The following is a 47546-nucleotide window of genomic DNA, read 5'->3' as shown; positions in this document are numbered from 1 at the left end:
TTTAGACCCCCCTGGCCGTTGGCGACTCTGCCACGCACTGCCGCTGCGCGGCAGGTCGTTCGGTCGCTGCGCTCCCTCTCTCGGTGGGCTGGTATGAGCTTCGCGGCCTGGGTGCGTGGCCCCCTAGAAGGGGGCTTCTTTAGACCCCCCTGGCCGTTGGCGACTCTGCCACGCACTGCCGCTGCGCGGCAGGTCGTTCGGTCGCTGCGCTCCCTCTCTCGGTGGGCTGGTATGAGCTTCGCGGCCTGGGTGCGTGGCCCCCTAGAAGGGGGCTTGTTTTGGTGCCTTCGGACGTTAGCGAGTTTTTTTGGACCCCATGGGGCGTCGGGGACTTTGCCACGTACTGCGGCGGCGCGGCAGGTCTCTAGAAGGGGGCTTTTTTCGGGTCCTTCGGACGTTAGCTGGTTTGGACGCTGCGTGGGGGTCAGTGGGTTAGAGCCCTGCGGGCGTTGTGCGCTGCTTACTCGAGCTCGTTCTCGAATGGCCAGCTGGGTGGGTCGGTCACGAATAGTTGGCCGGGGCGGCGGCCGAACATCCAGGCGCCGTAGAGCTGCCACGCGGCTCCGAGGGTGACGAGGATTGGGAACCACGGTCGCTTGGCCCCGCCGCCGAATACGATTGCGATCAGGACCAGCGCGAGCCAGTCGACGGCGAAGCGATACGAGAACTGGAGCTGGCCGCTGTTTTGGTAGAGCAGCGAGGGCAGGGCGACGGCGAGGGCGCTGATCAGGAGGCCCCAACGCTGGGGGCAACGCTCGCGGCCGAGGCCGAGGGCGAGCAGCCAGGGCGCGCCCAGGATGAGCGAGGAGCCGTGGACCGAGACCCGGGGGAGACGCCCGTCCCATGGGCCGTCGCGCCACACGGGCAGCAAGGAGAACGCACAGCGGAGGTTTCGGCCCAGGTAGTCCGTCGAGAACATGCCGACCTCCTGCATGCGCTGCTGCCAGCGGATGTCGAGGAAGCGGTGGCCGAACTCGAGCGGGTCCTCGAAGCGCGCGTAGTTGTTGGCCATGACCAGGGCGCCGATGATCGCGAGCGGCGCGGCGAAGCGAAGCGCCGCGTTCAACCGGGCGCGCGAGCCTTTTTGCTCGCGCCACCACTCGCCGACGAAAAAGGGCAGCGCGAAGGCGAGGTGCGGCCGACAGGTGACCGCGAGCGCGAGCCACAGCCCGGCCAGCGCTGGCCGCCGACAATTCCAGCCGCTCGACACGTACGCGCACAGGCACAGGGCCCCGCAGATCTGGGCCGTGAACCACACCCGGCCGTGGGCGCCGACGAAGGCCGCCGGGCTCGCAAAGGTCCAGGCCGCGACCGCCCACAGGTGCTCGCGCCCGCGGCCGCCCGTGATCCCGCGCTCGCGGTCGAACAGCCGCAGGAGCACGACGGGGATCAGCGCCGCGAGCACACAGGTCAAGAGCACGTCGCGGGCCGCGGTCCCGTGGATGGCGACGGCGGGCAGCATGGCCAGCGCGGGGCCCGGGGGGAAGCTGACGTACCAGGTCTCGTGGCGCGAGACGATGTCGCGGCTCTCGATCTCGCGCAGCGAGTGGTCGAGGCCGAGGGGGAGCCAGGCCTCGACGCCGCGGCGCCGCAGCGCCTGGCAGTCCTTGGTCTTGCACGGGAAGCCCTTCAGCGTGGAGCCATCGCGCAGCTCGAGGGTCCAGACCCGGGCCCAGTCATCGTAGGTGTGGCGCCGGCATTTCTTGGCCCGCCGCTGCTTGGGTGAGCAATAGCCGGGCGGCTTGCCCTCGTGGTGGAGGCGGCCGTCGAGCCAGGCCTGGGCCAGGTGGGCGTAGTGGTTGTCGTGGCTGGGCTTGGTCAGCCGCTCGCGACCCGCGAGCGCGCACAGGCCCAGGAGCGCGACGAGGAACACGACCAGCGGAGCGATGTACTTGCGGTCCAGCAAGCGGGCCCCGTCAAAAGTCAACGCGCAGGCTCGCGCGGTCGAGGCCAACGCCGAATTGGACCCGCGCGGCCGTGTCGCCGGTCCTGCGCTGCTTGAGCTCGACGACCAGGAGGCCGACGCCGACCCCGGCGAGCACGGCTCCGCCCACGGTCAGGCCGACGCCGGCCGGCAGCGAGGTGTAGATGAACTCACAGTCGCCGTCGGCGTCGAGGTTGGCGGGGTCGTTGCAGCGCGAGCCGATCGGTCGTCCGTCGAGGGCGAGAAAGGTCGCGCCGGTCACGAGCGCGGCGACGCCGAGGCCGATCGCGGTCCCGGCCACGGGCAGACGCCAGGCCCTGTCGACCCGCGGCCCGCCGATCGGCTCGGGCTCGAGGTCGATGACCAGCTCGACCGACGAGCCCGAGAGCGCCCGCAGCGGGACCGTCTTGCTGATGTAGTTGGGCGCGCTGACGGTGACCTCGTGCTCGCCCGCGCCGAGGTGGCCGGAGAAGGGCAGGGTCCCGACTTGCTGCTGATCGACGCTGACGATCGCGGAGCTCGGGCTGCCCTCGATGCGCAGCTCGATGGCCTCGCTGTCGGCGAGGACCCAGTCGCGCATGACCCTGGCCTTGGCCGCGAGCTGATCGGAGACCTCGGCGATGCCGCAGACCGGGCAGTCGATCTTGGCGCGGGTCGCCGGGCGCTCGCCGTGAACCGAGAGCGCGCGCATTTGAACCTGGTAGTCGCGGTCCCCGGCGCTGATCTGCGTCGAGATCACGTAGTCCGCGTTCATCTCGCGGCCGAACGCGCGCAGGCAGGCGTCGTCGCTGCACGTGGGTGGGGCAGAATCGGTCAGGACGATTCGGGTATGCTCGAAGCCCGCCTGCATTTGGGTGACAAGGTCGCGGCGGTCCTGTTCGGACAGCTCGCCCTCGACCTCGAGGGGCAGCATGAGCACGACGCGGTCGCCCGCGGCGGGTGCCTCGGGCGCGACCTCATCGGCGGGCGGTGTCGCGCTCGCCCAGGAGCCGACGATCAGGCTCGGCGTGGCGACGAGCGCCACCAGACAGCGGCGCAGGTGCATGAAGGGGTCGGGTGACGTGATCATCTCGGTCGCGCGCCCAGGCGACAGCCGCCGGGCCAGCGCTTGCGAGCGTAGCGCAGAACCGCGGCTCTCGGCCCTGGAGAAATCACAGCGTTTCGGCCCGAATCGTGGGCCAAGGGGCGCGGACGCCCCCTGCGCAAGCATGGAGATGCTCAACGCGAGGCGCTCGAGTCCCCAGGGAGCGAAAAAAAATCAATGAGCCCGGGGGACTTGGCCGGCTTGGCCGGCTCGGCGGGGACGGGGCCCGAGACGGGGTGCAATGCATCGTGTCGCCTCGCGCCGGAATTTTCGCCGAGGGCGCGAAGCCAAAACGCCGCTGTACCGGGCGTACTGCAAGTTTTGGCGACAACGCCCTCGGCGAAGAGGCCAAGCGAGGCGGCGCGAGGCATTGCACCCCGGGCTGCTAGAGGCGGCTTTCCTGGGCCTGGGGTTTTGCCAGGAGCTTCAGACACAGGGGACTGGCGCGGAGTGAGGCTGCGCAATATCGGGCCTTCGACCTTCGTGGCTACGACTGCACGTAGATTTCGCATCGGATTTCGGTAGGATGACGCAAGCCTCTCCGTGACTCTCGTCCTCTCCTCGTGCCCCGCTAGCGCATCGCCATGAGTATCCTGGCCGAGGCCGCACGCAAGCTTCGTGTTCGCTACATCGAAGGGCTCCCGGCCAAGCGTCGCGTCGTTCAAGAGGCGCTGACTGCCAGGAGCCTGGGCGATCCCGAGGCGGATGGGACGTTGCGTCGGATCGCCCACCAGATCCGCGGGTCAGCGGCGAGCTACGGATTGCTCGAGATCGACAACGCCGCGTATCGGCTCGAGTATGCCGAGACGACCGCGGAGCTCGAGCAGGCCGCGGCCGAGCTCATCGTCGCCCTGCACGAGGTCTATCGCGCGGAGTCGTCTCCGTACATGAAGATCCTGCTGATCGACGACGATCCCGCGGTCGGCCCGCTGCTCGAAGGTTTGCTCAGTGAGGAGCGCATCTCGCTCACGCAGGTCCTGACGGCGGCCGAGGGTCACGAGGAGCTCAACTCGGGTGACTGGAGCGCGATCTTTGTCGATCTGATCCTGCCCGACGCCGACGGTCGAACCCTGCTGACTCGCATTCGCGCCGCGCCCAGCCACCGTGACACGCCGCTGATCGTACTCAGCGCCAAGACGAGCTCGCTGGTCAAGAACGAGTGCGCCATGTACGGGATCGACAGCTACATCGAGAAGCCGATCGACCCGCGGACCTTCGCCGTCGGCATCGCGTCGGTCCTCGGTCGGGCGCGCTCGCTGCAGGCAGCCGCCTACGACGACTCGCTCACGGGCTTGCCCAACCGGGTCGGGTTTCGCCGGGCCTTCGAGCCCTTGCGGCTGCTCGCGGAGCGCAACGGCTCGCCGCTGTCACTGGCGCTGCTCGACATCGATCACTTCAAGCGCTTCAACGATGACTTCGGCCATCACGTCGGGGACCGGGCCTTGGTCACGGCCGCCCAGACGATCAAGGCCAGCTTGCGTCACTCCGATCTGGTCGGTCGCTGGGGCGGCGAAGAGTTCATCATTGGCCTGCCCGAGACCGGCGCCAAGGCGGCCGTCGAGCTGCTCGGTCGGGCCGCCCGGGCCCTGCGCGAGCACGAGGACTTCGGCGCGCAAAACCCCATGACCTTCTCGGGCGGCGTGACCGAGCTCGAGCCCGGCGAGACCCTCGACTTCGGGCTGCTGCGGGCCGATCAGCTGCTCTACCAGGTCAAGCGGACAGGCCGGGGCAAGAGCATCTGCGAGCTCGAGCCCGTCGCCGACGGCCGGCCGCGCTTGCTCTTCGCCGAGGACGATCCGGGCGTGGCCTCGCTGATCATGCGCGACCTCAGCGAGGACTTCGAGGTCACCCACGTCGGCGACGGCGGCGAGGCCCTCGAGCTCTCGGCGCGTGAGCGCTTCGACATCGTGATGCTCGACTATCAGATGCCGAGGCGAAACGGCATCGACGTGGTCCGAGAGCTGCGCACGCGGCCCGAGTACCGAGACACGCCGATCTTGCTGTTGACGGCGATCGGCAGCGACACCGCGGTCGAACAGGCCTTCGCGGCCGGGGCCGACGACTACATCACCAAGCCCCACCGGCGGCGGGCGCTGCTCGCTCGCCTGTTTCGCCACCTTGGGCGCTCCGCGGTCGCGCTCTCCGACGACACCCCGCGACCCGTCCCGCAGACCGTCGAGTCCATGGTCACGGTGGTGGTCTGCGACTTTGTCGATGTCGAGGGGCCGGGGGCTGGGTTGCCGGCGAAGCGGCTCAGGCCGGTGCTCGACGGCTACACCTCGCTCGCAACCAAGATCCTCGTTCGGCGCAAGGCCGAGGTCGACAAGCTCGGCGGCCACCGCCTGGTCGCCGTGTTCGGAGCCCCGGTCCTCCGCGAGGACGACGCCAGGCGCGCGTTGAAGGCCGCGGTCGAGATCCAGCAGGCTGTGCGTCAGATGGCGTCGGTCTCGCGGCCGCTCGGCGTTCGCGTTGGGCTCCACAGCAGCCTGGTCACGGCGGCGTCGGTGGCCGGGCAGCGCTACGTGCAAGAGGGCGCGCTCGACGGGGTCGTGCGGGTCGCCCGAGAGATGGCGACGACCGTCAGCGCGGGCGCGATCGTCCTCGACGCCAAGACCGTCGAGCAGTCGTCCGCGAGCTCGTCGGGGTCGCTCAACGGGCCGGTTCCATGGCAGGTCGAGGGGCGCTCGGTCGAGCTCTATCGCCTGCGCTGGCAGTGACTCAGCGGGTCAAGCCGTCGAGGTAGCTGATCCGCTTGGCGGCGCGGGGGTGCCCGAGGTCAGCGGCCTTTTGATAGGCCGCTCGCGCGCTGTTGTAGCGCAAGACCTTGAGGTAGCAGTCGCCGACGAACACGTGGAGGTCGCCATCTTTGGGCCGCAGCCGCGAGGCCTTGCGTGCGTAGCTGAGCGCCGTGCCGTACTCGCCAGCGTCGAAGTGCAAGACGGCGAGGCCCGAGAGCGCCGTGACCGAGCGGTTGTCGTGGGAGATGGCCTCGTTGAACAGCCGCTCGGCCTGGTTTCGATCGCCGCGGCCGAGCACCTTCTCGGCCCGCTTGGCCAGCGCGGTCGCCTTGGCCGGGTCGCGGATCTCTTCGGGGCGCGAGCTGTCCGCGTCGCCGTTCTCGCCGCCGGTCTCGCCGCCGGTCTCGTCGCCGGTCTCGTCGCCGGTCTCGTCGCCGGTCTCGTCGCTGACGCCCTCAGTGTACATACCCGCGGTGACCAGCTCGGTGTTGTCCGCGGGTTGGGCGACCTCGAGCAGGCTCTCGCGGGTCTGGACCGACAAGATCGTGTCGTCATCCTCGATCAGCGCGACGACCCGGTCGTGCATGCGCTCGTGGTCCTCGTCGGCGAGCATCGTCATGACCTCGGCGGCGCGCAGCTCGGCGGCCGTGAACTCGCCGCGCTGGGCCCGGGCGATGACGTCGGCGAGCTGCGCGGGGGTGATCGAGCTGCGCGCGAGCGCGCGCGGCTCGGTCGGCATGAAGATGAGCGCGAGGGCGTAGTACTCGACCGCGAACGAGCGCCCGTGCTCGTGAGCCCAGTACTTGTCGCCGAAGCGAACCAGGGTCGCGGCGATCTCCGTGCGAAGCTCGGCGGCGCGGGCATGGGCGTCCTCGGCGAGGGGGCCCTCTTCGGCCTCGAGCTCGCGGATCCAGCTCAGCGCGGTCGGCTGATCGGGATCGGCGATCGGCGGGTAGACCCAGTAGGCGCGAGACGCCGCGAGCCTGACCGCGTCGCTGAGCTCGTCGATGTGCGTGTCGGCGGGGGCGTCGGCGACCGGGTCTGCGGGCCTGGGCTGCTCGCGGCGATCACCGCCCTGGCGCAGCAGCGTGCCCGCGATCAGGCCGATCGCGAGGGCGCCGACGCCGACGCCGATCCACCAGGGGCGGCGGCTCGGCTGCGCGGGTTGTGCCGTCGCCCGCGGCATCCGGGCGACGAGGGACTCACGCGCGGACTCGTCGATCTCGGGCATCGCGAGGTCGTCCCAGGGCGTGATGAAGCCGGCGAGGATCTGGATCTCGCACAGCGCGGCCTCGAGCTCGTGGACGTTGGCCCAGCGGTCTTCCGGGGCCTTCTCCACGCACTTGAGCAGGACCGCGTCGAGCTCGGGCGGGAGGCCGTCGCGGCGCTTGGAGATCGGCGGAGGGGCTCGCCCGAGCTGCGCTTCGAAGACCTCGAACAGCGAGCCCTCGAAGGGCGGCCCCCCGCTCAGCATCTCGTAGGCCATGCAGCCGAGGGCGTAGATGTCGAGGCGGGCGTCGAAGTTGTGGCCGCGGATCTGCTCGGGGGCCATGTAGGTCGGCGTGCCCGCGACCCGGGTCCTGCCCCCGGGCTCGGCCGCGATCCCGAAGTCGACGACGCGGACCGTGTCGGCCCGGCCATCCTCGGCCTGGATGATCACGTTCTCGGGCTTGAGGTCGCGGTGGACCAGCCCGGCCTTGTGGATCGCGGCGAGGGCCTTGCAGAGCTGGCGCAAGATCGGGATCGCGCGCTCGAGCGACATCCACCCGTCGCCGAGCTCGGTGTGGAGGTTCTCCTGGGCGAGCAGCTCCATCGCGAAGAAGGGCCGGTCATCGGGGAGGACGCCAAAGTCGAGCACGCTGACGACGAAGCGCGACTCGATCTTCGCGCAGGCCCGGGCCTCGGCCAGGAAGGTCGCGCACAGATCTGGCGTGATGCCGAGGCTCGACTTGAGCACCTTGAGCGCGACGAGGCGCTGGATGTCGACGTGGACGGCCTCGAAGACCTGGCCCATGCCCCCCTCACCGATCCAGCGGATGATCTTGAACCGGGTCCCGGGGACCAGCTCGCCCGAGCTCAGGCGGCTGCCCGGGTCTGCGCTGAGCCACTGCGAGTCGAGGTCGCCGTCTTCGATGTCTGCGGCGGTCTCGCGCGCGGTCTGCCGCGTGGCCGGGCGGGTCAGGGTCAGGCGGGCCGCCCGGCTGGAGTCGAGGCGGACGGCGGTCAGCCGCCGCTGGGTGTCCACGAGCTCCAGCGAACTCGCCTCTTTTTTGTCTGGAAGATCCAAGCCCGTGGTCCCTGACGCGTCAATGTTCGATCGTCCATCGAAGTCCAGCGCAAAGCAAAGCGCTAAATCGACAGCCCACGATATCGCCCATCGCCTCTCGCGTCGCGCTTGGCAACGAGGGCTCGGGCGCCTTCGCGCGGACACAGTTTTGCTGGTGAAGAGCCGGACGAGGCGTCGCCAGGGCGACGCTGCGCCGTGCGCGCCTTTAGCTCCAGCGTAGCTTGTAGACCGAGATGGGCTGGTCTCGGCCCTTGATTCGGTGGGGGAAGGGCCCGTCGAGCGGCCACGGGGAGGTGCCGTCGAGCATCTCGACCGTCGTCGCCCCGAGGGCGATCTCGCCCGGCCCGGCGATGTCACAGACCCGACTCGCGAGGTTGGTCGCGTCGCCGATTGTTGCGTATTGCAGGAGGTGACGAGAGCCGATGTTCGCGGCCGCGACCGGCCCGCTGTTGAGCCCGATGTGGACCTGGAGGGGCTCCGAGCTCCCGTGCTCGAGCTCGGCCACGGCGTGTTGGATTTCGACCGCGGCCCGCAGGGCCCGCGAGACGTCGTCATCGTGGCGAGCGGGGGTGCCCCAGACCGCCAAGATGGCGTCGCCGATGTACTTCTCGAGGGTCCCGTCGTGACGAAAGACGACGTCGGCGATGACCGGAAAGTAGGACTTGAGCAAGGCGACGACGTCGCGCGGGGCGAGCTTGGCGGCGATCTCGGAGAATCCGCTGATGTCGCAAAACAGCGCGGTGACGACGGTCTCGTTGACTTCGGACTGCGCGCTCACCTTCGGTTGGCCGAGCGATCGGCCGAGGTGGCGGCTCAGTCGAGCCCGCAGCGCTCGTCCGCTGTGGGGTTTGCTGATGTAGTCGTCGGCTCCGGCCGCGAACGCGGCCTCGACCGCCGCGTCGCTGCCGACGGCGGTCAGGAGCAAGATCGGGGTCTCGCGATACTCGGGCCGCTGCCGCAGCGCGCGAACGACCGCGACGCCGTCGCGTCCGGGCATCTGGTAGTCGAGCAGGACCACGTCGAAGCGGGCCGCGGTCGCGGCCTCGATCGCGGCGTCGCCGTTGGGGACGTGGGTCACGGTGAAGTCCTCGCTCAGGTCGTGGAGCAAGAGCGCGGCGATGCCCGGATCGTCCTCGGCGACCAGGATCGTCGGGAGGTCAGCGCGGGCCGCCTCGGGCACGTGCGCGATCTGATCTCGTCCGCCGCGCTTGGCCTGGTCGAGGAGCTGATCGGCGCGCAGGAGCCCGAAGTCGAGGGCCTCGTCTGGCCTGAGCTGAACCACGCCGGCCGAGAAGGTCAAAGGGTCGATCCCTGGCCCGAGCGGGGCCCCGCGCAGGGTGTCTGCGACCTCGTGGAGCGTCGCCGCGGCCGCCTCGGCGTCGAGCTCGGGCAGGCCGACGACGAACTCCTCGCCGCCCCAGCGCCCGATCACGTCGCAGCGGCGCAGGCACTCGCGGAGCGCCCGGGTGAGCGAGGTGATGGCCTCGTCGCCGACCCGGCGCCCGTGGACCTTGTTGAGGCGATCGAGCTGGTCGATGTCGAGGAGCGCGAGCGACAGCGGCTGGCCGTTGCTGGCCGCGAGCATCTGCAGCGGCTCGAAGGCGCGGCGGAAGCCGACGCGATTGGGCAGCCCGCTGGGGTCGTCGTCGTAGGCGGCGTTGCGCAGGCTCCGGGACCGCGTGAGCACCGAGGTGATGCCGACGGCGAAGGTCGCCGGGTCGATGGGCTTCTCCATGAACGCGTCGATCCCGTACATCGCGCACTCGTTCTTGACCAGGGAGCCGGTCTTGGAGCTGAGCACGATCAGCGGGGTGTCGCGGTGGTTTGGGTAGCTGCGGAGCTCCGTGAGCAGGGTCCGGCCGTCGGCGTCGGGGAGGATGAGGTCGACGAAGATGAGGTCCCACTCGCCGTTTTCGAGCTCGGGACGGGCCGCCGTCGCGCTCGTGATCTGGGTGAGCAGGATGTTCTCGTCGGCCAGGAGCAGGTCGACGACCTCGCCAATCTCGGGATCGTCGTCGACCAACAAGATTCGCGTGGTCCGAGGCGACTCGGCTGCGTGGGCCTGGGCGAGGGCGCGGACGAGCGCGTCCGCGGCGGCGAAGATCGAGGCGTCGTTGGTGGCGTGCTCGAGCTCGTCCGCGGCGGCGTCGATCTGGGCGAAGCCGTAGCTCGCGGCCGAACCCCGGATCTGGTGGGCGAGCCGATGCAGCGTGTCTTGAGCCTCGGCCTTGGCCACGCTCTCGCCGCGCAGCGCCTGGATCGCGGCTTCGACGACCTTGCGCTTCGCTGGCAAGCCTTCGAGGTAACGACCGCGAAGCTTGCGAGCTGCCTCCTCGACCTTGCTCATGAAAGGGGTCGAGAATGTAGCACGAAGCCGAAGGTCGACACGCGCGGGAGCGAGCCGACCCGACGAGCGCAGGGGCTCAGTCCGGGCGCTGGTAGACGATCGCGACCGGGACGTCGTCGAGGGTCAGGACCATCGCTGGCTGCACGGTCCCGAGCTTGTCCCAGATCATGATCTCGTCGCTGAGCATGTGCTTCTCCGGGAACAGCAGGGCCGCGTCGGCGCGCCCGATTCCGCTCGGCTGCCAGCTCGGCCAGCGTCCCTCTCGCCGGTATTGCGTGATCGCGAGCCGGTGAACGTCGTGGACATAAACGCGCTCGGCGGGCAGGACCTCATCGGCCAGCAAGGGGACGAGCGCGTGGCCCCAGTAGCCACGGTTGAGGCCCGCCGCCGCCGCCCCGCGGGCGCCACCAGCGAGCGGGGCGTATTGCGACAGGTTGAAGGGGTGGCCGTGAAAGGTCGCCCACGCGCCGGGCGTGAGCACTGCGACGAGCACGACCGGCGGCGCTCGTCGCAAGAGCTTGGGCCACGCACGCAGGAGCGTTCGCGCGCGCCACCACAGCCGGCCCCAGGCCATCGCGGCCAGCAGCGCCAGGAAGGGGTAGGCCGTCAACCAGTGCTTGGTCCCGCCGAAGATCGGGATCGAGGGCAGGGCGATCAACAGCAGCGGAAAGGTGGCGAGCCCGACGTAGAGCAGGGGCTCCTCGCGGCCGTCGAAGATCGGCAGCGGCGTCCGCCAGCCAGGCTGGGGATCGTGCCCTCGACGTCGGCGACGGGCCCGAGCGCCGACCCGCTGGAGTCGCGCGCGGCCGCGGTTGTCACCGAAGCGGCCGAGGTGACGCAGGGCCCGAGGCGAGCGGAGCGTTCGCATCGCGAGCAGCAAGCCGACGCCCGAGAGCAGCAGCAGCACGCTCGGCACGGTCGCCCAGGTCATCACGAAGGGGTAGGCGATCGGCAGCGGCGGGCGGTTGTAGTTCCGCCCCCAAAACTCCATGTTGTAGTAGCTGTGCTCACGGTGGAAGGCGAAGTATTCGCCGAGCCGCGCGATCGTGTCGTCCCACATCCACGGCCACAGCAACAACGCGACGAGCGGGCCGAGCACGGCCATGCTGAGCACGGGGAGCGGCACGATCTGAACCAGGCGCGGGCGCTCGCCCTCCTGGCGCCAGCGCAGGGCGAGGCAGACCCACAGGTGCAGGGTCAGGAGCGGGCCGAGGAACATCGCGTTGTGCTTGACGGCGATCGCGACGCCGAGCAGCGGCCCAATGGCGATCGCCCAGCGCCAGTCGCTCAGCGCCCGCAGCCACGCGAGCGCGACGACCAGGGTCATGACCGCGATCGGCACGTCGAAGGCGTGCAAGCTGGCGTGGAAGGCCACGCGCGGGAGCAGCATGAACCACCCGGCCGCGAGGAGTCCGCCGAGGGTGCCGCCGCCGAGCCGGCGGCCTGTCGCAAACAGCAGCGCGGCGCCGAGCCCCGCGAGGAGGATCGCGGGCAGGCGCATGGCCGCGCCCTCGCGCAGCCAGGGGAATTTTCCACCCTCGACGCTCGCGAGCTCGCGTCGCCAGGCGCGCTTGCGCTCGCCCTTGACGGCCGCGAGCCCGGCCTCGATCTCGGGCGCTGGGGGCTTGGCGAAGGCGCGGGCGCTGAGCCCGGCCGCGAGCTTCATCAGCGCGGGGTGCTCGTGGTTGAGGCCGAAGTAGCGGTCGCGGATCTCGGGCGTGTTGGCCTCGCTGCCCTCGGCCTGCCAGCGCACGACCCACGCGGCGTAGTGGCGCGAGGCCTCGAAGTACACGCCCTCGTCGCGGACGTAGCCGATCCCGCTCTCGCCGCGCATCAGGGTCATGACCGTCAGCAGACCGATCAAGGCGGCGAGCAGCCGCGGTGAGCGGAGCGCCTGGACCACGCGGGTGGTCAGGCCCAGCTTGGGCGGCGGGGGCTCGGGGACCGGCGGCGCGCTCACGGCTGGCGCCCCCCTTCGTCGAAGCCGCGCAGCTCGACGCACAGCGAGTCGGTCGGCGAGGGCTCGTGGCCGCTGCGCTGCCAGGTCCCGGCCACGCTCGTGCCCACCCGCAGCCCGAGCTCGTGGCGGCCGGGGGGCGTGGCGATCGCGAAGGCGGCCCAGCCCTGATCGTCGCTGAACACCCAGCGGCCGACCACGGCGCCATCGATCATGAGCTCGAGTCGTGCGCTGGGGTCGGCCCGGAGGCGCGCGTTGAAGTCACCAAAGCCGACGTGGCCGCGGATGCGGTCGCCGAGCTCGACCTCGCCGAGCTCGACCTCGGCCATGACGCCGTCGTCGAGCTCGACCGCGAGGCAGCGCCGCGGGCGGTAGTCGACCTCGACGGTCTGCAGCGCCACGCGGCCGTCCTTGCAGCGCCACTGGCCGTGGCTGCCCGTGCATCGGCCCCGGGCCGTGCGGACCTCGCGGATCGAGTCGAGCAGCGAGAAGCGCTCGACGCCGACGTCTTGGTGGTACTCGCGCAGGGTCAGCTCGCCGATGTGGTGGATCGCGAGCAGCTCCGGTCGGGGGAGCTCCTCGAGCTCGGCCCGCATCGCCGCGTGCCACGGGCGCTCGCGCGCGTGGGTCAGCAGCCAAAAGCGCGGGAAGCTGCGCAGATCCGGGTAGGCCAGCGAGTCCCAGCTTCGAGTCTGGGCCAGGTGCATGCGCGCGCTGGGGCCCAACCACTCGCTCGCGACGATGACCGGCTCGTCGGTGTGCTCGGCGAGCGCCCGGCCGACCGCGTCCCAGTCGTGCTCGTCGAGGCGCTCGCGGTACTCGAGGAAGGCCGCGATCGACTCGACGACCGCGAGCGCGCACAACAGCCCGAGGAGGATGACCGCGCCGTTGGGCCGGATCACTCGAACCATGGCGTGGGGCTGCGGCCGAGGCTCGGTCGCGGTCGCGTCCTCGCTCGCGTCCTCGCTCGCGTCCTCGCTCGCGTCCTCGCTCGCTGGCTCCGGGGGACCCTCGGGCACGTTGGGATGCTACTCCGCGGACGGGGCCTCGACTAGCAGCCCGGGCTGCTAGCCGGGGGCCTCGACCACGATCGCGGTGATGTTGTCGCGCGAGCCGGCCTCGAAGGCCGCGTCGACCAGGGCCTCGGCGGCCTCGTCGACGGTCCCCTGGCTCAGGAGCTCGGTGATCGAGCTCGACCCGAGCCCGCCGCTGAGGCCGTCGGTGCACAGCAAGAAGCGATCTCCGGGGTAGAGCTTCACGCGCGAGAGCTCAGGGCGCTCGTCCTCGCTCGGCCCGAGCGCCCGGGTGATCACGTTGGCGTGGATGAATTCCGACAGCGGCGGGAGCGGGACGCCGTCGGCCCGCAGCTGCTCGTAGAGCGAGTGGTCGCGGGTCAGCTGGGTCAGCGAGCCGTCGCGGAGCAGGTAGACGCGGCTGTCGCCGACGTGGCCGAGGGCGGCCAGTCGGGCGCAGCACCGGTCCGCGTCCGACAGCGCCAGCGAGGCGACCGTGGTGCCCATCGACGCGAGCTCGTCGCAGCGTTGGGCGCGGATCCTGCGATTGGCCAGGCGGATCGCCGCGTCGAGCTGGTTTTCGAGCAAGGTCCGACCGAGGTCGAGGGGGTAGGGCCAGGTCGCCTGGGGATCCGTGGCGATCGTGCGATAGAAGTCGGCGATCGCCTCGGCCGCGACCGTGCTCGCGACTTCGCCGCCGGCCTCACCGCCCATCCCGTCGAGGACCGCGAACACGTGGCGCTCGGGATCGACGAGGTAGGCGTCCTCGTTGCGGCGGCGGCGGCCCGTGATCGAGCGGCCGGATGCGTGGATGGTCTGGGTCATGGCGCGTCCTCCAAGCCCTCGTCACTGCGAGGGGGGTGCCATGGCCGAGTCCGCGAAATTATGGCGCGGTCTGGGGTCGCGACGCCTCAGGCTGCCGCCGAGCGCGGTCGACCCTGGGGTGTCGACGCCCCGGGGTGTCGACACCCCGCGAGCGCGGCGCGAGCGCGGAGATCCGTCGGTGAAGCTGCCGAGGATGTCACCGCACCTGCCCGGCGACACGACATCGCCCGGGAGGTCGTCCGGAGCGCCGTGGCCGTCGGGGTGCGAGTCCCAGCGCCAGTGAACCGAGCCGTCGCCGCCGCCGCCGTTGCACTGGCCGTACTGCTGGCTGTTGTAGCCGCCCATGATCACGCAGCACTGTCCGATGCCGAAGTGGGACTCGCAGGTCTCTTGGCCCCGAAGCAGGCACTGCTAGCCCTGAATCAAGCGCTGCGCGCTCGACTCAGGCCTTTAGTTTTCAAGGGGCCTTTCAAAAAGGCCCCTCGCTGCGGCGGCGAAGCCCCCTCCGCTCACCCCAAACGCTCGCCTTGCGGCTCGTACTAGTCCTAAATCATTCAGCTTTTTCAATTCAGCGCTCGATTTGGGACGAGCGAGAAGGCTTGGACCCCCGCGACCTCAGCGACTCGACCACGCAGGGCCGCGAGCGGCCGCTCGGGCGTGAGCTGGAGTTGGCGCGGCGCCGCCTGCCGCCCGCAGGCGCGCTCGATCTCGCCGCGTGGACCGACGCGAGCCTCGGCGCCCACGCGCCGCCGAGCTCGCCGGCCGCGTCCGGGCTCGAGTCTCTGGGCATGGACGAGTGAGCTCAGCGAGGCGCCGTGTCGGGTGCTAGCGTCGCGGGGCATGAGCGACACGAGCAGGCCAGGCGACCCCACGGTCGGCGCCCCCCAAGCAGAACCCTCGCAGCCCGACCCGAGCTCCGCGAAGGGGGGTCGAGGGCCGAGCTACGAGCGGCTCGTGCAGGGCAGCTTCGAGGCCGAGCGTCACTTTTACCCCCGGGTCCTCAACGCGCAGCTGCACCCGCTCGTGCGCTTCTTCTTGATCCTCAACCCCGAGCGGATCATCAGCCGCTACTGCCACCTCAACCCGCGCGTTGCGCCCGAGGTCCTCGCCAAGATCCTCGAGACCGAGCCTCGCTACTTTCGCTGGTCGGGCGCGGATCTGCTCCACGTCACGACCGAGGCCGGCCGCCGCCACATGGTCGTCGTCGAGACCAACTCCTGCCCCTCGGGCCAAAAGTCGATGCCGAGCTACGACGAGCACGACGAGGAGTTCGGCTACCGCAAGAACCTCGAGCGCGCGTTCATGCCGATGCTCCGGGGCCGCCGGCTCCCGCCCGGCGAGCTCGCGGTCATCTACGACAAGAACCCGATGGAGGCCTCGGGCTACGCCGCGGCGATGGCCGACCTCTTCGACGAGCACGTCCACCTCGTCGAGTTCCCCGACGGCCCCGAGGCCGAGGCGCGGGTCCGCTTCGTCAACGGCGTGCTCGAGATCCGCGACGACGCCGACGCCTGGATCCCGATCCGCTGCGCGTTCCGCTACGTGACCCAGCGACCGTGGAATCGGATCCCGGTCCACACCAAGACGGTGATCCTCAACCCGGTGATCTCGTGCCTCGCGGGCGGTCGCAACAAGATGGTCGCGGCCAAGGCCTACGACTTCTACAACGGCACGCTGATGGGCACGGGCCTGGCCATTCGCACGCCGCAGACCACCTATGACGTGTCCAAGCGCGAGATCCCGCTGTGGGTCCAGCGCCTCGGCGGCCACGCGGTGATCAAGGTGCCCTACAGCAACGCCGGGCAGGGCGTCTACACGATCACCTGCAGCGAGGAGCTCGACGCCTTCATGGCCCTCGAGCAGCGCTACGATCGGTTCATCGTCCAGAGCCTGATCGGCAACGCGCAGTGGAGCTCGCACACGCCGGCCGGGCGCCTCTATCACGTCGGGACCGTGCCCAACAAGAAGGCCAAGATCTTCGTGTCGGACCTGCGCATGATGGTCTGCGCCGGGCCTGGCGGGTTTCGGCCCCTGGTCATCTACGCCCGCCGGGCTCGCTCGCCGCTGATGCCCACGCTCGGCGAGTACTCGAGCTGGGACATGCTCGGGACCAACCTCTCGATCAAGCGCGACGACGGCGGCTGGGACAGCGACACCGGCCGCCTGCTGCTGATGGACCGCAAAGACTTCAACGCCCTCGGCGTCGGGATCGACGAGCTGATCGAGGCCTACATCCAGACCGTGCTCTCGACCCTGGCGATCGACCAGATGGCCCAGCGCTTGATCAACAAGAGGGGCACGCTGCGGACCAAGCTGTTCAAGTCGCTCAACGACGACGACGCGCTGATCCGCGAGATCATGACCTGACCCCGGGCTCAGGGCGCGGGGTCGTCGTCTGGATTGGACCGCGGCTGCTGCTGGAGCTCGAGGTTGAGGCCGAGCCGCGGGAGCCGCTTGCCGTCGGCGAAGGCGGTGACGCGGAGGTAGACCGGCAGCAGCGAGAGCGTGCCCGTGTGCTGGTGAAACTCGATGCGCCTGGCCTCGTGGGGCACCTGCACGCGCATGAATTCGAACCACTGGGCCTCGGAGCTGCCGCTCCAGCGGACCTCGAAGCTGAGCTCGTGGTGGGCCCAGCGGCCGGGGCTCTTGGCCTGGTCGTCGTCGATGCCGATCCAGCCGTCGAGGTGCTCGGGCAGCTCGTCGAGCTCGAGCTCGATGACGGCCGGCTCACCGGGGCGCGGGCGCATGATGACCGCGGGCCGGATCAGCATCTCGGCCTTGACCGGGCCGGTCTCGACGCGCTCGGTGTTGGCGGCGCCGGCTTCGATCCAGCCGAGCAGCTCGCTGGCCTCGCGCTCGGCCGCGAGCTGCCAGCGGGCGTAGCCGAGCCCGAGCAGGGCCGGGACCAGGATCATCAGCGTGAGGGGGTGCAGCGCCCGAGCCACGCGCTGCTCGAGGCCCGCGAGGCGCTCGCGCGCGCGCGGACCCCAGCTTCGCGCGCCGCGGCCGGCCAGGGCGATCCCGAGGCCGAGCCAGGTCAGGAGCGAGCTGACCTCGGCCAGCCACTCGAGGCCGTTGCGGGGCAGGTAGCGCAGCTCGAGCACGGCGCCGTCGGTCCCCGGGGGCAGCTCCGCGGCGATCAGCGTCGGCTCGGTCCCGTCGTCGCCTCCGGCCTTGCCGCCGCGGAGCTCGCCAGCCTCGCGCGCGGCCAGGCTGATCGGCGCGGCGTCGCCGTGGACGGGATCCTCGACCCACTCGAGCGGCTCGCCGTCGAGGGTGAGCTGCCAGCGCGGGTAGCCGGCGATCCCGAACACGACCCGCGCGCCCTCGTCGACCCCCTTGACCCGCACGCGCACGAGGCCGCCGCGGAGGTCGGCGTCGAGCAGCTCGAGCTCGCCGTCGCCGCCCTCGAGCCACGCGATGCCCCGGGCGGCGCCGTGATGCTCGCGCACGTGGATCTTGCCGAAGCGCGCGACCTCGCCTCGCCGGGGCCGGGCGCGGCCGCGGTCGAGGGCGACGATGAAGCGCACGCCGAGCTTGTCGAGCAGCTCGCGCTGGCCGGTCTCGGGCTTGTGCACGAAATTGTCGCCGGGCGTGAAGCCCAGCTTGTACTGGGGCGTGCGCGTCCAGACCGGGGCGTCCATGAACAGGTGGCGGTTGCGGTGGTCGCGGACGGCGATGCGGTAGTCGTGCTCGCGCGCGTCCCACTGCTCGCGGGCCCAGGCCAGGAAGGCCTGGTAGTCGGCCTCGAACTCGGGGTCGCCGGGCATCCGCTCGGTCTGGACCGCGCCGACCTCGTACTCGGCGATCGTCGCCCGGGAGTCGTCGAGCAGCCACAGGCCGAGGGCCGCAGAGACCGGCGCGAGCGCGAGGGCCCCGACGATCGCGAGCTTGTTGGGTCGGGCGAGGCGGGCGAGGCCGGCGAGGCGCTCGGGCCAGCGCAGCTGCTCGCGGCGGACGAAGAGCCGCCGCGCCCACCCGGCCGGGGCGATCATCGCGAGCCCCGCGCACAGGAACAGCCCCGGCTTCGCGCCGATCAAGAAGCGCTGGTACTGGATGTGGGTAAAGCCCTCGCTGAAGCGATCGAGGCGCAGCTGCCAGAACAGGTCGGAGCTGGCGAGCAGCCACTGGACCAGGGTGAACAGGGCGACGAAGCGCGCGACCCGACCGGCGCCGAGGGCCGCGAGCACGATCCCGCCGAGGGCCACGAAGCCGACCGCCGCGGGCATCCGCTGGGCCCAGCGCCCGTCCTCGACCAGCCAGCGCGTCATGGTCTCGAGCGGCGCGAACAGCCAGCCGTAGCTGGCCATCCACGCCTTGTGCTGGAGCATCGGCACCCACCACCACGCGGCCAGGAGCGCGCCGATCAGCCCCGCGAGCACGCAGCGGGCCAGGCCCGAGCGCCAGTCGACGGGCGCGCGCGGGATCAGGGTCACGATCAGCAACAGCCCGCCGATCGCCAGGGTCGGGAGCGCGATCGGGTGGGCGAGCAAGGCCGCGCCGAAGCACAGGCCGGCCGCCAGCGTCGCGCGGGTGGCCGCGTCGGGGCTCGGTTTGCTCGGCGCGCCGCGCTCGGGGTCGCGGGCGGCGAGGACCTGGCTTGGCTGCCAGCCCAGCGCCCGCGCGAGCTCGCCGAGGCCCAGCCACGCCAGGCTCGTCGCCAGCGCCTGGGGCCAGACGCCGAAGTAGACCGTGTACATCCAGCCGCCCTCGCGGGTGAACCCGGCGTCGACCAGCATCAGCAGCGCCGCGATCAGGCCCGGCCACGGGCCGAAGCCGAACAGCCGCCCGACCCGGATCAAGACCAGGCCCTGGATCGCAAACACCAGGTAGAAGCCGAGGGCGTAGGCCGAGGGCCAGTCGAGGGCGCCGAGCCCGAGGGCGTGGATCGCGATGATCAGGAGATCGCCGAGCTGGGGGTAGAGCTCACCGAGGGGGAAGCCGAAGAACCAGGTCGGATCCCAGCCCGAGAGCGAGCCCGTGCTCCCGAGGCGCTCGGCCGTGAGCGCGATCCGGGTCAGGTGCACGGTGTGGTCGGCCGACAGCGGCATGACCCCGGCCGGGACCGGCCACAGCAACCACCCGGCGAACCCGAGCACGAACACAGCCGGGACCAGGCCGAGCAGGACCCGCACCGCCCTCGCCGTGGCGCGGTCGTCGTGTGTCTCGTCGGTCATGCCTGGGGGCGCGCCGCGGATGATAGCGCGCGGCCCCGCCGGCTCGAAGCGCCGACGAGGCTGCGCTCAGAGCGAGCAGTCGTCGGGCAGCTCGGGCGGCAGGCCCTCGGCGTAGGGCGAGGGCTCGGTGCCAAAGGGGTGGGCGAAGAAGAAGTTGACGACGTCGGCACCGTAGTCGGGCGGGATCGTGTGGGCGCCGCCGTGATCACACATGAACGCGAAGTGGCCGTTGTCCGTGAGCTGGTTGAACCACGCCGTGCTCAGGGTCTTGAAGTTGACCTGGCCCCCGAAGACGTCGTTGTCGCCGCCGTGGATGATCATGGCGGCGAAGTGGTTGCTGGGGTCCTCGAAGGGGAGCTGGGTGTAGGCGCCGCCGCTGAAGCTCGCCGCCGACGCGATGTAGCGCGAGCGCGCCATCGCGAAGGCGGTGGTCTGGAGGCCGCCGGCCGACATCCCGGTCGAGTGGATCCGGCGCGGGTCGATGCCGACCTCCTCGACCGCGCACGCGACGATCTCGTCGGCGAGCAGCATGTCGTCGGGACGGTCCGACAGGTTGACCACGAACCACGGGAACTCGCCGACGTCGTCGGCGCTGTAGGGCGCCGCGACGACCCCGCCTGCGGCCACGATCGCGTCGATCACGGGCAGCGAGAGGGTGAACGCGGCCTCGTCGGGGGCCGAGGTGTAGGCGTGCCAGTACAGGACCAGCATGCCGCCCGGCTCGGGGTTGTCGCCGGCCCACAGCTTGACGCTGCGGGGCGCGATCGAGGCCGGTGAGAAGGTCGCGTCGCCGCTGACGAAGCTCGGGCACGCGCCCGTCGGCGTCGGCATGTCCGCGGGCGCGGGCGGGGGCTCGTCGCCGTCGCCGTCGCCGTTCGCGTCACCGTCACCGTCACCGCTCGCGTCCGCAGAGTCGCTCGAGTCGCTCGAGCTCGCGTCGGTGGCCTCGTCACCGTCCTGGTCGTCCGCAACCGGTTCGGACACGCAGGCACACAGCCACAGGGCACAAAGGGGGGCGACGATCAACGAGCGCATCGCCGCGAGTCTACCCCCTGGGCCGGGTCAGCCCCGACAGCAGACGGTGACGGCGTTCTCGAGCGTGACCTCGCCGCCGGGGGCAGGCAGGTCTTGCGGGGCGCAGACACCCGCACTCTCGACGCTGACGTTGCCCGGCCGGATCGACTCGACGAGGTCGCTGTTGGTCGCAGCGCACTCTTCACCCCCGGACGCCACGACCACGGCCCCTTGCGCGCTGACGCAGTTCGGTCCGGCGAAGCCGGTGACCGAGACGCTGCAGCTCCCCCCGCTCCCCGTGCACGAGCACATGTCGGGGCAGCTGCGGGTGTCCTCGATGTTGGTGAAGTAGACCGTCTTGTCGGGGTAGCCCGCGGGGCAGGCGGTGTCGCCCTCGGTCGAGTAGCAGATGCCGCTGCCGAAGTCCGGGCCGGGCACGGGCATGCACAGCTCCCCAGGGTCGCAGGTCCCGGAGCCCGGCGTCGCGCCCCCGCAGCTCACGACCGCGCTGCCGAAGTTGGGGTCGGGCAGGGTCGCGGTCACCATGCCGTCGGCGCAGTTCGTGCTCGCGGAGCCGAGGCTGACCCCGTGGGAGTCCGCGAAGGTGTTGTAACACTCGTTTTCGCCGAGCGCGTGGGACCCCTGAGCGCTGCTGCAGCCGGTCTGGCCGTAGCCGATCGCGCTCATGTTGGTCGAGCACTCGACCTCGGCCTCACCACAGCTGCACTCGCAGCTGCCGGGCCCGACCAGCAGCTCCGCGAACATGGCCTGGTCTTCGTTCGGGTAGGCGCCCGCGCAGCCCGGATCCACGTCGGCGAGCGCGACGGGCCCCACCCACGCCGGGCCAGGCTCGGGGATGCACGAGAACCCAGCCCCGCACGCGTCACCGTCGCCGGTCGTCGTGGTGTCGCCGTCGCCGGGGTCACCGTCGCCGTCGCCGGTGGTCGTGGTGTCGCCGTCGCCAGTGGTCGTGGTGTCGCCGTCGCCGTCGCCAGTGGTCGCGGTGTCGCCGTCGCCAGTGGTCGCGGTGTCGCTGCCGACGTCGTCGCTGGGATCGACGAAACACCCGAGGGTGAACGCGGCGGAGCAAGCCAGTACGAGGGTCCAGGTTGTTTGAATGCGGTGTGCCATCAAGTTTTGTGAGGGGCGAAACTGTAACACCGCCGGCCGCGGCTGGAATACCCGTATCGGGCCGCGGCCCGGGCTGCAATTCGCAGCCAACCCCGGCGATCCGGTCACGACCAGGCCGCCGGGCCGGGCCGGGCGGACCCTCGCGAGGCGAGGCCTGGCGTGCTGCGATTGCCCACACCCAGCGGAGGCGTCAGAGCGGCTCGCCGAGGATCACCGTCCACGGCAGCGGCGTCCGCATGCCGTGAATGTGCAGATAGGTCGCCGCCAGGGTCTCGAGCCCGCGCCGCGAAAAGTGCTGAATGTGGCCCGGCGTGTTGCCGAGCTTCAACAAATACTTCGCCCGGGCCATGTTCATCGCCCGCCAGACCGGCTCCCACGGGGTCGAGATCAACACCCGCTCCCGGGCCACGCGGCTGATCTCTTCGAGCCCGCGGGTGGGCGTGTCGAGGTGCTCGAGGACCTCGCAGCAGACCACGATGTCGAAGCTCTTGTCTGCGTAGGGCAGGTCGTAGATCGAGGCGGCCTCGGTCTCGATGCGCGGGTCGAGCTCGGGGCTCAGCGTGTGGAGCGAGACGTCCGTGGCCAGGTAGCGGGCGGGCGTGGGCGCGTTGCGGACGAGCCGGGTCGCGAGCTTGCCCTCGCCGCAGCCGACCTCGAGCACGGTCTTGGCCCGAGGCTGCGCGAGCACGAAGAGCTCGGTGACCGCGTCGAGGAAGCCGGCGACGAGGGCCTTGGCGATCGGGTTGCTCGACGCGTACTTGTCTTCGAAGTTGCCGACGACGTTCGTTGTCGTGTCGGGGGTGCTGCCAGCGTGCATGGGCTCAGGCCTCGGGCCGCCAGGGCTCGGCTCCGGTGCTGAGGATACCCTCGAGCGCGAGCCCGCGGGCGCGCTTGTCGGCGGCGAGATCTGCGTCGAGCCGCCGGACCCGCGCGAGCAGCTCCTCGTTGAGGCGTCGGTTGGCCGCGAGCAGGTCGCCGAGGAAGGCCATCAGCCCGACGACGAAGCCGAGCACGACCGCACCGACCCCGACCTGCAAGCTCTGCACGTGGCCCGAGACGCCGGGCTCGAGGATGTAGAAGTACAAGAAGCGCCCGCCGAGCGCGAGGCCGACCAGGACCAGCAGCGCGGCCATGAACCCGAAGGTCTGGACCGGCCAGTACATGCCGTAGGCCCGAAAAATTACCGCCCCGTTGCGGCGCAGGTACTCGGGGATCGACGAGAACAGCCGCGACGCCCGGGTCTGGGGGTTGGTCTCGATCTTCACGTTGTCGACCACGAGCCCGGCCTTGCCGGCCTGGATCATGGTCTCGAGCGTGTAGGTGAAGCTGTTGTGCACGAACAGGGTCGAGACGGCCTTGCGGTTCATCGCGCGAAAGCCCGAGGTCGAGTCGGTCACCGAGACGCCCGAGGCCCGCCGGACCAGGGCCGAGCCCCAGCGCTGGAGCACCCGCTTGAGCCACGAGAAGTGGGCGATCTTGTCGGTCTGACGATCGCCGACGGTGATGTCGGCGCGGCCGTCGAGGATCGGGCCGACGAGGCGGGCGATGTCTTCGCCCTTGTACTGGTTGTCGGCGTCGGTGTTGACCACGATGTCGGCGCCGAGGCGCAGGCAGGCGTCGAGGCCCGCGCTGTGGGCCGCGGCCAGGCCCCGGTTGCGGGGGAAGCGGACGATGTGATGGACGCCGAGCTCGACCGCGAGCTCGCGGGTCCCGTCGCTGCTCCCGTCGTCGATGACCAAGACCTCGATCTGCGCGACCCCGGGGATCGAGCGCGGGAGGTCGGCGAGGGTCCCGGGCAGGTGGTCGCGCTCGTTGAGGCAGGGGATCTGGATGATGAGCTTGGGCCCGGCGCGATCGGGAGCCGGGCCCGCCGAGCCGCTCGGCGCTGGGGTCAGCTCGGTCGTCAACTCGGTCGTGGGGGCCTTCATCGAGGTTTGCGCCGGCTGCGCTCTGGCCTGGCGTTCAGTCCGGCGCCGGGCCGGGGCCTCGGGACTCGCCGGGGGACTTTGAACCGCTACCATGCCGAGCACGCATGCGCGAGGGCGACCTGCCTCGAGGCGAGGCGAAAACGTCGGCTGGGGTCGGGCGGCAGCTCTCGCTGCTGGCCGCGCTCGGCCTCGGCGTGGGCTTTTTGGTCCACCTGCGGCCGTGGTCGTTCTTGTGCGACGACGCCTTCATCAGCTTTCGCTACGCCCGCAACCTCGGGCAGCACGGGGCGCTGGTCTACAACCTCGCCCCGCGCGAGCCGGTCGAGGGCTACACGAACCTGCTGTGGGTGTTGCTCCTCGGCCTCGGCGACGCGCTGGGTCTGCGGGCCGAGGGGCTGGCCCCGGTCCTGACGGCCGCGGCCTCGCTCGGGGCGCTGCTCCTGGTCGCGCTGATCTGCGCCGAGCTGCGGGGGCGCTTCGGGCCGGCCAGGGGTGACCGCGGCCGCGCTCGCGCGGCGCCCTTCGAGCTCGTGGATCTGCTCGGGCCCGCGCTGCTCGTGTGCGTGCCCGAGTTCGTGGTCTGGGGCAGCGGCGGGCTCGAGACCAGCTTGGCGCTGAGCCTGAGCCTCCTGGCGATGTGGCTGTGGCTGCGCGGAGGGATCGAGCTCGCGGCGGTGGCCGCGGCCCTCGCCGGGCTCACCCGCCCCGACGCGCTGCTGAGCGTCGCGGCCTTTGGCCTCGGGTGGCTGGCGGTCGTCGGGCTCGAGCGCCGGGCCAACGAGGCGCCGAGCCCCTCGATCCCCTGGCGCCGGGTCGGGATCGCGGCGGTCTTGTTCGCGGTGCCGCTCGTGGCCCAGGTGCTGGTCCGCAAGGCCTACTACGGCGAGTGGCTGCCCAACACCTGGGCGGTCAAGCACCACGGGGCCGCGCTGCGCGATTTTTACGGCGTCGGCTACCTGAAGTTCTGGGCCTCGCGCATGGATCTGCTGTGGCTGGCCCCGCTCGCGCTCTTGCTGCGCCCGCGCCACCTGCTGCTCGCGCTGCCGATCGCCGCCCAGGCGTGGTGGGTGTGGTCGATCGGCGGCGACTTCATGGCCTACGGGCGCTTCTTGCTCCCGGCCACGACCCTGACCATGCTGCTCGTCGGCCTGCTCGTGGCCGAGGCCCGCGACGAGCTGCGCGCCCGGGCCTGGCTGGGCTCGCCGTGGACGGAGCTGGCCTGGGCCGCGCTCGCGCTCGCGCTCGTGCTCGGCTATGCCCGCCAGATCCCCGCGCGGATCCAAGAAGATCGCGCCCACGCCCACCTGCACATCGACTACGAGGACCCGAAGCAGACCCCGGGCTTCGAGGGCGTCGACGCGATGCATCGCTTCGCGGCGATCCGCTACGCCGCCGGTCGGGCCCTGGCCGCGCAGGTCCCGGCCGACACCCTGATCACCGTTGGCGCCGCCGGGGCGCTGCCCTACGCGTCGCAGCTGCCGGCCTACGACAGCTACGGCCTCGTCGATCCGGGCGTCGCCGCGGTCGCCGAGCCCCGCACCCACGAACAGGGCGCGCGACCCGGCCATCAGCTCCGCGCGCCGCTCGACTACATGCGCAGCCACGAGCCCGATCTGATCTGCCACATCGGCTACGCGGGCGAGCGGCTGCCGGGCTCGAGCCGACGCGCGCGCGGGGTCCGGGGCTTCACCGGCTGGGCCTGCGTCGAGACCGGGCCGATCCCCGATCCCCGCGCCGAGGGCGGCGCGCTGCCGAGCCACTACTACTGCTGCCTGCGCCCGGTCGGGCGCTTCGAGGAGCTCGACGAGCGGGCGCTGCGGAGGTCGAAGTGAGCGGCGCCGAGGTCATCGAGCTCGACTCGGTCCGGCCGCCGCCCGAGCCCGCGCCCGCGCCCGCGCCCGCGCCGACCGAGGGCATGCCGCCACGGCACCCGAGCTCGCGCGTGCCGCCGGGCCGAGCCGTGTTGCTCCTGCGCCGCGTGGTCGTGGCCTTGTCGGTCCTGTGGGCGCTGGTGATCGCGCTGGTGTTCGCCCTGCGCGTCGGCTTTCCCCTCGAGCTCGAGTGGATGGAGGGCGGGACCTTGCAGCAGGCCTGGCGCGTGCAACAGGGCTTGCCCGTCTACGGCCCGCCGAGCGCCGACTTCGTGCCCTTCTTGTACACGCCGCTCTATCCCGCGCTGATCGCCGCGCTCGGCCATGTGTTTCCGCTCGGCTACGCCCTGGCCCGCGCGGTCTCGATCGCCGCCGTGATCGCGGTCTGCGCCGCCTTGTGGCGCCTGTGCCGGGTCGAGGACAAGCCGCCCTCGCACCGCTGGCTGGCCGTCGGTCTGTTCCTGTCGGGCTACGTGTTCACCTTCCGCTGGCTCGACCTCGCCCGCGGCGACGCGCTGTTCCTCGCCCTCGTGATCTGGGGCCTGGTCCTGCTGCGCGAGTCCGAGGGCAGCTGGAAGAAGGCGGCGCTCGCCGGGGCCCTGGTCGCGCTCGCGTTTTGGACCAAGCAGACCGCGGCCGTGTTCGTGCTCGTCTCGGGCCTCGCGGGCCTGCTGGTCGCCCCGCGTCAGTTTTGGGCCTACGCCGGGACGATCGCGCTGATCGACGGCGGCGGCGTGCTGCTCGGGCAGTGGCTGACCGAGGGCTGGCTGTGGACGTGGATCTACGAGACCCACCAGACCCACCGGTTCAACGAGGAGCGGTTCCGGACCAAGACCTGGGGCATGTTCGTCCACGCGGGGCCCTTCGTCGCGACCTTGCTGGTCGCGCTGCTCGGGGTCGGCCTCGGCCTCGGCCTGCGCCGGGCCGGCCAGCTCCGGCGCCTCTTGCGGATGCGGGACGCTGGCCCGTCCGCGGCCGCCGCGAGCTCCTCGGTCGCGGGCAAGCTCGCGGGCCGAGGCCGAGCCTGGCTGCGCGCGGCCTGGCTCGGGCTGCGGACCGTCCGCGGCGAGATCTACTGGGGCCTGTTCGCCGCCGCCGGCTTGCTCGTCAGCGCGCTCGGCTACTCGACCCAGTTCGCCGAGCCCAACGCCTTCATCCCGGGCGTGTGCTTTGGCGCCGCCTTCTTGGCGGTCGCGCTGCCCGACTCGACCCTGCGCCGCGACGATCTCGTCGCCGTGATCGGCCTGCGCCGCGCGATCGAGCTGTGCGGCCTCGGCCTCGTCGCGCTGCAGCTGTGCTTCGCCCTCGCCGTCGAGCCGATCTACCAGCCGATCCAGTCCGAGGGCCTGCGCGCGGGTCTGGGCCAGAGCTACGCCTGGCAAGATCCCTGGCGCACGGTCCCCCGGCCCGAGCAGCGCGACCGCGCTCGGGCCCTGCGCCGCGAGATCGAGGCCCGCGACGGCGCCCGGCTGCTCGCGCTCCATCGCCCGTGGTGGCCGATCCTCGCCGGCGGTCGCGGGCACGTCGGGGCGATGGGCATCAACGACGTCTCGCCCGAGCAGCGGGCCGAGCTCCAGGGCGCGATCCGTGATCGAATCGCCACGGGCGAGGTCGAGGCCGTGTGGATCGATGGCGGCGTGCCCCGCTGGATGCTGCGCGAGCTGTCGGGCTGGACCGTGGACTCGCGCCGCTACGGCGGGCGGCGGGTGCGACCGATGAGCGGCTGGATGTCCGAGGCCGGCATGGTCACGCCCTGGCGCGGCGAGCAGCTGCTGCTCACGCCTGCGCAGCCGCGCGAGGTCCCCGAAGGCGTGACCGTGATCGCCGACTTCGAGGGCGGCGGCCTCGACGGCTTCGAGGTCGTCGGAGGCATCGCCTTCGGTCGTCGATCCGTGCGGAGCTTCTCCCGCGGCATGCCCCCGATCGGCCCCCACGGCGGCGCCCGGCTGGTCTCGAGCGCCGCCTCGGGCAAGCGCGTCGCGGCCCGGGGCGAGCTGCGCTCCCCAGCCTTCACGCTGCCCGAGGGCGGCGCCGTCGAGCTGCTGCTCGGGACCACGGGGCGGCGCAAGCAGCTCGCCGCCAAGCTCGTCGCCGCCGACGGCCGCAGCGTCAGCTTGGAGCTGCCCAAGACCCGCATGGATCTTCGTCGGGTGCGTTGGGTCGTGCCTGGGGAGTGGGCGGGCGCCGAGGTTCGGCTGCACCTCATCGACGATGACCCCAAAGCCGCGCTGTTCGCCGATGACCTCTGGCTCTGGGCCGTGGCACCTTCATCGCGTTAACGCTGGTTCAAAACCTGCAAATCTTCCCGGTTACTATGAAAATCGTTGGGTTCGGCCCCAACCTGGAGGTTGGGTTTTCTCGGGCCCATCGCAAAACCCAACCGATGCGTTGGGTAGTACTCGACTCAAAGTCTGTTTTGGCCCGAACTCGCGTCGAGGCTGCACTTCATAAACCAGCAGGTGTGCCGGATCAGTTCGCGACCCCCAGGCGAGAAGTCGGGGAGATTCCACGACTTTTGGCCGGCGTCACGGACGTTTCGCGATCGAGACCAGCATATCTTCCGGTACCAACCCATGGGCTCGTCTCTCGTCAAGTCGCGACATCTGCGCGAGCATGAGCTGTGGATATTGAGGAGCGACCCAATTGGGGCCCGTCGGAGGTGGAGCTCGGGCGTCACCTGCGACAGCTGAGGCTCGATCTGAGCCTCGGGGAGGAGCAGGTTGCGACTCGCAGCGGGCTGCAGATCGAGGTGATCCGGGCGCTCGAGCTCGGCCAGCACGCCGCCGACGTCGACACCCTGCGCAGCTTCGCCCAGGCGCTCGACATGGGTCTGGGCGAGCTCTTCACGCTGTGGGAGCGCCAGGTGCTGGCGCGTCGCTGGGGCGTGTAGGGCTCGGGGCGCGTCGTTCTCGCCGGCCCGCTGTACCCACAGCCCTCGGGCCGCCGCGCGTCACTCGATCACGCGACGCTGCCCGGCCCCGCCAGCGCGAGGGCCACCCAACTCGAGCTTCCACCTCCGCTTGTCTCAGGCACAGTCGCCTCGATCGCGACGTGCTCGCGAGCGTGGCCCGAGCAAGCATGCTTCGAGCTCGCCATGGGCTCGAGCCCGAGCGGATCACAGCTCCCTCGCTCGCGTCATGCCCGTCGGCGTGTGCGAGCCGCAACCATCTCGCTCCGCGCAGCCCCCCTCGCCACGCTGGCGAGAGTGATCGCCGGGCGGGCGTCGGCGCGAGTCGAGCCGCGCCAGCGTGCGCTCGAAACAAGGCTGGTCACGAGCTCGCCCGGATCGAGCGCGACTCGGTCGAGACTCCCGCGGGTGGATACTCCAGTTGGTCGGCTTACCGTGCGCTCCTGCTCGCGAGCGGGCGCCGATCGAGTGAGCCTCGGGCTGGCCGTGGCGTGAGTCACGCGGGGGGCGTGGATCTCTCGGCTTCGCCGCGCTCGCAACCTTGGCGAGCCGGAGTGATCTACGCTCCCAGGTGGGGGCGTAGATCGAGCTCGACCCGCCGGGTCTGTGCGTGCCCCTCGGCCTGCTCTTTGGTTGAGAGCGGCCCCTTGAAGACGAGTACGAGCCGGAAGGCGAGCGCGCAGCGCTTGATTCAGGGCTCGGAATCCCAGGGGCCCGCTCCTCGATTCGGGGGGTGCGGACGCTCGCGGGGGGCCGCATCATGTGCGGCACTCGCCCCGCCATGGTCGCCCACTACAGCAGCAAGCGCGCGCATCCCTCACCGCACGGCGCCGAGGCCAACGCCGCGGCGCGCAAGGGCAAGCGTCTCGGCCTCAAAGAGTTCCTCGGCGTGTTCCGCTACAGCAAGCGCGCGGTCGAGCTGGTCTGGACGACCTCGAAGCTGCTCACGATCTTGCTCGCGCTGCTGACCCTGGTCGCAGGCTTGACGCCCGCGGCCGCGGCCTGGGTTGGGCGCCAGATCGTCGACTCGGTCGTCGCGGCGGCGGCGGCGGTCGAGCTCGGCGCCGAGCCGGTGGTTCAGATCGTGCTCGGCTGGGTCGCGCTCGAGGGCGGCCTCATGATCGTCCTCGCGGGCTCCCAAAAAGGCCTGAGCATGTGCCAGTCGCTGCTGCGGGCGATGCTCGGTCACCGGGTCAACGTCATGATCCTCGAGAAGGCCCTGACCTTGCAGCTGGTCCACTTCGAGGACTCGGAGTTCTACGACAAGCTGACCCAGGCCCGGCGCGAGGCCTCGTCGCGGCCCCTGAGCCTGGTCAACCGGACCTTCGGCCTGGTCCAAAACGCGATCTCGCTGGCCAGCTACGCGATCTTGCTGCTCGCGTTCTCGCCGTGGGCGGTGCTGGTCCTGGTCCTCGGCGGGCTCCCGGCCTTCTTGGTCGAGACCAAGTTCTCGGGCGAGGCCTTTCGCCTGTTTCGCTGGCGCTCTCCCGAGACCCGCAAGCAGATGTACCTCGAGACGGTCCTCGCCCGCGAGGACTACGCCAAGGAGGTCAAGCTCTACGGCCTCGGCCCGCTGCTGCTGCAGCGCTACCGCGACATCTTCCAGCTCGTGTTCGCCGAGGATCGCCGCTTGACCCTGCGCCGCGGGTTTTGGAGCTTCGCCCTCGGGCTCCTCGGGACCGCGGCGTTCTATGGCGCCTACGCCTGGATCGTCGTCGAGACCGTGCGCGGCCAGATCAGCCTCGGCGAGATGACCATGTACCTGTTGGTGTTTCGTCAGGGCCAGGCCGCCGTCGCCGCCAGCTTGTCTTCGATCGGCGGCATGTACGAGGACAACCTCTACCTGTCGAACCTCTACGAGTACCTCGATCAGCCGGTCGGCAGCGAGCCCGGGGTCGCGGTCGAGGGGCCCGAGCCCGGCGACGGCGTGCGCTTCGAGGGCGTGAGCTTCGTCTATCCGGGCAGCACGGCGCCCGCGATCGAGCGCGTCGATCTGCACCTGCGGCCCGGGCAGTCCCTGGCCCTCGTCGGTGAGAACGGCTCGGGCAAGACCACGCTCATCAAGCTCCTGACGCGGCTCTACCAGCCGAGCGAGGGCCGGATCCTCCTCGACGGGCTCGAGCTCTCGCAGTGGGATCCGCACCACCTGCGCACGCGGGTCGGCGTGATCTTTCAGGACTTTGCCCGCTACCAGATGCTGGTTGGCGAGAACGTCGGCGCGGGCGACGTCGAGAACTTCGACGACGAGGCCCGCTGGCGCGAGGCCGCCGAGCTCGGCATGGCCGACGCCTTCGTCGAGGACATGCCCGAGGGCTACCGGACCCAGCTCGGGCGCTGGTTCAAGGACGGGCGCGAGCTCTCGGGGGGGCAGTGGCAGAAGGTCGCCCTGTCCCGGGCCTTCATGCGCTCGCAGGCCGACATCCTCGTGCTCGACGAGCCGACCTCGGCCATGGACGCGGAGGCCGAGGCGACCGTGTTCGAGCACGTGCGCAACCTGACCGCGGATCGGATGGCGATCCTGATCTCGCACCGCTTCTCGACCGTGCGCTCGGCGGATCAGATCGTCGTGCTCGACCACGGGCGCGTCGTCGAGCAGGGCTCGCACGAGGAGCTGATGGCCAACGACGGCCGCTACGCGCGGCTGTTCACGCTCCAGGCCGAGGGCTATCGCTAGCGTCCGCGAACAGGAACTCGAGGGACTCGGCCGTCAGCACGCGCTCGATGTAGCGTTCGAGCTGTTCGTAGGTCGCGGACTCGATGCGGGCGACGCATGCGGGCGGCAAGGTCCCGAACTTGAGAGTCAGCTGCTTGACGAGCAGCTCGGCGCGCTCTTGCTGGCGACCCTGTTGTAGGCCCTGTTGTAGGCCCTGTTGTAGGCCCTGTTGGCGGAGTTCTTCGGCGATGGTCATGGCGATCTCTCCTGCCTCGGGGAGCTGCGGACCGGATGGCGATCCTGATCTCGCACCGCTTCTCGACCGTGCGCTCGGCGGATCAGATCGTCGTGCTCGGCCACGGGCGCGTCGTCGAGCAGGGCTCGCACGAACAGCTGATGGCCAACGGCGGCCGCTACGCGCGGCTGTTCACGCTTCAGGCCGAGGGCTATCGCTAGCCTCAGCGAACAGAAACTCGAGGGACTCGGCCGTCAGCACGCGCTCGATGTAGCGTTCGAGCTGTTCGTAGGTCGCGGACTCGATGCGGGCGACGCATGCGGGCGACAAGGTCCCGAACTTGAGGGCCAGCTGCTTGACGAGCAGCTCGGCGCGCTCTTGCTGGCGACCCTGTTGTAGGCCCTGTTGTAGGCCCTGTTGTAGGCCCTGTTGTAGACCCTGTTGTAGACCCTGTTGTAGACCTTCTTGGCGGAGTTCTTCGGCGATGGTCATGGCGATCTCTCCTGCCTCGGGGAGCTGTTCTCGAATGGTCGCACGAAACTCCTCGAAGCGCATGTTCCCGGTGACCAGGGCGACGTAGCGCAACACTTGCGCCACGGCCTCGGCTCCGTTCGGGGCGCGGAGGACCTCGCGGAAGGTGTCGCGCCAGTGGTTGAAGTCTCGGCGGAGGCGCTCGGGGTCGCGGCCGTCTCGGAGAACGACCAACGCGAGCTTGGGGAACGCGGCCAGGGCCCAGTCTCGAAGCTTGTCGTCGTCGCTGTCGGCGAGGTCGAGGACGAGGGTGCAGTGGTTGAGCACGAGCGGCGCGAGCCCCGGTATCGACGCAGGAGGCGGCTCGACGAGCCCGTGGAGGGATCGGGACGCCGTCCAGCCGTTTGGGGCGTGGCTGACGAGCGCGGGCAGGATCAGCGGGAGGGGCAAGCCGTGGCCCTTTTGGTAGCGCCTCCAGACCCGGAGGAGATACTCGGCCATGCGCAGAGGCATGTCGGAGGCGTGGGTGCTCTGGTGCTCGAGCAAGAGGTAGAGCAGCGCGGGCGTACCGTCGAGCTGGACGGAAAACAACAGATCGCTGTGTTGGTCGACGAGATCGGGATCGATGAAGGTGCCGGACTCGGGGGTGATGGAGCTCCAGCTGATCGCGGCGCTCACGTCGGGGGGTAGGACCAGCTGAAACAGCCCCATGGCGTGCCTGGGGGTCTCGAACGCGGCTTTGAACAGGGCATCGTGGGGTCGAGACGTCATCGGTCGGAATCCCTAACTGCGAAGTGCCTGTATCATGGAGTCGTCGTATTGACCCGTGAACATGGTCGGGGCTGACTGCGAACATTTGTGGGACGTCGAGGTGTGCGGCGGCGGGGCCTCGTCTTTCAGGGTCGTCCGCGGAGTCCGGCGAGTCCGACGCGAGCTTGTCTTCGATCGGCGGCATGTATGAGGCGCGAGCTCTCGGGGGCAGTGGCAGAAGGTCGCCCTGTCCCGGGCCTTCATGCGCTCGCAGGCCGACATCCTCGTGCTCGACGAGCCGACCGCGGCCATGGACGCGGAGGCCGAGGCGACCGTGTTCGAGCACGTGCGCAACCTGACCGCGGATCGGATGGCGATCCTGATCTCGCACCGCTTCTCGACCGTGCGCTCGGCGGATCAGATCGTCGTGCTCGACCACGGGCGCGTCGTCGAGCAGGGCTCGCACGAGGAGCTGATGGCCAACGACGGCCGCTACGCGCGGCTGTTCACGCCCCAGGCCGAGGGCTATCGCTAGCGTCCGCGAACAGGAACTCGAGGGACTCGGCCGTCAGCACGCCCTCGATGTAGCGTTCGAGCTGTTCGTAGGTCGCGGACTCGATGCGGGCGACGCATGCGGGCGGCAAGGTCCCGAACTTGAGGGCCAGCTGCTTGACGAGTAGCTCGGCACGCTCTTGCTGGCGACCCTGTTGTAGACCTTCTTGGCGGAGTCCTTCGGCGATGGTCATGGCGATCTCTCCTGCCTCGGGGAGCTGCGGACCGGATGGCGATCCTGATCTCGCACCGCTTCTCGACCGTGCGCTCGGCGGATCAGATCGTCGTGCTCGACCACGGGCGCGTCGTCGAGCAGGGCTCGCACGAGCAGTTGATGGCCAACGACGGCCGCTACGCGCGGCTGTTCACGCTTCAGGCCGAAGGCTATCGCTAGCGTCCGCGAACAGAAACTCGAGGGACTCGGCCGTCAGCACGCCCTCGATGTAGCGTTCGAGCTGTTCGTAGGTCGCGGACTCGATGCGGGCGACGCATGCGGGCGACAAGGTCCCGAACTTGAGGGCCAGCTGCTTGACGAGCAGCTCGGCGCGCTCTTGCTGGCGACCCTGTTGTAGGCCCTGTTGTAGACCCTGTTGTAGACCCTGTTGTAGACCTTCTTGGCGGAGTTCTTCGGCGATGGTCATGGCGATCTCTCCTGCCTCGGGGAGCTGTTCTCGAATGGTCGCACGAAACTCCTCGAAGCGCATGTTCCCGGTGACCAGGGCGACGTAGCGCAACACTTGCGCCACGGCCTCGGCTCCGTTCGGGGCGCGGAGGACCTCGCGGAAGGTGTCGCGCCAGTGGTTGAAGTCTCGGCGGAGGCGCTCGGGGTCGCGGCCGTCTCGGAGAACGACCAACGCGAGCTTGGGGAACGCGGCCAGGGCCCAGTCTCGAAGCTTGTCGTCGTCGCTGTCGGCGAGGTCGAGGACGAGGGGGCAGTGGTTGAGCACGAGCGGCGCGAGCCCCGGTATCGACGCAGGAGGCGGCTCGACGAGCCCATGGAGGGATCGGGACGCCGTCCAGCCGTTCGGGGCGTGGCTGACGAGCGCGGGCAGGATCAGCGGGAGGGGCAAGCCGTGGCCCTTTTGGTAGCGCCTCCAGACCCGGAGGAGATACTCGGCCATGCGCAGAGGCATGTCGGAGGCGTGGGTGCTCTGGTGCTCGAGCAAGAGGTAGAGCAGCGCGGGCGTACCGTCGAGCTGGACGGAAAACAACAGATCGCTGTGTTGGTCGACGAGATCGGGATCGATGAAGGTGCCGGACTCGGGGGTGATGGAGCTCCAGCTGATCGCGGCGCTCACGTCGGGGGGTAGGACCAGCTGAAACAGCCCCATGGCGTGCCTGGGGGTCTCGAACGCGGCTTTGAACAGGGCATCGTGGGGTCGAGACGTCATCGGTCGGAATCCCTAACTGCGAAGTGCCTGTATCATGGAGTCGTCGTATTGACCCGTGAACATGGTCGGGGCTGACTGCGAACATTTGTGGGACGTCGAGGCGTGCGGCGGCGGGGCCTCGTCTTTCAGGGTGTTCCCATCGCCCGCGCGAGGGTATTGTTTGGGCACCGATGCCCCGCGTGCTCGACTTTGGTCTCGGCCTGATGATTGCCCTGTCCGCGTGTGCGCCCGCGCCCGATGGCGCGGAGGTCGGAGAGTCGTCTGCGGAGTTCGGCGAGTCCGGCGAGTCCGACGCGAGCTCGTCCACCGGCGACGGCGATGGCGATGGCGATGGCGATGGTGACGGCGATGGCGACGGCGAGGGCGATGGCGATGGCGACGGCGATGGCGACGGCGATGGCGATGGCGACGGCGATGGCGACGGCGACGGCGACGGCGACCCGGTCGAGGTCCCCGCGGTCCTGTTCGTCGGCAACAGCTACACCGCGTTCAACGACCTCCCGGGCCTCGTCGCGGCGCTCGGCGACGGCTCGGCGACGCCCCTGAGCACCGACTCGATCACCGTGGGCGGCGCGCGCGTGGTCGATCACCTCGCCAACCCCGAGGTCGTCGACGCCCTCGCGGGCGACTGGGACGTCGTCGTGATCCAGGGGCAGAGCGTCGAGCCGATCCTCGACTACCCGACCTTCGAGCAGGCGGTCCTCGACTTCGCGGCGCTCTCGGCCATGGGCGGCGACGCGCGGGTGCTGCTCTACCAGACCTGGCCCCGCGAGGCCGGCAACCCCGATCTCGCCCAGCTCGGCATGAGCGTCGACGAGATGTACGAGGGCCTCGCGAGCGGCTACTTCGAGGCCGCGCTCGCCAGCGACACCGAGGTCGCGCCCGTCGGCGACGCGTGGATGTCGACGCTGCAGCTCGACCCGCAAGACAGTCTCGATCTCTACGCCGGCGACGGCAGCCACCCCTCGCTGGCTGGGAGCTACCTCGCGGCGTGCGTGTTCTTCGGCAAGATCGTCGACCAGGCCTGCTCGACCAGCGACTACGCGCCGCCCGAGCTCTCGGCTGAGGAGGTCGAGCAGCTGAGGCTCATGGCCGACATCACCAACGACTTCATCGATCCCTCTCCGTAGCACGACGGGCTTGCCGGGGCAGGATCCCTGTGCTGTGTTGCGCGGGTGAGCGCGCCCCCAGCCCTCGAGATCGTCCAGCTCGAAGTCGGCCTGTTGCAGAACTTCTGCGAGGTCATCGGCTGCCCCGAGACCGGCGAGGCCGCGCTCGTCGATCCGGCCTTCGAGGTCGACCGGCTGATGAAGATCGTCCGGGAGCGAGGCTGGACCGTCACGACGATCTTGTTGACCCACACCCACGACGATCACGTCGCGGGTCTCGACGAGGCCGTGGCCGAGACCGACGCGGTGGTCCGCTGTCACCCGGTCGAGGTCCCGGTCGCGTCGAGCTTCGCGCGCCGGGTCGAGCCGGTCGCGGACGACGAAGACGTGGCGGTCGGCGCCGGACGCATGCGCGCGCTGTGGGCCCCGGGCCACACGCCCGGCTGCGTGTGCTGGTACGGACCCGAGAGCGAGGCCTTGATCACCGGGGACGTGCTCTTCGTCGGCTCGTGCGGGGGCGTGTCCTATGAGGGCTCGGACCCGGCGGCGATGGTCGACACGCTCCAGCGCAAGCTCGGCAGCCTGCCCGAGCAGACCCGCCTGTACCCCGGTCACGACTACGGCAAGACCCCGACCAGCACCTTGATGTGGGAATTCGCCAACAACCCGGCGCTGCTCGCCGACACCGTCGAGGCCTTTTGCGCTTACAAGAAGGTCCGTGTCCCGCCCCGATGACGCGCTCGCCGAGCTCCCGGCGCTGCTGACGACCGTCCGCCTCGGCCGGGTGCATGAGCACCACGAGCAGATCGGCTCGACCAACGACCGCGCGCTCGAGTGGCTCGGGGCCGGGGCGCCCGACGGCGCGCTCGTGACCGCCGACGCCCAGACGGCGGGCCGCGGCCGCCTCGGGCGTCCGTGGTCCTCGCCGCCAGGCCGAGACATCTACGCCAGCGTGGTCCTGCGCCCGGGCGCGCCCTCGGCCGGGTTCGGCGCGCTCGCGCTGGCCGTCGGCGTTGGCCTGCGCGAGGGCCTGGTCGCGGTCTTCGGCGCCGAGCTGTCGAGCCTCGCGCTCAAGTGGCCCAACGACCTGCTCCTCGGCGGCCGCAAGCTCGCGGGGATCTTGTGCGAGAGCCGCTGGCGCGGCCGCGAGGTCGAGCTCGTCGTCGGCTTCGGCGTCAACGTCCACCGGACCCGCGAAGAATTCGAGCCGAGCCTACGCGCGCGCGCGACCAGCCTCGCCCTCCACCTCCCCGAAGCCGACCGCCGCGGCCGCGCCACGATCCTCGCCGCCGTCCTCCACGAGCTCGAGGGCACCCTCGAGCGCTTCTTCGCGGGCGGCTTCCCTGCGATCCGCGCCCGCTACGAGCCCCACTGCCTCGTCATCGGTCGCGCGATCGAGGTCGAGCAGCCCGACGGCCGCCGCGTTTACGCCCGCGCCGAAGGCCTCGCCGAAGACGGCGCGCTCCTGGCCCGGCCCGACGACGGCGGCCCCAGCTTCCGAGTCCAAAGCGCCGACGTCTGGCTCCGCTGACTCAGGCAACTTCGTCGCGACCGATGCTCTGGTAGACGTCCTCGAGATCGCTGCGCATCCGCGTGAGCGCGATGACCTCGACGTCGGCGAGCACGAGCTCCTTGAGCAGCTTGGCGGCGTGATTCTCGGCCCCGCGCACGCGCACGCGGATCTTCCCGCGGTCGGCGGTCGCCGGGTCGATCTGCTCGTCGCGGGTCAGCGGCAAGACCTCCTCGATCAAGCCCTCGTGCGCGCTGAGGATCGCGATCGCCTGCTGCAGCCCCTTGGTGACCGAGACCTCGTGGACCCGCCGCGCGACCTCGTACTTGTCGATGACCTCCTCGACGGGGCCGAACACCTGCAGCGCGCCCTTTTGGATCAGCGCGACGGCGTCGCAGAAGCCATCGAGCTCGCGGAGGATGTGACTGCTGACGACGATGCCGACGCCCTCGTTGGCGACGCCGCGGAGGATCTCGCGCAGCTGCCGACGACCGAGGGGGTCGAGGCCGTCGGCGGGCTCGTCGAGCAGGAGCAGCTCGGGCCCGTGGACCAGGGTCCGCGCGATAGCGAGGCGCTGACGCATGCCCTTGGACAGATCGGAGATCCGGGCCTCGGCCTTGCTCGACAGCTTGAAGGTCGCGAGCAGCTCCGCGACCCGGGTGTTGGCGGCGCCGTCGTCGAGGCCGTAGCACTCGGCGAAAAAGCGCAGGTAGCCGGCCGCGGTCATGTTTGGGTAGAGCCCGGTGCCGTCGCCGAGGAAGCCGATCCGCTGGCGCACGGCCTGGCGCACGGGCCAGGTGTCGCGGCCGTCCCAGGTGACCTCGCCGGAGTCGGGGCGCTGGAGCGTGGCGAGGATCCGCAGGCTCGTCGACTTGCCCGCGCCGTTGGGCCCGATCAGCGCGAGGACCTCGCCGGCGTTGATGTGAAAGCTGAGCTCGGCGACGGCCGGGCGGACGCCGTCGTAGGAGTGGGTGATCTTCTCGACGCGGACTTGTTTCACGGCGTGCTCGTCTGGCGGTGCTGGCCCCGCTGGCGCTCTGGCTATTGTAGCGAACTCCCGCGCACAGGACGCCAGCGGGCGCTCAGGCGTTGTTGCCCGACGGTCCCGCGCGGCGCGCGACCCCGTACCCAGGAAACCGCGCTGACGCTCCCGCTCGGGGGCCCACGCGAGGGACTGCGAAGCTCACCCAGCCCACCGCGAGGGGCAGGGTCGCCGACGGCTGGGGGGGGCGAGTGAGCTTTTGCTAGGCTCCGCGCTGCGCATGATGGGCCCGGCTCCTCGATATCTCCACCTGCTCTCGTTGCTCGCGCTGCTCGTGCCCGGGCCCGGCTGTGAGCGAGGCGCCAGCGTCTCGCCCGAGGCCGCGAGCGAGGCCAGCGCCGAGCAGACTGGCGAGGAGGGCTCGGTCGCGGTCGTCAGCGAGGGCAGCCTCGAGCCCGACCCCGAGCAGCTCGCCGCGGGCGTGCCCTACCTGCGCTTTCGCGTCGACATCGGCGACTCGCCCGCGCGCGGCTCCGCCGACGCGCCCGTGACGATCGTGATGTTCTCGGACTTCGAGTGCTCGTTCTGCGCCGAGGCCTACCAGACGATCGAGGAGCTCCAGCACGACTACCCGGGCCAGATCCGCTTCGTCTACAAGGCCCTGCCGCTCGCGCGCCACCAAAACGCGCTCGAGGCCGCGCTCGTCGGCCACTCGGCTCAGGCCCAGGGCAAATTCTGGGAGTTTCACGATCTCGTGTTCAGCGGCCGCGGGATCGACCCCGAGATCCTCGAGGGCTACGCCCGCGAGGTCGGCCTCGACTTCGATCAGGTCACGCGCGAGCTCGACTCGCTCGCCCACGCGCCCGCGGTCCGTGCCGACCTGCGCGTCGCCAAGCGCCTCAAGCTCTCGTCGACCCCGGTGTTCTTCATCAACGGGCGCATGCTGCCGGGCGCCCGACCCAAGCACATCTTCCGCCACTTCATCGATCAGGAGCTGTCGCTGGCCGAGCGCCTCGCCGACGAGGGGCTGACCACCTCCGCCGGCTTCTACGACTACGCGACCAAGTGGGGCTACACCGCGATCGTCTACGAGGACGCGCGGCCCGAGCTCGACGAGGACACGGTCTACCCGGTCCCGATCGACGACTCGCCCGCCCGCGGCCCAGCCGACGCGCCGATCACGATCATCGCCTTCTCCGATTTTCAGTGCCCCTTTTGCGCCCGCGGTCACGAGACCATGGAGGAGCTGCGGGCGCTCTACGGCGACCAGATCCGCTTCGTGTTCAAGCACTTCCCGCTCCCGGGCCACCCGCTCGGCGCGCTCGCATCTCGGGCCAGCTTCGCGGCGGCCGAGGCCGGAAAATTCTGGGAGTTCCACGACGCCGTGTTCGAGTTTGGCGGCCGCTACAGCGCCGAGGACCTGGTCGGGATCTGCGATCAGCTCGGGATCTCACGCGCGGCGCTCGAGACCGCGATGACGACCGAGACCCACGACTCGAGGATCGAGGCCGACCTCGAGCTCGGCTCGCGCCTGATGGTCAGCGGCACGCCCGCCTACTTCATCAACGGCCGGCCGATCGTCGGCGCGCACCCGCTGATGGACTTTCGGATGCTGATCGTCGAGGAGCTCGACCGCGTCGAGGGGGGCGACTGACAGCCTCCTGGAGACAAAGACCCAGGCAAGGCTAGGCAAGACCAGGCAAGACCAGCTCGAAACTGAGCCGAGGCCTGGGGTTCGGGACACGGTCAGCTCTGACGAGCGCCGAACGTCATGTCAGGCAGCGGCGGGCTGAGATCGGTAGCCGCCGAGCGCGCTGGCCAGCGCCTTGTACCCGCGATGCGCGCGAACGCGCAGGGTCCCCTCGCGGACCCCGAGCTCCTCGCTGATCTCGGCCATCGTCTTGCCCTCGATCTTGTGCAGGGTCACGACCTCGCGCTGGGTCCGGGGCAGCCGGGCGAGGGCCGCGCGGATGCGAGCGGCGATGCCGATCTGGCGCTCGTGCTCGATCGCCATCGCCTCGGCGCTGGGCAGGGGGTCGCGCAGCGAGTCGAGGAGCTCGACGGTGTCGTCGCCGGCGGTGTCGAGCTTCACGGCCCGCTCACGGTAGAGTTTGCGCAGGTGGTCGATGGTCGCGTTGCGGGCGATCGTCGAGTACCAGACCGCGACGGCGCGGTCGGGGCTCGCGCCCGCCGGCGCCGCGAAGCGATGGCGCGCGCCGTGGGCCTTCATGAAGGCGGCCTGCAAGAGATCTTCGGCCGTCGCGGGGTTGCTGATCTTGGCGCGGATCTGCGAGCGAACGAGCGGGCTCAGGCGACGGTGGAGCTCGGCAAATGCCCGCTCATCCCCATCTAAGTAGCGGTCCATCAGGGCCGAGAGTCCGGCGTAGCGATGGGTTTGGTCGGTGCGGGTCATGTCGTGTCTCCTCGTGGCGTCGTTGCTTAGATGCAAAAACGCCGCTGGGGTTACAGTTGAGCGAAGATTCTTTTGAGTGGGACTCTCGATTGCAGGCATCAAATAATGCGATGGCGGGGTCTGGGGGCCGGGCGTACTGCAAGTTTTGGCGACAAAGCCATCGGCGAAAAGGCCAAGCGAGGCGGCGCGAGGCATTGCACCCCGGGCTGCTGGTCAGCCAACTACGATTCCGTGCTATTCGGGAAGTGTGAGCATTCGGGCGGCAGCGGGCGTGAGCTCCGCAGGTGAACCCACGCCGGGCGAGGAGCGCGAGATCATCGAGGGCATGCGTGCCGGCGATGACCGGGCCTTCGAGCGCATGGTGCGGGCTCACGTCGGGCCGCTGCGCGCCGTCGCGCTGCGCCTGCTGCAGAACCCGGCCGACGCCGACGACGCGGTCCAGGAGGCCTTCCTCAGCGCGTTCCGCAACTTCGACAGCTTCCGCGCCGACGCCCGGCTCAAGACCTGGCTCCACCGGATCGTCGTCAACGTCGCCCTCCAGCGCCTCCGCCGTCACAAGCGTCAGATCGCGCGTGGCGCCGAGATCGTCGACATCAGCGAGCTGCTCCCGCGTTTCGCCGACAACGGCTTCCCCGAGCACTTCCACCGGCCGTGGGTCCAGACCAGCGAGGAGCTCGCCGCCCGCGCACAGACCCGCGAGCAGGTCCGGCAGATGATTGACAAGCTGCCCGACAACTATCGTACGGTGCTGATCCTGCGCGACATCGAGGAGCTCGACACGGCCGAGACCGCCGAGCTGCTCGAGCTCACCCCCGGGACCGTGAAGGTCCGCCTGCATCGCGCGCGACAGGCCCTGCGAAACCTCCTCGAGCGCGAGCTCGAACTGACCCACTAGGGATGAGCGACGATCAACACTGCAAGGGTGTCGGGGGGGCGGGGCACCGACACGGCATCAGCTGTCGCGAGGTCAGTGAGTTCTTGCTCGCCTACATCGAGCGCGATCTCGACGAGGACGCGCAGGCCGAATTTGATCGGCACCTCGAGCGCTGCCCGCCCTGCGTGCACTACCTCGACAGCTATCGCGACACGGTCTCGCTGGTCCACGCGTGCGGGCGCGGTGAGCTCGACGCCGAGGAGCGCCGTCGCCACGCGCCGCCCGAGGATCTGATCCAGGCGATACTCCGGGCCAAGCGGGCCAAGGGGGCCAAGGGGGCCAAGGACGCCAAGCCGACCCCGGGCGAGGAATAGCGCGGCGACTTGACTGCGGGCTCGCGCCGGGCAAAGTCGGCGGCCGTGCGCGTGCTGTCATGGAACGTCAATGGTCTGCGGGCGAGCGCCAAGAAGGGCTTTCGCGCCTGGCTCTCGAACAGCGGGGCCGAGATCGTCGGGGTCCAGGAGGTTCGCGCGCGGCCCGAGCAGCTGCCCGAGGACCTGCGCGATCCCGACGACTGGCACGCGCACTTCGTCCCGGCCGAGCGGCCCGGCTACGCTGGCGTCGGGCTGTTCGCCGCGCGCGCGCCCGACTCTCAGCTCGCGACGCTCGGGATCCCGCGCTTCGACGTCGAGGGCCGCGTCCAGCTCGCGCGCTTCGGTCGCCTGACGGTCGTCAACGCCTACTTCCCCAACGGCAACGGCCGCGACCGCGACAACAGCCGCGTGCCCTACAAGCTCGACTTCTACCGCGCGGTGTTCGAGCTGGTCCAGCGCCGCCGCCGGGCCGGGCAGCGGGTGCTGGTGATGGGCGACTTCAACACCGCCGTGCGCGAGCTCGACCTCGCCCGGCCCAAGCAAAACAAGAACACCTCGGGCTTCTTGAAGGAGGAGCGCGACGAGCTCGAGCGGTGGTTCGCCGCGGGCTGGCTCGACAGCTTCCGCGAGTTCGAAGGCGGCGGCGGCCACTACTCGTGGTGGTCACAGCGGGGCACGGCGCGGGCGCGCAACGTTGGCTGGCGCATCGACTACATCCTCGCCTCGCCCAACCTGCGCCCCTTCTTGCGCGGGGCGTTCATCCAGCCGGAGGTCCAAGGCTCGGACCACGCCCCGGTCGGTGTCGAGCTCGACCCGGCCGTGTGCGAGTGACAAGCGCGCGCCGCTTGGGGTAGCGTCCGCGCATGCCCAGGCTCGCGTCCCCCCTCGTGCTCGCTGGTCTCGCCTCGTCGCTGCTCGTGGTCGGCTGCGGGCCCAAGAAGCGCGCCGAGCCCGAGGCCGAGGCCAAGCAGGAGGTCGAGGTCGAGGTCGTCGAGACCAAAGACGGCGCGATCCCGGCCCCGGCCAAGCCCTCGACCGAGGAGGCCGTGGCCTTCGTCAAGGAGGTCGACGCCAAGCTCCGCGAGCTGTGGACGGCCGAGTCGAAGGCCGCCTGGACCCACGCGACCGACATCACCGACGAGCACGCCGCGGCCGTCGCCGCCGCGAGCGAGCAGTCGATGGCCTACATCGGCCAGGCGATCAAGGACGCGCGCAAGTTCGACGGCGTCGAAGCCGACCCCGACACGCTCCGGCAGCTGCACCTGCTCAAGGTCGCGACCACGCTGCCCGCGCCCACCGACCCAGCCAAGCGCAAGGAGCTGGCCGAGACCGCGACCAAGCTCGACAGCATGTACGGGACCGGCAAGTGGGGCGACTGCACCGACCCCGAGTCCGACGCCTGCAAGAACATGGGCGACGCGATGGAGATCATCTCCACGAGCGACGACTACGACGAGCTGCTCACCGCGTGGGAGGGCTGGCGGACGATCTCCCCGCCGATGCGCCCGCTCTACCAGCGCTTCGTGGAGCTCGGCAACGAGGGCGCGCGCGACATCGGCTACCGCGACGTCGGCGAGCTGTGGCGCTCGGGCTACGACATGAGCCCGGCCGAGTTCGAGGCCGAGATGGAGCGCCTGTGGCAGCAGGTCAAGCCGCTCTACACCCAGCTGCATTGCCACGCGCGGGCCAAGCTCGGCGAGAAATTCGGCGTCGACAAGGTCCCGGCCGAGGGCATGATCCCGGCCCACCTGCTCGGCAACCTCTGGGCCCAGGAGTGGCCCAACATCTATGACGACATGATCCCCTACCCGGATCAGCCGAGCATCGACGTGACCAAGGGTCTCGAGCAGGCCAAGTACGACGAGCTGAAGATGGTCAAGACCGCCGAGGGCTTCTTCACCTCGCTCGGCCTCGACCCGCTGCCCGAGACCTTCTGGCAGCGCTCGCTGTTCGTGAAGCCCGACGACCGCGAGGTCCAGTGTCACGCGAGCGCCTGGGACGTCGGCTACAACAACGATCTGCGCATCAAGATGTGCATCAAGATCGACATGGAGGACTTCGTCACGATCCACCATGAGCTCGGGCACAACTACTACTACATGAACTACTACACGAAGCCGGTGCTGTTTCAGAGCGGGGCCCACGACGGCTTCCACGAGGGCATCGGCGACACCCTCGCGCTCTCGGTCACGCCCGCCTACCTCAACAACATGGGCCTGCTCAGCGAGGTCAGCGAGGATCCCAAGGCCGTCATCAACAAGCAGCTCGCCGACGGCCTCGAGAAGATCGCCTTCTTGCCCTTCGGGCTCCTGATCGACCGCTGGCGCTGGGGCGTGTTCTCGGGCGAGATCAAGCCCGACGAGTACAACGCCGCGTGGTGGAAGCTGCGCAACGAGTACCAGGGGGTCGCCGCGCCGGTCGAGCGCAGCGAGGCGAACTTCGACCCTGGCGCGAAGTATCACATCCCCGCGAACACCCCTTACTCGCGCTATTTCCTGGCCCGGATCCTCCAGTTTCAGTTCCACAAGGCCCTGTGTGACGCCGCCGGACACGAGGGGCCCCTCCACACGTGTTCGATCTATGGCAGCGAGGAGGCCGGTAAGAAGCTCCACGCGATGCTCGCCATGGGCGCCAGCAAGCCCTGGCCCGACGCCCTCGAGGTGGTGGCGGGCACGCGCAAGATGGACGCCGGGCCGATGCTCGAGTACTTCGAACCTCTCCAGGGGTACCTGAGCGAGCAGAACCAGGACCGCCGCTGCGGGTGGTAGGCGGCCCAACCTGAGCCCGCGCGCACCGTGCGGCGGAGCTTGCGCGGCCCTGTACGGGGCCGGCGCTTGGTTCCAGGTGTTGGTGCTCGTATCGTGCGGGCCTGACTTGTCTCCAGTCGTCGTCTTGGCGTATGGCGCCCGGCGCGACCGGCCAAAGGGGCTGAATCGCAAGTCCCCGCTCATCTTTAGCCAGATTTTTTGCGCCCTAGAGGGCAAAATTCGCCGTCTGTGACCTGATCTGGGCGCTGGAACATGCGCGACACAGGCGCAGGATTGCCAAACGCCAATCTCCGCGTAATGATGCTGGGCATGCTCCTAACCAATCCACATCGCGCAAGAGGTTGCAGACATGGCTAGAAAGAAGACCTTTCCTTGTGGACACAGCGGCAAAGGTCGCTTCTGTCACCGCTGTGCCGCGACGAAGACCCAGCAGGACGCGGCCAATGGCGCCGAGACTGCCAAGGCAAAGAAGAAGAGCGACGGGCTGAGCGAAAAGCAGGCCTGGCGCGAGATGTTCGAGAACGACCCGATCCCGCTCGCTCACCTGCCGAACAAGAGCCTCGTTCGCAGGGCCAGGATCATCCTCGAGCAGATCGGCAAGGGCGCTCCGTGGCACCAGTTCAACGGCAAGCGTCTCCAGCACGACCGTAACGTCGTCAGCATACCGCTCGGCCGCCGCTATCGGATCCTGTTTCGGACGGATGACGGCGCGCCGCGGCCGGTCGAGGTGCTGTCTCACGAGGCCTACAACGGCACCAAGCCCGGCCGACGCTGAGACCCAACTTCTCGGGCTCGAGCGGGGGCTCAAGCGGGGGCTGGGCGCTGCGATGTCGCGGGGGTGAACACCACCCGTCCGCGCGCGCCGGCTCGCTCCGCCAGCTCGAGCGCCGCCGGCCACTGGTCGAGGGTAAAGCGACCGACGACCTGCTCTTGCAGGTCCATCGCCGCGAGCGCCTCGAGCTCGGACCTCAGCTGCGCGGGGCCGACGGCCCTGGCCCAGCGGTGGAGCCAAAACCCGCGCACGCGGATGTCGCGAAACACGAGCTGGCTGACCGGGAGCTCGACCGGCTGGCGGCTGGTCGCCCCGTACACGACCAGCTCTCCGCCCGGCTGAAGACACGAGCCCAGCAGCCCGCTGGTGGCGCCGCCGCTGCCGTCGAAGCCGAGGCGGGGCTGGGGCAGCCCGAGCGCGCGCAGGCGCGAGGCCAGGCCGGGCTCGCGCACGAGCACGTTGTCGGCGCCGAGGCCCCACAGATCTGCGATCGGCTCGCGGGAGCCGACCAGCGCGATGCTCCGCAGCCCGCGTTCGCGCGCGAGGATCGTCAGGTAGCGACCGACCGAGCCGGCCCCGGGCGAGTGCACGAAGCTCTCTCCGGGCTCGAGCCGGGTCAGGAGCACGGCCGCCGTCAGGGCCTCGATCCGCAGGGTGCATGCGGCGACCGGATCACGGTGCGGCGACAGAGGCACGACCGCGCTCGCCGAGACCGCCAGACGCTCACGCCACGCTCCCACGCGAACCGGGAGCAGCACGACGGTCCCGGCCTCGAGCTCGCCCACGCCCTCGCCGAGCTCGACCACGATGCCCACGCCCTGGGCACCGCCGACGCCCTCGGCCAGCTCGAGCGGATACAGGCCGCGCATCGCCAGGCGATCCATCGGCGAGATCGGCGAGGCCAGGACTTCCACGAGGACCTCGCCCGGGCCCGGCTGGGGCTCGGGCAGCTCGATCAGCTCGAGCATGGTTCGCGGATCTTTGCCGCGATGGAAGCGAAGGGCTCGCAAGCGAGGCAGTCAAGCGCGCCCGGACCCCGACCACAAGAGGCCTAGGTCATCAGTTTGTCGATCCGAGCCTCGATCGCGGGCGAGATCAGGCTCGTGAAGCGCTCGGCTTCGCCACCGACCAGCCACCAGGCGATCAGCGCCTCGAGGGCCGTGGCCGCCCGGTAGTCCCGCACGTTTCGGCGCCCGCGCGGGCCCCCGCGGACCGCGGCGTTGCGGGCCCGGCCCACGAGGGCGAGCTCGTCCTCGCGCAGGGCCCCGGCGTCGAGGAGCTCGGCGAGGAGCGCGGCCTGGGCCTCGGCGTTGACGATCCGCGCGCGGAGCTTGTCGAGGCGGTCGGTCGGGTAGTCGCCGCGGCGACTCAGGCGGAGGCGAACCTCACGCTCGAACTCGGCGTCGCCGAGCCACGCGAGCGTGCGCGTGGATCGCTGGCGCAGCTTGGAGTCGTCGCTCGGGTTCACGCGTGGGAGGCCTCGAGACCGAGGCGCCCGCGGACGGTAGCATGGCCGCGACCCATGAGCGCGGCCGCGGTTGCGATCGCCTGTGGTCTCGGCACCGCGCTGTGCTTTGGGACCGGCGACTACCTTGCGCAGCGCGTCACCCGTCGGCACGGATGGCTCGCCGCGGTGTTCGGCGTGCAAGTCGCGGCGGCCGCTATCTTGGCCGTCGTCGCGCTCGCGTGGCACGGGCTCCCGAGCGCGGCGCCGACGACCTACGCGACCGTCGCGGTGATCGGCGTGGTCAACACGCTCGGCGTCGTCGGCCTGTTCCGCGCCTTCGAGGGCGGGAAGCTGTCGCTGGTCTCGCCGATCGCCGGCTCGATGGGCGCGTTCTCGCTTGGCTTCGCGTGGCTCGCCGGGCACGCGCCGCCGCGCCTCGTCGTGCCCGGGGTCGTCGCGGTCGTGGTCGGGATCATGTGCGCGAGCGTGGTCGTCGCGGATCGAGTCGCGGACCAAGGCAATGAGAGTGAGACGCGGGCCTCGCCGCGGGCGCCAACCAAGCTGCGCCGCGCGTCGGGGGTCGGGTGGGCGCTGCTCTCGGCCGTCGGCTTTGGCTGGGTGTTCTTCATGCTCGGGCCGAGCAGCGAGCTGCTCGGCCCGGCGTGGGTCGTGTTCGGGCTCCGGCTCGTCGCGGTCGCGGCGCTCTTGATGCTCGCCCGAGCGCAGCGCGTGAGTCTGCCGGAGCAGCTCGGAGAGCTCCGCGAGCACAGCCTCGGGCGTCTGTTGGCCGTGGCCACGCTCGACGCGGGCGGCATGCTCAGCTTCGCCTACGGCACCAGCCGCGGGGTCGTGGCGGGCGAGATCGCGGTCGTCGCCGTGCTCGCCTCATCCTTCCCGGTCGTGACGATCGCCCTCGCCTGCGTTCGCTTGCGCGAGGGCCTGCGCTGGTGGCAATGGCTCGGCGTTGGCGGCGTGGTGGCCGGAATTGCGTGGATCTCGGCCTGGTCGTGATTACTTACAGCGTGATCCTTGTGAGCTGAA

At 70.3% G+C, this 47546-nt stretch carries 40 protein-coding genes and 1 pseudogene; 20 read left to right on the top strand and 21 right to left on the bottom strand.

The annotated features are described in order from the left end of the window. Nucleotides 1–460 precede the first annotated feature (460 nt). Nucleotides 461–1906, bottom strand: coding sequence for a hypothetical protein (locus ENSA5_RS01925; protein WP_106389840.1), 1446 nt, complete (start codon nt 1904–1906; stop codon nt 461–463). A gap of 10 nt (nt 1907–1916) precedes the next feature. Beyond that, entirely contained in the window at nt 1917–2993 is a 1077-nt protein-coding gene (locus ENSA5_RS01920) for a PEGA domain-containing protein (protein WP_181197195.1), read from the bottom strand. 599 nt (nt 2994–3592) lie between these two features. Between ENSA5_RS01920 and ENSA5_RS01915 the strand changes: the two genes are divergently transcribed. After that, nucleotides 3593–5725, top strand: a complete 2133-nt coding sequence (locus tag ENSA5_RS01915; RefSeq protein WP_106389838.1) for a response regulator — start codon at nt 3593–3595, stop codon at nt 5723–5725. Nucleotide 5726: 1 nt separating this feature from the next. Here ENSA5_RS01915 and ENSA5_RS01910 read toward each other — a convergent pair whose 3' ends face one another. The 6 genes from ENSA5_RS01910 to ENSA5_RS35455 all read right to left on the bottom strand — a co-directional run bounded on the left by ENSA5_RS01910 (nt 5727) and on the right by ENSA5_RS35455 (nt 14520). Further along, complete coding sequence (locus ENSA5_RS01910) at nt 5727–8033, bottom strand: serine/threonine-protein kinase (protein WP_181197193.1); 2307 nt, start codon at nt 8031–8033, stop codon at nt 5727–5729. Between the two features lie 205 nt (nt 8034–8238). Beyond that, a complete protein-coding gene (locus tag ENSA5_RS01905) occupies nt 8239–10380 on the bottom strand; it encodes a response regulator (protein WP_106389836.1) in 2142 nt (713 codons plus the stop codon). A gap of 76 nt (nt 10381–10456) precedes the next feature. Next, on the bottom strand, nt 10457–12340 hold the full coding sequence (locus tag ENSA5_RS01900) for a phospholipid carrier-dependent glycosyltransferase (protein ID WP_106389835.1): 1884 nt from the start codon (nt 12338–12340) through the stop codon (nt 10457–10459). Then, entirely contained in the window at nt 12337–13356 is a 1020-nt protein-coding gene (locus ENSA5_RS01895) for a hypothetical protein (RefSeq protein WP_106389834.1), read from the bottom strand. The genes ENSA5_RS01900 and ENSA5_RS01895 overlap by 4 nt, the downstream gene beginning before the upstream one ends. 48 nt (nt 13357–13404) lie before the next feature. Further along, nucleotides 13405–14175 carry a PP2C family protein-serine/threonine phosphatase gene (locus tag ENSA5_RS01890; protein ID WP_106389833.1) on the bottom strand — a complete coding sequence of 257 codons (771 nt, stop codon included), beginning with the start codon at nt 14173–14175 and terminating at the stop codon, nt 13405–13407. Between the two features lie 21 nt (nt 14176–14196). Next, the gene (locus tag ENSA5_RS35455; RefSeq protein WP_146155214.1) at nt 14197–14520 is read right to left on the bottom strand and encodes a hypothetical protein; all 324 of its coding nucleotides are present in this window, start codon (nt 14518–14520) and stop codon (nt 14197–14199) included. A 254-nt stretch (nt 14521–14774) separates the two neighbouring features. Here ENSA5_RS35455 and ENSA5_RS01885 point away from each other — a divergent pair, with 254 nt between their 5' ends. Then, on the top strand, nt 14775–14975 hold the full coding sequence (locus ENSA5_RS01885; RefSeq protein WP_106389832.1) for a hypothetical protein: 201 nt from the start codon (nt 14775–14777) through the stop codon (nt 14973–14975). 40 nt (nt 14976–15015) lie between these two features. Beyond that, nucleotides 15016–16542, top strand: coding sequence for a hypothetical protein (locus tag ENSA5_RS01880; protein ID WP_258182696.1), 1527 nt, complete (start codon nt 15016–15018; stop codon nt 16540–16542). 8 nt (nt 16543–16550) lie between these two features. Here ENSA5_RS01880 and ENSA5_RS01875 read toward each other — a convergent pair whose 3' ends face one another. The 5 genes from ENSA5_RS01875 to ENSA5_RS01855 all read right to left on the bottom strand — a co-directional run bounded on the left by ENSA5_RS01875 (nt 16551) and on the right by ENSA5_RS01855 (nt 23425). Beyond that, complete coding sequence (locus ENSA5_RS01875; RefSeq protein ID WP_106389831.1) at nt 16551–19352, bottom strand: glycosyltransferase family protein; 2802 nt, start codon at nt 19350–19352, stop codon at nt 16551–16553. A 66-nt stretch (nt 19353–19418) separates the two neighbouring features. Continuing rightward, nucleotides 19419–20387, bottom strand: coding sequence for an alpha/beta hydrolase family protein (locus tag ENSA5_RS01870; protein WP_106389830.1), 969 nt, complete (start codon nt 20385–20387; stop codon nt 19419–19421). Between the two features lie 27 nt (nt 20388–20414). Then, nucleotides 20415–21497: a hypothetical protein gene (locus ENSA5_RS36845; protein ID WP_181197191.1), complete on the bottom strand. Its 1083-nt coding sequence runs from the start codon at nt 21495–21497 to the stop codon at nt 20415–20417. A 190-nt stretch (nt 21498–21687) separates the two neighbouring features. Then, nucleotides 21688–22314 (bottom strand): class I SAM-dependent methyltransferase, encoded by a 627-nt coding sequence (locus tag ENSA5_RS01860; protein ID WP_106389829.1) that lies wholly within the window; start codon nt 22312–22314, stop codon nt 21688–21690. 4 nt (nt 22315–22318) lie between these two features. Then, nucleotides 22319–23425 (bottom strand): glycosyltransferase family 2 protein, encoded by a 1107-nt coding sequence (locus tag ENSA5_RS01855; RefSeq protein WP_106389828.1) that lies wholly within the window; start codon nt 23423–23425, stop codon nt 22319–22321. A 104-nt stretch (nt 23426–23529) separates the two neighbouring features. Here ENSA5_RS01855 and ENSA5_RS01850 point away from each other — a divergent pair, with 104 nt between their 5' ends. From ENSA5_RS01850 to ENSA5_RS01835, 4 genes are all read left to right on the top strand, one after another. Further along, nucleotides 23530–25257 (top strand): DUF8728 domain-containing protein, encoded by a 1728-nt coding sequence (locus ENSA5_RS01850; protein WP_106389827.1) that lies wholly within the window; start codon nt 23530–23532, stop codon nt 25255–25257. Beyond that, nucleotides 25254–27575 carry a glycosyltransferase 87 family protein gene (locus ENSA5_RS01845; RefSeq protein WP_106389826.1) on the top strand — a complete coding sequence of 774 codons (2322 nt, stop codon included), beginning with the start codon at nt 25254–25256 and terminating at the stop codon, nt 27573–27575. The genes ENSA5_RS01850 and ENSA5_RS01845 overlap by 4 nt, the downstream gene beginning before the upstream one ends. Before the next feature lie 380 nt (nt 27576–27955). Further along, nucleotides 27956–28186, top strand: coding sequence for a helix-turn-helix domain-containing protein (locus tag ENSA5_RS01840; RefSeq protein ID WP_181197189.1), 231 nt, complete (start codon nt 27956–27958; stop codon nt 28184–28186). Between the two features lie 778 nt (nt 28187–28964). Further along, nucleotides 28965–30878 carry an ABC transporter ATP-binding protein gene (locus tag ENSA5_RS01835; RefSeq protein WP_258182695.1) on the top strand — a complete coding sequence of 638 codons (1914 nt, stop codon included), beginning with the start codon at nt 28965–28967 and terminating at the stop codon, nt 30876–30878. Here the strand turns inward: ENSA5_RS01835 and ENSA5_RS01830 are convergent. After that, nucleotides 30850–31113: a DUF4351 domain-containing protein gene (locus ENSA5_RS01830; RefSeq protein WP_106389823.1), complete on the bottom strand. Its 264-nt coding sequence runs from the start codon at nt 31111–31113 to the stop codon at nt 30850–30852. The two genes, ENSA5_RS01835 and ENSA5_RS01830, sit on opposite strands and share 29 nt — an antisense overlap. Before the next feature lie 35 nt (nt 31114–31148). On the opposite strand from ENSA5_RS01830, the gene ENSA5_RS36840 reads away from it, so the two are divergent. Beyond that, nucleotides 31149–31313 (top strand): hypothetical protein, encoded by a 165-nt coding sequence (locus ENSA5_RS36840; RefSeq protein WP_181197187.1) that lies wholly within the window; start codon nt 31149–31151, stop codon nt 31311–31313. Here the strand turns inward: ENSA5_RS36840 and ENSA5_RS01825 are convergent. Beyond that, complete coding sequence (locus ENSA5_RS01825; protein ID WP_106389822.1) at nt 31285–32334, bottom strand: Rpn family recombination-promoting nuclease/putative transposase; 1050 nt, start codon at nt 32332–32334, stop codon at nt 31285–31287. The two genes, ENSA5_RS36840 and ENSA5_RS01825, sit on opposite strands and share 29 nt — an antisense overlap. Before the next feature lie 199 nt (nt 32335–32533). On the opposite strand from ENSA5_RS01825, the pseudogene ENSA5_RS01820 reads away from it, so the two are divergent. After that, nucleotides 32534–32848, top strand: a pseudogene (locus ENSA5_RS01820) (ABC transporter ATP-binding protein); the annotation flags it as partial. On the opposite strand, the gene ENSA5_RS01815 reads toward ENSA5_RS01820, so the two are convergent. After that, nucleotides 32820–33059, bottom strand: coding sequence for a DUF4351 domain-containing protein (locus ENSA5_RS01815; RefSeq protein ID WP_106389821.1), 240 nt, complete (start codon nt 33057–33059; stop codon nt 32820–32822). The pseudogene ENSA5_RS01820 and the gene ENSA5_RS01815 overlap by 29 nt on opposite strands. 35 nt (nt 33060–33094) lie before the next feature. Between ENSA5_RS01815 and ENSA5_RS36835 the strand changes: the two genes are divergently transcribed. Beyond that, the gene (locus tag ENSA5_RS36835) at nt 33095–33259 is read left to right on the top strand and encodes a hypothetical protein (protein ID WP_181197185.1); all 165 of its coding nucleotides are present in this window, start codon (nt 33095–33097) and stop codon (nt 33257–33259) included. Here ENSA5_RS36835 and ENSA5_RS01810 read toward each other — a convergent pair. After that, nucleotides 33231–34256 carry an Rpn family recombination-promoting nuclease/putative transposase gene (locus ENSA5_RS01810; RefSeq protein WP_106389820.1) on the bottom strand — a complete coding sequence of 342 codons (1026 nt, stop codon included), beginning with the start codon at nt 34254–34256 and terminating at the stop codon, nt 33231–33233. The two genes, ENSA5_RS36835 and ENSA5_RS01810, sit on opposite strands and share 29 nt — an antisense overlap. A 170-nt stretch (nt 34257–34426) precedes the next feature. Between ENSA5_RS01810 and ENSA5_RS01805 the strand changes: the two genes are divergently transcribed. Genes ENSA5_RS01805 through ENSA5_RS01795 form a run of 3 tightly spaced genes read left to right on the top strand, consistent with a single transcriptional unit; the run spans nt 34427 to nt 36896 of the window. Further along, nucleotides 34427–35386 carry an SGNH/GDSL hydrolase family protein gene (locus ENSA5_RS01805; RefSeq protein ID WP_106389819.1) on the top strand — a complete coding sequence of 320 codons (960 nt, stop codon included), beginning with the start codon at nt 34427–34429 and terminating at the stop codon, nt 35384–35386. Between the two features lie 45 nt (nt 35387–35431). After that, entirely contained in the window at nt 35432–36100 is a 669-nt protein-coding gene (locus tag ENSA5_RS01800) for an MBL fold metallo-hydrolase (RefSeq protein ID WP_106389818.1), read from the top strand. Then, nucleotides 36084–36896, top strand: a complete 813-nt coding sequence (locus tag ENSA5_RS01795) for a biotin--[acetyl-CoA-carboxylase] ligase (protein WP_106389817.1) — start codon at nt 36084–36086, stop codon at nt 36894–36896. Before ENSA5_RS01800 ends, ENSA5_RS01795 begins: the two co-directional genes overlap by 17 nt. 1 nt (nt 36897) lies before the next feature. On the opposite strand, the gene ENSA5_RS01790 is transcribed toward ENSA5_RS01795, so the two are convergent. Then, nucleotides 36898–37875, bottom strand: a complete 978-nt coding sequence (locus ENSA5_RS01790) for an ABC transporter ATP-binding protein (protein WP_181197183.1) — start codon at nt 37873–37875, stop codon at nt 36898–36900. A gap of 262 nt (nt 37876–38137) precedes the next feature. Here ENSA5_RS01790 and ENSA5_RS01785 point away from each other — a divergent pair, with 262 nt between their 5' ends. Further along, a complete protein-coding gene (locus tag ENSA5_RS01785) occupies nt 38138–39511 on the top strand; it encodes a DsbA family protein (protein ID WP_106389815.1) in 1374 nt (457 codons plus the stop codon). Nucleotides 39512–39631: 120 nt separating this feature from the next. Here the strand turns inward: ENSA5_RS01785 and ENSA5_RS01780 are convergent, their stop codons facing one another. Then, the gene (locus ENSA5_RS01780) at nt 39632–40270 is read right to left on the bottom strand and encodes an RNA polymerase sigma factor (protein WP_181197181.1); all 639 of its coding nucleotides are present in this window, start codon (nt 40268–40270) and stop codon (nt 39632–39634) included. A 271-nt stretch (nt 40271–40541) separates the two neighbouring features. Between ENSA5_RS01780 and ENSA5_RS01775 the strand changes: the two genes are divergently transcribed. The 5 genes from ENSA5_RS01775 to ENSA5_RS01755 all read left to right on the top strand — a co-directional run bounded on the left by ENSA5_RS01775 (nt 40542) and on the right by ENSA5_RS01755 (nt 45061). Next, nucleotides 40542–41165, top strand: a complete 624-nt coding sequence (locus tag ENSA5_RS01775; RefSeq protein ID WP_219906711.1) for a sigma-70 family RNA polymerase sigma factor — start codon at nt 40542–40544, stop codon at nt 41163–41165. 2 nt (nt 41166–41167) lie between these two features. Beyond that, nucleotides 41168–41518, top strand: coding sequence for an anti-sigma factor family protein (locus ENSA5_RS01770; protein ID WP_106389813.1), 351 nt, complete (start codon nt 41168–41170; stop codon nt 41516–41518). Between the two features lie 45 nt (nt 41519–41563). After that, complete coding sequence (locus tag ENSA5_RS01765) at nt 41564–42349, top strand: exodeoxyribonuclease III (RefSeq protein ID WP_106389812.1); 786 nt, start codon at nt 41564–41566, stop codon at nt 42347–42349. Nucleotides 42350–42381: 32 nt separating this feature from the next. Then, nucleotides 42382–44286, top strand: a complete 1905-nt coding sequence (locus ENSA5_RS01760) for a M2 family metallopeptidase (RefSeq protein WP_106389811.1) — start codon at nt 42382–42384, stop codon at nt 44284–44286. Between the two features lie 349 nt (nt 44287–44635). Then, nucleotides 44636–45061 carry a DUF7682 family zinc-binding protein gene (locus ENSA5_RS01755; protein ID WP_106389810.1) on the top strand — a complete coding sequence of 142 codons (426 nt, stop codon included), beginning with the start codon at nt 44636–44638 and terminating at the stop codon, nt 45059–45061. 29 nt (nt 45062–45090) lie between these two features. Here ENSA5_RS01755 and ENSA5_RS01750 read toward each other — a convergent pair whose 3' ends face one another. Next, the gene (locus ENSA5_RS01750; RefSeq protein WP_106389809.1) at nt 45091–46026 is read right to left on the bottom strand and encodes an MDR family NADPH-dependent oxidoreductase; all 936 of its coding nucleotides are present in this window, start codon (nt 46024–46026) and stop codon (nt 45091–45093) included. Nucleotides 46027–46109: 83 nt separating this feature from the next. Next, a complete protein-coding gene (locus ENSA5_RS36830) occupies nt 46110–46526 on the bottom strand; it encodes a ribonuclease III domain-containing protein (protein WP_181197179.1) in 417 nt (138 codons plus the stop codon). Nucleotides 46527–46580: 54 nt separating this feature from the next. Between ENSA5_RS36830 and ENSA5_RS01740 the strand changes: the two genes are divergently transcribed. Beyond that, nucleotides 46581–47516 carry a DMT family transporter gene (locus ENSA5_RS01740; RefSeq protein ID WP_106389808.1) on the top strand — a complete coding sequence of 312 codons (936 nt, stop codon included), beginning with the start codon at nt 46581–46583 and terminating at the stop codon, nt 47514–47516. Nucleotides 47517–47546: the final 30 nt, after the last annotated feature.

Source organism: Enhygromyxa salina, assembly GCF_002994615.1.
Classification (GTDB): domain Bacteria; phylum Myxococcota_A; class Polyangia; order Nannocystales; family Nannocystaceae; genus Plesiocystis; species Plesiocystis salina_A.
This window is presented reverse-complemented; position numbering and strand designations above follow the sequence as displayed.

Excerpts from the sequence above, each read along its gene's own strand:
- ENSA5_RS01880 (WP_258182696.1), top strand. The coding sequence starts at position 15,016 with ATGAGCGACACGAGCAGGCCAGGCGACCCCACGGTCGGCGCCCCCCAA.
- ENSA5_RS01810 (WP_106389820.1), bottom strand. The coding sequence starts at position 34,256 with ATGACGTCTCGACCCCACGATGCCCTGTTCAAAGCCGCGTTCGAGACC.
- ENSA5_RS01860 (WP_106389829.1), bottom strand. The coding sequence starts at position 22,314 with ATGCACGCTGGCAGCACCCCCGACACGACAACGAACGTCGTCGGCAAC.
- ENSA5_RS01770 (WP_106389813.1), top strand. The coding sequence starts at position 41,168 with ATGAGCGACGATCAACACTGCAAGGGTGTCGGGGGGGCGGGGCACCGA.
- ENSA5_RS01750 (WP_106389809.1), bottom strand. The coding sequence starts at position 46,026 with ATGCTCGAGCTGATCGAGCTGCCCGAGCCCCAGCCGGGCCCGGGCGAG.
- ENSA5_RS35455 (WP_146155214.1), bottom strand. The coding sequence starts at position 14,520 with ATGGGCGGCTACAACAGCCAGCAGTACGGCCAGTGCAACGGCGGCGGC.
- ENSA5_RS01755 (WP_106389810.1), top strand. The coding sequence starts at position 44,636 with ATGGCTAGAAAGAAGACCTTTCCTTGTGGACACAGCGGCAAAGGTCGC.
- ENSA5_RS01870 (WP_106389830.1), bottom strand. The coding sequence starts at position 20,387 with ATGCGCTCGTTGATCGTCGCCCCCCTTTGTGCCCTGTGGCTGTGTGCC.
- ENSA5_RS01875 (WP_106389831.1), bottom strand. The coding sequence starts at position 19,352 with ATGACCGACGAGACACACGACGACCGCGCCACGGCGAGGGCGGTGCGG.
- ENSA5_RS01740 (WP_106389808.1), top strand. The coding sequence starts at position 46,581 with ATGAGCGCGGCCGCGGTTGCGATCGCCTGTGGTCTCGGCACCGCGCTG.
- ENSA5_RS01915 (WP_106389838.1), top strand. The coding sequence starts at position 3,593 with ATGAGTATCCTGGCCGAGGCCGCACGCAAGCTTCGTGTTCGCTACATC.
- ENSA5_RS01825 (WP_106389822.1), bottom strand. The coding sequence starts at position 32,334 with ATGACGTCTCGACCCCACGATGCCCTGTTCAAAGCCGCGTTCGAGACC.
- ENSA5_RS36835 (WP_181197185.1), top strand. The coding sequence starts at position 33,095 with ATGGCGATCCTGATCTCGCACCGCTTCTCGACCGTGCGCTCGGCGGAT.
- ENSA5_RS01920 (WP_181197195.1), bottom strand. The coding sequence starts at position 2,993 with ATGATCACGTCACCCGACCCCTTCATGCACCTGCGCCGCTGTCTGGTG.
- ENSA5_RS01905 (WP_106389836.1), bottom strand. The coding sequence starts at position 10,380 with ATGAGCAAGGTCGAGGAGGCAGCTCGCAAGCTTCGCGGTCGTTACCTC.
- ENSA5_RS01785 (WP_106389815.1), top strand. The coding sequence starts at position 38,138 with ATGATGGGCCCGGCTCCTCGATATCTCCACCTGCTCTCGTTGCTCGCG.
- ENSA5_RS01890 (WP_106389833.1), bottom strand. The coding sequence starts at position 14,175 with ATGACCCAGACCATCCACGCATCCGGCCGCTCGATCACGGGCCGCCGC.
- ENSA5_RS01830 (WP_106389823.1), bottom strand. The coding sequence starts at position 31,113 with ATGACCATCGCCGAAGAACTCCGCCAACAGGGCCTACAACAGGGCCTA.
- ENSA5_RS01815 (WP_106389821.1), bottom strand. The coding sequence starts at position 33,059 with ATGACCATCGCCGAAGGACTCCGCCAAGAAGGTCTACAACAGGGTCGC.
- ENSA5_RS01805 (WP_106389819.1), top strand. The coding sequence starts at position 34,427 with ATGCCCCGCGTGCTCGACTTTGGTCTCGGCCTGATGATTGCCCTGTCC.
- ENSA5_RS36845 (WP_181197191.1), bottom strand. The coding sequence starts at position 21,497 with ATGGCACACCGCATTCAAACAACCTGGACCCTCGTACTGGCTTGCTCC.
- ENSA5_RS01850 (WP_106389827.1), top strand. The coding sequence starts at position 23,530 with ATGCGCGAGGGCGACCTGCCTCGAGGCGAGGCGAAAACGTCGGCTGGG.
- ENSA5_RS01780 (WP_181197181.1), bottom strand. The coding sequence starts at position 40,270 with ATGACCCGCACCGACCAAACCCATCGCTACGCCGGACTCTCGGCCCTG.
- ENSA5_RS01855 (WP_106389828.1), bottom strand. The coding sequence starts at position 23,425 with ATGAAGGCCCCCACGACCGAGTTGACGACCGAGCTGACCCCAGCGCCG.
- ENSA5_RS36840 (WP_181197187.1), top strand. The coding sequence starts at position 31,149 with ATGGCGATCCTGATCTCGCACCGCTTCTCGACCGTGCGCTCGGCGGAT.
- ENSA5_RS01835 (WP_258182695.1), top strand. The coding sequence starts at position 28,965 with ATGTGCGGCACTCGCCCCGCCATGGTCGCCCACTACAGCAGCAAGCGC.
- ENSA5_RS01760 (WP_106389811.1), top strand. The coding sequence starts at position 42,382 with ATGCCCAGGCTCGCGTCCCCCCTCGTGCTCGCTGGTCTCGCCTCGTCG.